This is a genomic window from Nonomuraea sp. AD125B (genome assembly GCF_041402765.1).
Taxonomy (GTDB): Bacteria; Actinomycetota; Actinomycetes; order Streptosporangiales; family Streptosporangiaceae; genus Nonomuraea; species Nonomuraea bangladeshensis.
Window position 1 is genome coordinate 1 of record NZ_JBGLOU010000003.1, and the last position, 54,878, is coordinate 54,878.

At 72.4% G+C, this 54,878-nt stretch carries 54 protein-coding genes and 1 pseudogene (1 of these 55 running past the window's edge); 29 read left to right on the forward strand and 26 right to left on the reverse strand.

Going from position 1 to position 54,878, the window contains the following annotated elements:
- The 3 genes from ACBR40_RS09325 to ACBR40_RS09335 form a co-directional block, all read left to right on the forward strand.
- The coding region (locus tag ACBR40_RS09325; protein ID WP_371248366.1) for an ATP-binding cassette domain-containing protein at positions 1 to 576 on the forward strand (576 nt) is incomplete at its 5' end.
- Positions 570 to 1,460 carry a virginiamycin B lyase gene (locus ACBR40_RS09330; protein WP_371248367.1) on the forward strand — a complete coding sequence of 297 codons (891 nt, stop codon included), beginning with the start codon at positions 570 to 572 and terminating at the stop codon, positions 1,458 to 1,460. The genes ACBR40_RS09325 and ACBR40_RS09330, both read left to right, overlap by 7 nt.
- Before the next feature lie 103 nt (positions 1,461 to 1,563).
- On the forward strand, positions 1,564 to 2,511 hold the full coding sequence (locus tag ACBR40_RS09335; RefSeq protein ID WP_371248676.1) for a quinone oxidoreductase: 948 nt from the start codon (positions 1,564 to 1,566) through the stop codon (positions 2,509 to 2,511).
- 383 nt (positions 2,512 to 2,894) lie between these two features.
- Here ACBR40_RS09335 and ACBR40_RS09340 read toward each other — a convergent pair whose 3' ends face one another.
- Positions 2,895 to 3,842 carry an SDR family NAD(P)-dependent oxidoreductase gene (locus ACBR40_RS09340; protein ID WP_371248368.1) on the reverse strand — a complete coding sequence of 316 codons (948 nt, stop codon included), beginning with the start codon at positions 3,840 to 3,842 and terminating at the stop codon, positions 2,895 to 2,897.
- Positions 3,843 to 3,896: 54 nt separating this feature from the next.
- Here ACBR40_RS09340 and ACBR40_RS09345 point away from each other — a divergent pair, with 54 nt between their 5' ends.
- Together ACBR40_RS09345 and ACBR40_RS09350 are read left to right on the forward strand one after the other, a co-directional pair.
- Positions 3,897 to 4,316 carry a MerR family transcriptional regulator gene (locus ACBR40_RS09345; protein WP_371248369.1) on the forward strand — a complete coding sequence of 140 codons (420 nt, stop codon included), beginning with the start codon at positions 3,897 to 3,899 and terminating at the stop codon, positions 4,314 to 4,316.
- A 271-nt stretch (positions 4,317 to 4,587) separates the two neighbouring features.
- A complete protein-coding gene (locus ACBR40_RS09350; protein WP_344207043.1) occupies positions 4,588 to 4,734 on the forward strand; it encodes a hypothetical protein in 147 nt (48 codons plus the stop codon).
- Between the two features lie 42 nt (positions 4,735 to 4,776).
- On the opposite strand, the gene ACBR40_RS09355 is transcribed toward ACBR40_RS09350, so the two are convergent.
- The 4 genes from ACBR40_RS09355 to ACBR40_RS09370 all read right to left on the reverse strand — a co-directional run bounded on the left by ACBR40_RS09355 (position 4,777) and on the right by ACBR40_RS09370 (position 8,378).
- A complete protein-coding gene (locus ACBR40_RS09355; protein ID WP_371248370.1) occupies positions 4,777 to 5,427 on the reverse strand; it encodes a hypothetical protein in 651 nt (216 codons plus the stop codon).
- An 85-nt stretch (positions 5,428 to 5,512) separates the two neighbouring features.
- Positions 5,513 to 6,556 (reverse strand): PucR family transcriptional regulator, encoded by a 1,044-nt coding sequence (locus ACBR40_RS09360; RefSeq protein ID WP_371248371.1) that lies wholly within the window; start codon positions 6,554 to 6,556, stop codon positions 5,513 to 5,515.
- A gap of 128 nt (positions 6,557 to 6,684) precedes the next feature.
- The gene (locus ACBR40_RS09365) at positions 6,685 to 7,488 is read right to left on the reverse strand and encodes an ABC transporter permease subunit (RefSeq protein WP_371248372.1); all 804 of its coding nucleotides are present in this window, start codon (positions 7,486 to 7,488) and stop codon (positions 6,685 to 6,687) included.
- On the reverse strand, positions 7,485 to 8,378 hold the full coding sequence (locus tag ACBR40_RS09370; protein WP_371248373.1) for an ABC transporter ATP-binding protein: 894 nt from the start codon (positions 8,376 to 8,378) through the stop codon (positions 7,485 to 7,487). The genes ACBR40_RS09365 and ACBR40_RS09370 overlap by 4 nt, the downstream gene beginning before the upstream one ends.
- A gap of 101 nt (positions 8,379 to 8,479) precedes the next feature.
- Here ACBR40_RS09370 and ACBR40_RS09375 point away from each other — a divergent pair, with 101 nt between their 5' ends.
- A complete protein-coding gene (locus tag ACBR40_RS09375; protein WP_344207038.1) occupies positions 8,480 to 9,292 on the forward strand; it encodes a patatin-like phospholipase family protein in 813 nt (270 codons plus the stop codon).
- A 37-nt stretch (positions 9,293 to 9,329) separates the two neighbouring features.
- Positions 9,330 to 10,355, forward strand: a complete 1,026-nt coding sequence (locus ACBR40_RS09380; RefSeq protein ID WP_371248374.1) for a 1-acyl-sn-glycerol-3-phosphate acyltransferase — start codon at positions 9,330 to 9,332, stop codon at positions 10,353 to 10,355.
- On the opposite strand, the gene ACBR40_RS09385 is transcribed toward ACBR40_RS09380, so the two are convergent.
- The 3 genes from ACBR40_RS09385 to ACBR40_RS09395 are packed head-to-tail and all read right to left on the reverse strand — an operon-like array spanning position 10,297 to position 13,564.
- Positions 10,297 to 11,787, reverse strand: coding sequence for a cobyric acid synthase (locus tag ACBR40_RS09385; RefSeq protein WP_364460298.1), 1,491 nt, complete (start codon positions 11,785 to 11,787; stop codon positions 10,297 to 10,299). The two genes, ACBR40_RS09380 and ACBR40_RS09385, sit on opposite strands and share 59 nt — an antisense overlap.
- 47 nt (positions 11,788 to 11,834) lie before the next feature.
- On the reverse strand, positions 11,835 to 12,164 hold the full coding sequence (locus tag ACBR40_RS09390; RefSeq protein ID WP_371248375.1) for an antitoxin: 330 nt from the start codon (positions 12,162 to 12,164) through the stop codon (positions 11,835 to 11,837).
- Positions 12,165 to 12,217: 53 nt separating this feature from the next.
- Positions 12,218 to 13,564 (reverse strand): lanthionine synthetase LanC family protein, encoded by a 1,347-nt coding sequence (locus ACBR40_RS09395; RefSeq protein ID WP_371248376.1) that lies wholly within the window; start codon positions 13,562 to 13,564, stop codon positions 12,218 to 12,220.
- A 68-nt stretch (positions 13,565 to 13,632) separates the two neighbouring features.
- Here ACBR40_RS09395 and ACBR40_RS09400 point away from each other — a divergent pair, with 68 nt between their 5' ends.
- A complete protein-coding gene (locus ACBR40_RS09400; RefSeq protein WP_371248377.1) occupies positions 13,633 to 14,583 on the forward strand; it encodes a sulfotransferase in 951 nt (316 codons plus the stop codon).
- 1 nt (position 14,584) lies between these two features.
- Here ACBR40_RS09400 and ACBR40_RS09405 read toward each other — a convergent pair whose 3' ends face one another.
- Positions 14,585 to 15,481 carry a hypothetical protein gene (locus tag ACBR40_RS09405; protein WP_344207032.1) on the reverse strand — a complete coding sequence of 299 codons (897 nt, stop codon included), beginning with the start codon at positions 15,479 to 15,481 and terminating at the stop codon, positions 14,585 to 14,587.
- Between the two features lie 150 nt (positions 15,482 to 15,631).
- Here ACBR40_RS09405 and ACBR40_RS09410 point away from each other — a divergent pair, with 150 nt between their 5' ends.
- Positions 15,632 to 16,552 (forward strand): DNA-3-methyladenine glycosylase, encoded by a 921-nt coding sequence (locus ACBR40_RS09410; protein WP_371248378.1) that lies wholly within the window; start codon positions 15,632 to 15,634, stop codon positions 16,550 to 16,552.
- Here ACBR40_RS09410 and ACBR40_RS09415 read toward each other — a convergent pair.
- The 3 genes from ACBR40_RS09415 to ACBR40_RS09425 all read right to left on the reverse strand — a co-directional run bounded on the left by ACBR40_RS09415 (position 16,518) and on the right by ACBR40_RS09425 (position 20,280).
- A complete protein-coding gene (locus ACBR40_RS09415; protein WP_371248379.1) occupies positions 16,518 to 17,660 on the reverse strand; it encodes a sensor histidine kinase in 1,143 nt (380 codons plus the stop codon). The genes ACBR40_RS09410 and ACBR40_RS09415 overlap by 35 nt on opposite strands.
- A complete protein-coding gene (locus ACBR40_RS09420; protein WP_371248380.1) occupies positions 17,657 to 18,313 on the reverse strand; it encodes a response regulator transcription factor in 657 nt (218 codons plus the stop codon). The genes ACBR40_RS09415 and ACBR40_RS09420 overlap by 4 nt, the downstream gene beginning before the upstream one ends.
- A 1,487-nt stretch (positions 18,314 to 19,800) precedes the next feature.
- Positions 19,801 to 20,280 (reverse strand): phosphatase PAP2 family protein, encoded by a 480-nt coding sequence (locus tag ACBR40_RS09425; RefSeq protein ID WP_371248677.1) that lies wholly within the window; start codon positions 20,278 to 20,280, stop codon positions 19,801 to 19,803.
- A 10-nt stretch (positions 20,281 to 20,290) separates the two neighbouring features.
- On the opposite strand from ACBR40_RS09425, the gene ACBR40_RS09430 reads away from it, so the two are divergent.
- On the forward strand, positions 20,291 to 20,464 hold the full coding sequence (locus ACBR40_RS09430) for a hypothetical protein (protein ID WP_329591804.1): 174 nt from the start codon (positions 20,291 to 20,293) through the stop codon (positions 20,462 to 20,464).
- A gap of 12 nt (positions 20,465 to 20,476) precedes the next feature.
- Here the strand turns inward: ACBR40_RS09430 and ACBR40_RS09435 are convergent, their stop codons facing one another.
- Positions 20,477 to 21,208, reverse strand: a complete 732-nt coding sequence (locus tag ACBR40_RS09435) for a phosphatase PAP2 family protein (protein WP_344207026.1) — start codon at positions 21,206 to 21,208, stop codon at positions 20,477 to 20,479.
- Positions 21,209 to 21,311: 103 nt separating this feature from the next.
- Between ACBR40_RS09435 and ACBR40_RS09440 the strand changes: the two genes are divergently transcribed.
- The 6 genes from ACBR40_RS09440 to ACBR40_RS09465 all read left to right on the forward strand — a co-directional run bounded on the left by ACBR40_RS09440 (position 21,312) and on the right by ACBR40_RS09465 (position 28,553).
- Positions 21,312 to 22,196: a diacylglycerol kinase family protein gene (locus tag ACBR40_RS09440; RefSeq protein WP_344207025.1), complete on the forward strand. Its 885-nt coding sequence runs from the start codon at positions 21,312 to 21,314 to the stop codon at positions 22,194 to 22,196.
- A gap of 115 nt (positions 22,197 to 22,311) precedes the next feature.
- Positions 22,312 to 24,573: a catalase gene (locus ACBR40_RS09445; protein ID WP_371248381.1), complete on the forward strand. Its 2,262-nt coding sequence runs from the start codon at positions 22,312 to 22,314 to the stop codon at positions 24,571 to 24,573.
- Between the two features lie 81 nt (positions 24,574 to 24,654).
- Positions 24,655 to 26,133 carry an aminotransferase class I/II-fold pyridoxal phosphate-dependent enzyme gene (locus tag ACBR40_RS09450; protein ID WP_371248382.1) on the forward strand — a complete coding sequence of 493 codons (1,479 nt, stop codon included), beginning with the start codon at positions 24,655 to 24,657 and terminating at the stop codon, positions 26,131 to 26,133.
- A 35-nt stretch (positions 26,134 to 26,168) separates the two neighbouring features.
- Positions 26,169 to 26,738, forward strand: a complete 570-nt coding sequence (locus tag ACBR40_RS09455) for a DUF5709 domain-containing protein (RefSeq protein WP_344207022.1) — start codon at positions 26,169 to 26,171, stop codon at positions 26,736 to 26,738.
- A gap of 9 nt (positions 26,739 to 26,747) precedes the next feature.
- Positions 26,748 to 27,353 carry a hypothetical protein gene (locus ACBR40_RS09460; protein ID WP_344207021.1) on the forward strand — a complete coding sequence of 202 codons (606 nt, stop codon included), beginning with the start codon at positions 26,748 to 26,750 and terminating at the stop codon, positions 27,351 to 27,353.
- A gap of 24 nt (positions 27,354 to 27,377) precedes the next feature.
- Positions 27,378 to 28,553, forward strand: coding sequence for an acyl-CoA dehydrogenase family protein (locus tag ACBR40_RS09465; protein WP_344207020.1), 1,176 nt, complete (start codon positions 27,378 to 27,380; stop codon positions 28,551 to 28,553).
- On the opposite strand, the gene ACBR40_RS09470 is transcribed toward ACBR40_RS09465, so the two are convergent.
- From ACBR40_RS09470 to ACBR40_RS09490, 5 genes are all read right to left on the reverse strand, one after another.
- On the reverse strand, positions 28,481 to 28,810 hold the full coding sequence (locus ACBR40_RS09470) for a DUF3040 domain-containing protein (RefSeq protein WP_371248383.1): 330 nt from the start codon (positions 28,808 to 28,810) through the stop codon (positions 28,481 to 28,483). The genes ACBR40_RS09465 and ACBR40_RS09470 overlap by 73 nt on opposite strands.
- Positions 28,807 to 30,519, reverse strand: coding sequence for a cytochrome c oxidase subunit I (gene ctaD / locus ACBR40_RS09475; RefSeq protein ID WP_344207018.1), 1,713 nt, complete (start codon positions 30,517 to 30,519; stop codon positions 28,807 to 28,809). Before ctaD ends, ACBR40_RS09470 begins: the two co-directional genes overlap by 4 nt.
- A gap of 72 nt (positions 30,520 to 30,591) precedes the next feature.
- Complete coding sequence (locus ACBR40_RS09480) at positions 30,592 to 32,433, reverse strand: prolyl oligopeptidase family serine peptidase (RefSeq protein ID WP_344207017.1); 1,842 nt, start codon at positions 32,431 to 32,433, stop codon at positions 30,592 to 30,594.
- An 8-nt stretch (positions 32,434 to 32,441) separates the two neighbouring features.
- Positions 32,442 to 34,229 carry an N-acetylglutaminylglutamine amidotransferase gene (locus ACBR40_RS09485; protein WP_344207016.1) on the reverse strand — a complete coding sequence of 596 codons (1,788 nt, stop codon included), beginning with the start codon at positions 34,227 to 34,229 and terminating at the stop codon, positions 32,442 to 32,444.
- Positions 34,230 to 34,249: 20 nt separating this feature from the next.
- Complete coding sequence (locus ACBR40_RS09490; protein ID WP_371248384.1) at positions 34,250 to 35,728, reverse strand: glutamate--cysteine ligase; 1,479 nt, start codon at positions 35,726 to 35,728, stop codon at positions 34,250 to 34,252.
- 226 nt (positions 35,729 to 35,954) lie between these two features.
- Here ACBR40_RS09490 and ACBR40_RS09495 point away from each other — a divergent pair.
- From ACBR40_RS09495 to ACBR40_RS09510, 4 genes and pseudogenes are all read left to right on the forward strand, one after another.
- Positions 35,955 to 37,150 (forward strand): annotated as a pseudogene (locus tag ACBR40_RS09495) (RNA-guided endonuclease InsQ/TnpB family protein); the annotation flags it as partial.
- A gap of 54 nt (positions 37,151 to 37,204) precedes the next feature.
- A complete protein-coding gene (locus ACBR40_RS09500; protein ID WP_371248678.1) occupies positions 37,205 to 38,320 on the forward strand; it encodes an acyltransferase family protein in 1,116 nt (371 codons plus the stop codon).
- 9 nt (positions 38,321 to 38,329) lie between these two features.
- Positions 38,330 to 39,463: a winged helix DNA-binding domain-containing protein gene (locus ACBR40_RS09505; protein WP_371248385.1), complete on the forward strand. Its 1,134-nt coding sequence runs from the start codon at positions 38,330 to 38,332 to the stop codon at positions 39,461 to 39,463.
- A 54-nt stretch (positions 39,464 to 39,517) separates the two neighbouring features.
- A complete protein-coding gene (locus ACBR40_RS09510; protein ID WP_371248386.1) occupies positions 39,518 to 40,450 on the forward strand; it encodes a diacylglycerol kinase family protein in 933 nt (310 codons plus the stop codon).
- A 42-nt stretch (positions 40,451 to 40,492) separates the two neighbouring features.
- On the opposite strand, the gene ACBR40_RS09515 is transcribed toward ACBR40_RS09510, so the two are convergent.
- Positions 40,493 to 41,746 (reverse strand): low temperature requirement protein A, encoded by a 1,254-nt coding sequence (locus ACBR40_RS09515; RefSeq protein ID WP_371248387.1) that lies wholly within the window; start codon positions 41,744 to 41,746, stop codon positions 40,493 to 40,495.
- Between the two features lie 588 nt (positions 41,747 to 42,334).
- On the opposite strand from ACBR40_RS09515, the gene ACBR40_RS09520 reads away from it, so the two are divergent.
- The gene (locus tag ACBR40_RS09520; RefSeq protein WP_371248388.1) at positions 42,335 to 43,183 is read left to right on the forward strand and encodes an SAM-dependent methyltransferase; all 849 of its coding nucleotides are present in this window, start codon (positions 42,335 to 42,337) and stop codon (positions 43,181 to 43,183) included.
- 70 nt (positions 43,184 to 43,253) lie between these two features.
- Here the strand turns inward: ACBR40_RS09520 and ACBR40_RS09525 are convergent, their stop codons facing one another.
- Positions 43,254 to 43,640, reverse strand: coding sequence for a hypothetical protein (locus tag ACBR40_RS09525; protein WP_344207010.1), 387 nt, complete (start codon positions 43,638 to 43,640; stop codon positions 43,254 to 43,256).
- A 273-nt stretch (positions 43,641 to 43,913) separates the two neighbouring features.
- Between ACBR40_RS09525 and ACBR40_RS09530 the strand changes: the two genes are divergently transcribed.
- Both ACBR40_RS09530 and ACBR40_RS09535 read left to right on the forward strand, forming a co-directional pair.
- On the forward strand, positions 43,914 to 45,146 hold the full coding sequence (locus ACBR40_RS09530) for an FAD-dependent monooxygenase (RefSeq protein WP_371248389.1): 1,233 nt from the start codon (positions 43,914 to 43,916) through the stop codon (positions 45,144 to 45,146).
- Positions 45,147 to 45,219: 73 nt separating this feature from the next.
- Complete coding sequence (locus ACBR40_RS09535; RefSeq protein WP_344207008.1) at positions 45,220 to 45,693, forward strand: proteasome activator; 474 nt, start codon at positions 45,220 to 45,222, stop codon at positions 45,691 to 45,693.
- A 22-nt stretch (positions 45,694 to 45,715) separates the two neighbouring features.
- Here ACBR40_RS09535 and ACBR40_RS09540 read toward each other — a convergent pair whose 3' ends face one another.
- From ACBR40_RS09540 to ACBR40_RS09555, 4 genes are all read right to left on the reverse strand, one after another.
- Complete coding sequence (locus ACBR40_RS09540) at positions 45,716 to 46,141, reverse strand: nuclear transport factor 2 family protein (protein ID WP_371248390.1); 426 nt, start codon at positions 46,139 to 46,141, stop codon at positions 45,716 to 45,718.
- A gap of 120 nt (positions 46,142 to 46,261) precedes the next feature.
- Positions 46,262 to 46,675 (reverse strand): peptidase inhibitor family I36 protein, encoded by a 414-nt coding sequence (locus ACBR40_RS09545; protein WP_344207006.1) that lies wholly within the window; start codon positions 46,673 to 46,675, stop codon positions 46,262 to 46,264.
- Between the two features lie 120 nt (positions 46,676 to 46,795).
- Positions 46,796 to 47,131: a chorismate mutase gene (locus tag ACBR40_RS09550; RefSeq protein ID WP_364460218.1), complete on the reverse strand. Its 336-nt coding sequence runs from the start codon at positions 47,129 to 47,131 to the stop codon at positions 46,796 to 46,798.
- Between the two features lie 47 nt (positions 47,132 to 47,178).
- Positions 47,179 to 47,343 carry a hypothetical protein gene (locus ACBR40_RS09555; protein ID WP_177240487.1) on the reverse strand — a complete coding sequence of 55 codons (165 nt, stop codon included), beginning with the start codon at positions 47,341 to 47,343 and terminating at the stop codon, positions 47,179 to 47,181.
- Between the two features lie 314 nt (positions 47,344 to 47,657).
- Between ACBR40_RS09555 and ACBR40_RS09560 the strand changes: the two genes are divergently transcribed.
- Together ACBR40_RS09560 and ACBR40_RS09565 are read left to right on the forward strand one after the other, a co-directional pair.
- Complete coding sequence (locus ACBR40_RS09560) at positions 47,658 to 47,936, forward strand: WGxxGxxG family protein (protein WP_344207004.1); 279 nt, start codon at positions 47,658 to 47,660, stop codon at positions 47,934 to 47,936.
- A 158-nt stretch (positions 47,937 to 48,094) separates the two neighbouring features.
- The gene (locus ACBR40_RS09565; protein ID WP_344207003.1) at positions 48,095 to 49,063 is read left to right on the forward strand and encodes a PRC and DUF2382 domain-containing protein; all 969 of its coding nucleotides are present in this window, start codon (positions 48,095 to 48,097) and stop codon (positions 49,061 to 49,063) included.
- A 67-nt stretch (positions 49,064 to 49,130) separates the two neighbouring features.
- On the opposite strand, the gene ACBR40_RS09570 is transcribed toward ACBR40_RS09565, so the two are convergent.
- Together ACBR40_RS09570 and ACBR40_RS09575 are read right to left on the reverse strand one after the other, a co-directional pair.
- A complete protein-coding gene (locus ACBR40_RS09570; RefSeq protein ID WP_364460209.1) occupies positions 49,131 to 50,402 on the reverse strand; it encodes a glycosyltransferase in 1,272 nt (423 codons plus the stop codon).
- Between the two features lie 11 nt (positions 50,403 to 50,413).
- The gene (locus tag ACBR40_RS09575; RefSeq protein WP_371248391.1) at positions 50,414 to 52,627 is read right to left on the reverse strand and encodes a GH92 family glycosyl hydrolase; all 2,214 of its coding nucleotides are present in this window, start codon (positions 52,625 to 52,627) and stop codon (positions 50,414 to 50,416) included.
- Between the two features lie 254 nt (positions 52,628 to 52,881).
- Between ACBR40_RS09575 and ACBR40_RS09580 the strand changes: the two genes are divergently transcribed.
- The 4 genes from ACBR40_RS09580 to ACBR40_RS09595 form a co-directional block, all read left to right on the forward strand.
- Positions 52,882 to 53,286, forward strand: a complete 405-nt coding sequence (locus ACBR40_RS09580; RefSeq protein ID WP_371248392.1) for a hypothetical protein — start codon at positions 52,882 to 52,884, stop codon at positions 53,284 to 53,286.
- Positions 53,287 to 53,379: 93 nt separating this feature from the next.
- Positions 53,380 to 54,114 (forward strand): hypothetical protein, encoded by a 735-nt coding sequence (locus tag ACBR40_RS09585; RefSeq protein ID WP_344207000.1) that lies wholly within the window; start codon positions 53,380 to 53,382, stop codon positions 54,112 to 54,114.
- The gene (locus tag ACBR40_RS09590) at positions 54,111 to 54,503 is read left to right on the forward strand and encodes a phage holin family protein (protein ID WP_344206999.1); all 393 of its coding nucleotides are present in this window, start codon (positions 54,111 to 54,113) and stop codon (positions 54,501 to 54,503) included. The genes ACBR40_RS09585 and ACBR40_RS09590 overlap by 4 nt, the downstream gene beginning before the upstream one ends.
- Positions 54,500 to 54,878, forward strand: partial view of a DUF3618 domain-containing protein gene (locus ACBR40_RS09595; protein WP_344206998.1) — the 5' portion only. 257 nt of this gene lie beyond the right edge of the window; the window shows 379 of its 636 coding nt (coding positions 1–379); it begins with the start codon at positions 54,500 to 54,502; its stop codon lies beyond the right edge, outside the window. The genes ACBR40_RS09590 and ACBR40_RS09595 overlap by 4 nt, the downstream gene beginning before the upstream one ends.

Sequence of the window (54,878 nt, forward strand, 5' to 3'; positions counted from 1 at the left end):
ACCGGGAGCGCCTCCTCGCCATCGGAGCAGGCGGTGCTGGTCGAGCTCCGCGACGTCCGGATCGGCGACGGCCGCCTGCACATCCCGCATCTGGCTCTCGCCTCAGGAGACCGCCTGCTCGTACGCGGCCCCAACGGCGCCGGCAAGTCCACGCTCCTGCAAGCGCTCGCCGACGAGGCCGCCCGCGCCTCGGTCAGAGTCGGCCACCTCCCCCAGGAGGTGACGTTCGACCCCGACCTCACCGTCCTCGCCGCCTACGGTCACGGCTACCCGGACGAACGCGAGGCCGCCCTCCTCGGCACCGGCCTCTTCGCCCCGCACACGCTCCGGCAGAAGGTCGGCGAGCTGTCAGTGGGGCAACGACGCCGCCTGGCCCTCGCCCGCCTGCTGGCCTCCGAGCACGACCTGCTCCTGCTCGACGAGCCCACCAACCACCTCTCGCCACTCCTGGCCGAGGAGCTGGAGCAGGCACTCGACCACTACCGCGGCACGCTCGTCGTGGTGTCGCACGACCGCGCGCTGACCCAGCGCTTCCGCGGCGAACACCTGCACCTCGTAGGGGGACGTATATGTTGACCATGATCGACGCCGGCACACCGTACGGCATCACGACCGGTCCGGACGGCGAGCTCTGGTTCACCCTCGTCCACCAAGGCCGCATCGGACGCCTGCGCCCCGGTCACGACGCCCCGGTGATCCACCAGCTCGACCCGGCCGACGGCCAGCCCACCGTGATCACGCCCGGCCCGGACGGCGCGATGTGGTTCACCGAGGGCCAGGGCGGCCGGGTGTCCAGGATCACCGCCGACGGCGAGGTGACCGCCTACCCCGCCGACTCCCCGTTCGGCATCGCGGCAGGCCCCGACGGCGCGATGTGGTTCACCCAGATGCAGCCGGGCCGCATCGGCCGCATCACCCCGGACGGCGACCGCGCCGACTTCGAGATCCCGTCGCCCGGCGGCATGCCCGCCTTCATCACCCCCGGTCCCGACGAGGCCCTGTGGTTCACCCTCAACCAGGGCAACGCGATCGGCCGCATCTCACTGACCGGCGAGGTGACCCTCCACCCGCTGCCCACGGAGGCCGCCGCCCCGGTCGGCGTGACGCTCGGCCCCGACGCGGCGCTGTGGTTCGTGGAGATCGGCGCCGGGCAGATCGGCCGCATCGACCCGACCGGCAAGATCGACGAGTACCCACTCGCCGACCCCGCCTCCCGCCCACACGCGATCATCGCAGGCCCCGACAACGCCCTGTGGTTCACCCTCTGGGGCACCGGCCGCATCGGCCGCATCACCCCGGATGGCGCCATCCAGGAATTCCCCCTCCCGGAGCCGCCACCCGGTCATGGAGGCGGCGAACCGTGGAAGGCAGAGCCACACGGCTTGGCGGTGGGCCCTGACGGAGCAATCTGGATAGCCCTCGAAGCCGGCGCCCTGGCCCGCCTCACCACGACGCCCTGACCACCCGGCCTCGCCCCACTCCCCACCACCTACGGGCCCAGCACGGCTCGTGTTGCGGGGGTCCGGGTGGCGACCGGACTCTCGCGCGGAGTTGACTATGGGCATGCATGCCATCTTCGTCTCCGCCCAGGGCGGTCCAGAAGTTCTCGAATACGTCGAGCGTCCCGACCCCACGCCCGGTGACGGCGAGGTCGTGGTCGACGTCGCCGCCAGCGGCGTCAACTTCATCGACATCTACCACCGCTCCGGCGCGTACCCGCTCGACCTGCCCGTCACCATCGGCTCGGAGGGGGCGGGCACGGTCGCGGCGGTCGGGGCCGGGGCGCGGAACGTGGCCGTCGGCGACACCGTGGCCTGGGCGAACGTGCTCGGCAGCTACGCCGAGAAGGCCGTCGTGCCGGCCGCGCGGCTGGTGCCGGTGCCGGACGGTGTGTCGGCCGAGCTGGCCGCCGCGACGATGCTGCAGGGCATGACCGCCCACTACCTGACCCACTCCACGCACGAGGTGAAGGAGGGCGACCGCGTCCTCGTACACGCGGGCGCGGGCGGCATGGGCCAGCTGCTGATCCAGCTCGCCAAGCTGCGGGGCGCCAAGGTGTACGCCACGGTGTCCACCGACGAGAAGGAGAAGCTGGCCCGCGAGGCCGGGGCCGACGAGGTGCTGCGCTACGACGACTTCGCCGAGGCCCTGCGCGGCACGATCGACGTCGTGTACGACGGCGTCGGCAAGGCCACCTTCGACGGCAGCCTGGACGCCCTGCGCCCGCGCGGCCTCATGGCCCTGTACGGCGCGGCGAGCGGCCCGGTCCCGCCCCTCGACCCGCAGACCCTCAACAAGAAGGGCTCGCTCTTCCTGACCCGGCCGACACTCGTGCACTACATCGCCGAGCGGGCGGAGCTGCTGCAGCGCGCGTCCGACCTGTTCGGCTGGATCGCGGCGGGCGAGCTGCGCATCAACATCTCGCACCGCTATCCGCTGGCGGACGCACGGAAGGCCCACGAGGACCTGGCCGGCCGGCGCACGACCGGCAAACTGCTCCTCATCCCGTAACGATCGGCCGGTGACCATACCTCGGTGAGGGTAGCCGTCCGGGCCGACGGCGGACGGCTACGGGGAGTCATGAAAGAACTGAAGCCACACGGCTTCAGCGTCGCACCGACATCCACGAGCCGTCTCGGTCACGACGACTCGATCACCCTTCCGCTCCGTGCGCCTTCCTCGGCGACAAAAGAAGCTCCTGACAGGGAGTTGATCATCACGAGCTCCCGCCGCCATCGTCAGGATGTTGTTGCCGCGCCACCGGAACGACCGCTCGCGCGGGCGGTGGCTCTCCCGCCACCGCCCGCGCCCTTACCGCCTGCCGCGCAGACCTCGCGGCGGTGGCCGCGCTGCCGCTGCGGCCCCGGGCGTCCGCTCGCGGGTGAGCCGGACGGTCAGCCGAAGGCGGTGTGACCGGTGAGGTCTGCGGAGAGGCGCCAGAGGCGGGCGGCGGCGTCGGGATCCACCGCCCACGGCTTGACGCCGCCGACCAGCATGTCGTCGCTGGTCGCGGGCTCGGCGAGGTCGCAGTCCTGGCAGTAGGCGCCGCCGTACGCCTCCAGCAGGGGCGAAGTGGCCGCCCACACCGCCGTCGCTGCGCCCTGGGCCGGGGTTTTGAAGCCGTCGGCCGGGCGGTCGCCGGTGATCCAGCCCTGGGCGACTTGCTCCTCGTGGGGGATCCGGCGTTGCAGCGGGGTGAGGATGCTGCCCGGGTGCACGGAGAAGGCGCGCAGGCCGTCGGCCGCGCCGAGTGCGTCGAGATGGACGGCGAACAGGGCGTTGGCCGTCTTGGACTGCCCGTAGGCCACCCAGTGGTCGTAGCCGTGGCGGAAGTGCGGGTCGTCCCAGCGGATGTCGGACAGGAAGTGGCCCGAGGAGGAGACCGAGATCACCCGGGCCCCGGCGAGCGCCGGGCGCAGCCGGTTGACCAGGGCGAAGTGACCGAGGTGGTTGATGGCGAAGTGCGCCTCCCAACCGGGGCCGACGGGCCGCTGAGGGTAGGCCATGACGCCCGCGTTGCCGATGACGATGTCGAGCGTACGGCGGGTCTCCAGGAACAGGTCGCAGAAGGCCCGCACGCTGCCGAGGTCGGCCAGGTCCAACTCCCGGACCTCCGTGCGGGGGAGATCGCGCAGCGCGTCCGCCGCGACGTCGGGACGGCGGGCCGGTACGACGACGTGCGCTCCGGCCCGCGACAGCGCGCGGGTCGCCTCCAGGCCGAGGCCCGAGTAGCCGCCGGTGATCAGAACGTTCCGGCCGGACAGGTCGAGACCGGCGAGGACATCGTCCGCCGTACTGTGCGCGCCGAATCCCGAACCTAGTTTCTGTTGTGCTGATGCCATGCCCCTGACCGTAGAATCTAGACTGCGATCTAGGTCAAACTATGGCGAGGTGCCATGAGCAGGGACACCGACCGCCTGTCCATCGGTGACGTCGCGCAGGCCACCGGGCTCGGTGTGCACGCGCTGCGCTTCTTCGAACGCGAGGAGCTGTTCCTGCGCCCGATCCCGCGCACGGCGGGCGGGCAGCGGGCCTACGACCGGGCCGACGTGGAGTGGCTGCTGCTGTGCAACCGGCTGCGGGAGTCCGGCATGCCCATCGCCACCCTGAGGAGGTTCGCCCACCTCGTGCGGTCGGGGCCGGGCAACGAGCCGGAGCGGCTCGCACTGCTGGAGGAGCACGAGCGAGCCGTACGCGAACGGATCGCCGATCTGACGGCGAGCCTGGAGATCATCCACGGCAAGGTCACCGCCTACCGCCGGCACGTCGAGGAGGGGACCGCGGCCGGGGTGTGGTCGCCGACGCCGTCCGCGTAGAGCGAGCGGGGGTGCATGACTTCCACACGGAAACCCTCCAGATGATCCTCGTCGAACGATTTCCAGGAAGACAGCTTCTTCCTGTTCGACAGCTGAGACATCACCGATCGACAGGACCGGCTGCAACGACTTTTCAGGAGGCGGCTCGCCAACCTGGAGCGCGCATCTCATGCAACCGGGGCGAGATACGTTCGATCATCTAGTCAACGGGCAGACGCAGCCGAGCACAACTGATGCTCTTTGTGACGGTGCATTGGACGCAGGAGAGCCGTTGGCAGATGACATCGAAGAAGTTCGCATCGCCTGGCGAGCGCAGCCCGGCAAGTATACGAGTTCGGCAGCGTTCGCCGCGATGTCCATGGCGAGCGGCGTCATGCTGTCGAGCGAGCGGCTCGACAGCGTTGAACAGAACTGGTGACAGAGAACTTTTGCTGATGCGGACGCCGATCCTGCGCGTGACTCAATACCGGAGATGTGGAGGCATGTGGATGGAATAGCGGAGGCTGCGGAGCAGTTCCTCGTCCAACCGAATTCGGGTCTCCAGCTCGAAGGCGGTGAGAATCGCGGCCATCAGGTAGGCGGGATCCGCTTCGCCGTCATCGTCATCAAGATGATCATGAACTTCGCGCAGATACGGGTCGAAGAGTGGCCGGTAGAGGGCATATGGGCCTTCGAAGGACGTCGCTGCTTCCCGTATGGATTCGGCGGCGTCATCCGATTCGAAGAGGTATGCCTCACTCCAGCCGAAGCCCGGGCCGGCTGGTGAGCTGAATGAGAAATCGAGATTGTAGAGGTCCCATTGGGCGATCGCGCGTGTGACGCCACGTCGAAGCGCATCGTCGGTGCGTAGATACAGACCCGCGACGGATTGCCAGTCCCACGTCACTACAGCGTCTTCCACTTGATCGATGAAAACGCATCCGTCATGATCGAGGAGGTCATGTTCCGCCCTGGGCTGAAGATCCCCGGCTTGTAATCCCATTCGCTGCAACGCCTCGTCCAGCCTCAATGGGGTGGTGACCGTATAGCAGAACATCTCCTGGTGTCCACCGAGGAAACTGTTGTACCTCGCCATGATGGCGCGCAGTGGTGCCGGCAGGGCATCGAACATGTGCAGATCTTCTCAGGAGGAGAGCAGGGGCATGATCTCGAGCATGTGTCCGGCACGGCGGCCGACGGCTGCCCGAAGGGCTTGGTCAGGCGTTCGGCCAGCCGAGGAGGCGGGCGCCCAGGACGGCGGTTTCCAGGGTGAAGCGCTGGGTGGGGTCGTCCGGGGAGAAGCCGGTCAGGCGGCGGATGCGCTCCAGACGGTACGTCACCGCGCGCGGGCTCAGCCGCAGCTTGCGGGCGGCGGCTGTCTGGTTGCCGTGGGAGGCGAAGATGGCCTCCAGGGTCTCCAGCAGCGGTTCGTGGCCGCCGCGCGCCTCCAGGAGCGGGCTGAGGACGCTGGTCACCAGGTCTTCGATGGCGCTGCGGTCGCGGAGCAGGACGGGGAAGACCAGCAGGTCGGCAGCGCGTACGACGTCGATCTTGAGCGATAAGGCGTCGGCCAGCGCCAGGGCCTGGGCGGCCTCGCGGTAGGAGGTGACGACGCCGCCCGGGCCGCGATGCGCCCGGCCCAGGCCGACACGCCAGCCGGTGGCGAAGCGGGCGCGTACGTGGTGTGTGAACTCGCCGACGGCGGCCGGCAGCGTGGCCGGGGCCACGCACACCAGGAGGTCGTCGCGGACGGCGACCAGAACGTTGTGCGAGCCGAAGCGGGTGACGAGGGCGCGTTCGACGGCGTTCCTGTCCTGGGCGAGGCTCGTGGAGGGGAGGTTGCCGGCCACGGCGACGACGTACGACTCGGCGAGGCGCAGGCCGAAGTGCTCGGCGCGTTCGGCCAGGCGTTCGGCCCGGCCCTGGAGCAGGTCGTCCACGAACTCCCTGCGAGCCTCCTCCTCGTCCCGGATCGCGGCGAGCTGGGCCTGTTCGTACCCCTCCATGAGGGCGGAGACGGCGCGGCGGAGGGCGGGCAGGACGGGTGGGAGGCCGTCGGCGGCGGCCAGGGCGTCGTCCACGAGCGAGCGCAGCGGCACCCCGAGTTCGGCGGCCCGTACGCCGGCGGCGCGGCACGAGTCGAGCGCGTGCCGGTCGGGCGCCCGCCCCGTCCCCGCCGCCTCGGACAGAATCCGGCGGCATGCGTCGAGTAACCCGCCCCGCACCTCGGAGGCAGAGGACCCCGCGCTGGACGTCCCCATGCCGGAGGCTCCCGGACCGGAGGTGGACGGGCCTGAGGGTCCCGCGTCCGAGGAGGCGCCTCTGGCGGTGGGGGTGCGGGGGGGTGGGGGGTCGTCGCGGGGGGCCGCAGGTAGGGGTGGTGGGGTCATCACACTCCTACGTCGCGCCGGTCGAAGGCGAGCACCGCGGTGAGCGCGAGCACGACCGTCGCTCCCGCCAGCACAAGGTAGTCCCCCACCGGCACCCCCTCAAAGAGGGGCCGCCCTTCGGCGTAGTAGTGGAACGGTGAGACCCACTTGAGCCAGGAGATCGCGTCCCAGGAGCGCCCGACGGTGACCACCATGTAGCCGGCCACGACCCACACCCCGACCACGGCCGAGGCGACGAGCCGCCGCCCCGTGGCCGCGCCGACGGCCAGGGCCACGGTGCCGTGGAACAGGCCGAGGAGCAGCACGCCGAGGTGACCGGCGAGGATGCGGCCGAACGGCACCCCGTTCTCGACCAGGGCGCTCATCCCCCAGGCGACCAGCAGCGTCACGGCGGCGACCGCGAGCAGGCCGAGCGCCAGCGCGGCGAGCCTGGCGAGCACGAGCCGCCTGCGGTCCACCGGCAGGGTCAGGACGAGCTCCAGGGTCCCGTTCTCCTCGGGCCCGGCGAGCGCCCGGTTGGCGAGCAGCGTCGCGCACGCGATGAACAGCATGGGGACGAAGAGCTGGTAGACGGCGGTCTGGAGGTAGCCGGCGCCGCTGGTCATGTCGGCGAGGCCGCCCATGAGGTCGCGCAGCGGGCCGGGGAACTTGGCGATCATCGCCGGCCCGTACACGTCCGGGCTCTCCTTGATGCTCCCGTAGACCGCGAGGTAGAGCGCCACGAAGGCGCTGATGCCGGCGGTCCACCAGAACGTCACGCCGCGGTGGTCGCGCAGGCTCTTGCTGATCAGCGGGCCGTTCATCGGGGCCGCTCCTCGTCGCTGTAGTAGGTCAGGAAGATCTCTTCGAGGTCGGGCTCGGCGCTCACCAGGTGGACCACGGTGTGGCGGGCGGCGGCCTTGACGAGCGCGTCCGGGCGGCCGTCGATGGTGCAGGACAGGGCGGCCCCCTCCAGGCGCAGGTCGCGTACGCCGGGCAGCCCCTCGAAGTCGGCGCGCGGCACGGGCGCCGCGAAGTGCAGCTCGACCCGGCGCACCGCCTTCTCGCGCAGCGCCGCGACGTTCTCGACGGCGACGAGCCGCCCGCCGCGTACGATGCCGACCCGGTCGGAGACGCTCTCCACCTCGGCGAGGACGTGCGAGGACATGAGGACGGTACGCCCGGAGGCGCGCACCTCGCGCACCAGCGCCAGGAACTCGTGCTGCACGAGCGGGTCGAGCCCCATGGTCGGCTCGTCGAGGATGACGAACTCGGGCTCGTGCATGAACGCCTGGATGAGCCCGATCTTCTGCCGGTTGCCCTTGGAGAGCTTGCGCATCGGCACCGACAGGTCGGCGTCGAAGCGCTCGGCGAGTGCCGCGATGCGCGACCCGGGGACGCCGCCGCGTACCCGGCCGAGGAAGCGCAGGTAGTCGAGCGCGCGGTCGCGGCTCTCCAGCACCAGGTCACCCGGCAGGTAGCCGATGCGGGCGCGGACGGCGGGCTCGCGCGGTGAGCCCCCGAGGACGCGTACGAGGCCGCTGGTCGGCCTGATCACGTCGAGCAGGAGCCTGATGGTCGTGGTCTTGCCGGCGCCGTTGGGTCCGAGGTAGCCGAAGACCTCGCCCGGCTGGATCTCCATCGTGAGGTCCGCGAGGCCCCGGCGGCTGCCGTAGTACTTGGTCAGCCCTTCGGCCTGCACCACTGCTGTCATGGCGGCATCGTCCCGCCGTTGTGGGTAGGGCGTCAGCGGGCGGATCCGGCAAGGTTCGCGGGCCGTTCGTTTCCGAGGCGCGGCAAGGGGAGGGTGAGGGCGTGGAGACGGCGTTCGTGCTCGGTGGCGGTGGCGTGCTCGGCGCGCACGAGGTGGGCATGCTGCGGGCGCTGGACGCCGCGGGCATCCGTCCCGACCTGGTGGTGGGCACGTCCGTGGGCGCGCTGAACGGGGCCGTCATCGCCGCCGGGCCTGGCGAGGCGGTGGAGCGGCTGACCGGGTTGTGGCGCTCCGACATCGTCCGCACCGCGTTCGCCGGCTCATGGGTGGCCCGGCTGTCGACGCTGGCGAGGACCGGCACCCACCTGCATCCGATCGGGCCGCTGCGCGACGTGCTCGCCGAGACCGTACGGGTGGAGCGGATCGAGGAGCTGGCGGTGCCGTTCCAGTGCGTGGCGGCGTCGGTGGAGCGGGCGGCGGCGCACTGGTTCACGGCGGGGCCGCTGGTGCCGGCGGTGCTGGCGTCGTGCGCGGTGCCTGGCCTGTTGCCGCCGATGGTGATCGGCGGGGAGCACTTCTACGACGGCGGGCTGGTCCACAGCATCCCGGTGGGCCGGGCGGTGCGGCTCGGGGCCAAGCGCGTGTACGTGCTGCACGTCGGCAGGATCGAGCGCCCGCTGACGGCGCCGCGGCGGTTCTGGGAGGTGGGGATGGTGGCGTTCGAGATCGCCCGCCGGCACCGCTTCGCCGAGGACATGGCGAGCCTGCCGCCGGGCGTGGAGGTGCACGTGCTGCCCGCCGGGGCGACCGAGGCGATGTCGCCGCTCCGCTACCGCGACGGGGCGCAGGTGTCGGCCTGCATCGAGCGGGCGTACCACGCGTCCGCCCGGTATTTGAGCGACCATGGCGGATGAGGGCAGAGGAGGGAGGACAACCTAGTCCAGGGAGGCCGTGTTGCTCCCCCCACGCATTCTGCGCCGGGTCGTGCTGGCGCCGCTGATCGTCCTGGTGACGGTGGCCATGCTGGTCACGCTGCCGCTGTGGCTCGTCGTCGCGGCCGTCGCCTCGATGGGGCTGCCGCCGCCGCAGCGGCGGGCGCCGCGGTTCGTGTGGTTCGCGGTCGCCTGGCTGACGCTGGAGTCGCTGGTGCTGATCGCCTGCCTGTGGCTGTGGGTGGCGGGCGGGGCCCGCCGCCGGGAGCGGCACTACGCGCTCGTCGGGTGGTTCCTGTCGCGCCTGTACGGCGCCGCCGAACGGATCTTCCGCCTGACCGTGGACGTCGAGGGCCCGCCCTGCGCCGACGACGCGCCGCCCCGGCCGCTGATCGTGCTGTCCAGGCACGCCGGCCCCGGCGACTCGTTCCTGCTGATCCACCGCCTGCTCGTCGCCCACGACCGGCGGCCGAGGATCGTGATGAAGGCCGCGCTCCAGTACGATCCCACGCTCGACGTGATGGTCAACCGGCTGCCGAACGCGTTCGTCCCCCGCCGCTCCGGCCGCCGGCGCATCGTCGAGGAGATCCGCCGCCTGGCCGGCACGATGGGCGACAGGGACGCCCTGGTGATCTTCCCGGAGGGCGCGAACTTCAGCCCGCGCCGCCGCCGGGTGGCGATCCGCCGGCTGGAGGCGAAGGGGCTGACGGAGGAGGCCGCGCGGGCCCGCCGCATGGAGCACGTGCTGCCGCCGCGGCCGAACGGCGCGCTCGCCGCGATCGCTTCCTGCCCGGGGGCCGACGTGGTGTTCGTGGCGCACACCGGCCTCGACGACCTGGTCACGCTCGGGGACGTGTGGCGCAGGCTGCCCTACACCGTGCGCATCTCGGCGACGTGGTGGCGGGTCCCGGCCGGCGAGGTGCCGCGCGGGCGCGAGGAGGCCATGCGCTGGCTGTACGACAACTGGGAGCGCGCCGACGCCTGGATCACCGCGCGGCGGGAGCTCCCGGTGGAAGGAACGGGACCTCCGGCGGGCCGTCGCTGATCAGCCGGAGCAGCGCGCCGGTGTCGAGGTGGCGCTCCACGAGGTCGCCGAGCGCGTCCAGCCTGGCCTCCCTGAGCGCGGCGAAGTCGGTGCCGGGCGCCGGGACGAACTCGCGCCCGGCCCGCGCGGCCACGTCGGCGAGGAACGCGCGGCGGAAGCCGTCGTTCTCCAGCGCGCCGTGCCAGGTGGTGCCCCACACGTCGCCGACCCGGCAGCCGTCGAGGAACGGCTCCCCGCCCTCCACGGTGACCCGCCCGTGGTGGATCTCGTAGGCGCGTACCGGCTGCCCGTAGGCCGTCCCCTCGGGCCGGCCGAGGCGTTTCTCCGGGGCGAACTCGACCCGCGCCGGCAGCAGTCCGAGCCCCTCGACCCGGCCCGCGCCCGACTCGACCTCGTCCACGATCTCGCGCCCGAGCATCTGGAACCCGCCGCAGACGCCGAGCACCGGCCCCTTCCGCTCGGCGACGGCCGCGGCGAGGCCCGTCCTGCGCAGCCAGCGCAGGTCGTCGACCGTGGCGCGCGAGCCGGGCAGCACGACGAGGTCGGCGTCGTCCAGCTCGGCGGGACCGGTGACGAAGCGGACGACGACGCCCGGTTCGGCGGCCAGCGCGTCGAGGTCGGTGAAGTTGGAGATGCGCGGCAGCCGGACGACCGCGACGCGCAGGGTCTGCCGGCCGTGCGGCGGGCGGGCGGCGACGTGGCGGGCGTCGAGCGCCAAAGAGTCCTCGACGTCCAGCCAGAGGCCGTCGAGCCAGGGCAGCACGCCGTAGACGTGCCGGCCGGTCAGCTCGCGCAGCATGTCGAGTCCGGGCTCCAGCAGCTCTCGCGCGCCGCGGAACTTGTTGATCACGAATCCGGCGACGAGCGCCTGATCGGCGGGCTCCAGCAGGGCGACGGTGCCGTGGAAGGCGGCGAACACGCCTCCTCTGTCGATGTCGCCGACCACGACGACCGGCAGGCCGGCGGCCCTGGCCAGGCCCATGTTGGCGAGGTCGGTGCGGCGCAGGTTGATCTCGGCGGGGCTGCCCGCGCCCTCGCACACCACCACGTCGTACTGGGCCCGTAACCGGGCCAGGGACTCCAGGGCGGTGGCGCGGAGGAGGTCCTTGAGCTCGCCGTACTCCATGGCGTCCACGTCGGCGACCGGCCGGCCCATGAGGACGACCTGGCTGCGGCGCTCGCCGCCCGGCTTGAGCAGGATCGGGTTCATGTCGGCGACCGGCTCCAGGCCGGCGGCCTGCGCCTGCGCGGCCTGGGCCCGGCCGATCTCGGCGCCACCGGGGGTCACGTAGGAGTTGAGCGACATGTTCTGCGCCTTGAACGGCGCCACGCGCACGCCCTGGCGAGCGAGCCAGCGGCAGATGCCCGCGGTGACGACGCTCTTGCCCGCGTCGGACGTGGTGCCCGCGACGAGCAGTCCTCCGGTGACCATGAGATCACCGTACCGGAGCCCCGGTGGCGCCGGTGATCGTGCGCCGGTCAGCCCTGGGTGCCGCGCCGGTAGGGCTCGCCGGTCGGGTCGCGCTCGGCGGACATCTGCTCGCGCTCGGCCGGCGTCGGGCCGGCGCCCTCGGTGGTCCGGCCGGTGCCCGTGGTGCCGCCCGTGGTGCCGCCCGTGGTGCCGCCCGTGGTGCCGCCGCCGTAACGGCGCTGTACGGCGTCCGCGCCCTTCTCGATGTGCTCGTCGTACTTGTGACCGGTGCGTTCCTTGGCGAACCGCTCGGCCTTGTCGAGCATCTGGTCGGCCTGCTTCGAGTGCCCGCGGGCCAGGTTCTCGGCCTTCTTCAGCCATTCCGCGATGCGGCTCATGATGCCTCCCCCTCGTGTCGGTTACCCGGCCCCTACCCGACGGAACCGGACCGTCACCTCGGGCCGGGGTCGGTCAGGTGCGCCGCCGGCACGGGGATCGAGGGGAACGGGTTGTCGGGCAGGAGGATGACGCGGCGGGCGTCACGGGGCCGCAGGGCGGCGTCGAGGTGGAGCAGCGCCGAGCCGATGCCGGCCGCGCCCACCATGTAGCCGGTGTCCGCGCTCACCTCGCCCGGTCGTAACCGCCGGTACGCCTGGTACCAGCGGAACCCGCGGCCGTCGTGGTCGGTGGCCGCGCCGATGAGGTGGCGGGCGAGCCTGCGGGCGTAGCCGAGGTAGGTCTCGTCGCCGGTCTCCGCCCAGAGGCCGGTGAACAGCTCCAGCAGCCCGGCCGAGCCGCAGCACTGGCAGGCCGTGTTCCAGAAGCCGGGGGTGCGCCGCTCCGGCACGCCGCTGCGGACGATGCCGCCGGCCAGCCGCTCCACCCATTCGAGGTGGCCCCGCTCGCCGGTGACCCGGTGCAGCTCCTGGAACATCCGCGCCACGCCCGCCGAGCCGGAGCAGAACCCGAGGTAGTGCAGGCCGCGCCCCTGCGGCACGTGGTGGGGCACCAGCGCGCACCGCTCGGAGAGCACGCTGATCTCGCGGACGAAGCCCGCCCCCCGGTTGGCCGCGTCCAGGAAGCGCGGCTCGCCGGTGAGGCCGTACAGGCGGGCGAGGAGGAACGCGGTCCCCGCGGTGCCGGCCAGGAAGCCGGGGGTGACGGCGTCCGTGGGCAGGTCGGGGCAGTCGCCGAAGCGGTGGCCGGGGACGGCGAGCCCGGCGATGCGCTCCCCCGCCTCGACCGCGATCTCCTCGTGGCCCTGCACGCCGAGCGCGGCGGCGGCGCGCAGCAGCCCGAGCACGATGCCGCCGTCGCCGCGCTGGGCGGGGTCGCCGGTCCAGCCGGGGCCGCCGGGGAGCGGCCGGGCGGACCGTACGACGTGCTCGGCCGCGGCCCGGGCCGCCGACTCCAGCCGCTCGTCGCCGAGCGCCCAGCCGGCCTCGGCGAGCGCGACGACGGTGCCGGTGAGCCCGTGGTAGAGGGTCAGGTCCTGCTGCTCGCGCCAGGTGGCCGCGAGCCGCCGGGCCCCGGCCGCGGCGTCCTCCAGGTACGCCTCGTGCCCGGTCGCCGCGGCGAGCTCCAGGAAGAACAGGACGATGCCGGCCGACCCTGTGTAGAGGGAGGCGGGCTCGGGGGCGGCCAGCGCGGAGCGCCCGCGGGCGTCCGGGTTGGCGGCCCAGGTGCGACCGGCGGCGTCGTCGCGGGCGGCGGTGCGGATCCACCGGCCCGCCAGGATGGCGGCGGTCAAGGGCGTCTCGGCACGCTCGCGCGGCGAGCGGGTCTTGTCCAAACCCATACGTTTGATTATCCCACACTTCTGGTAGGAAAATTAGGGTGTTGTCCGAGTCGTCTGGAGGGAAGACGGTGGCCCTGCCCGATTTCCTGATCGCGGGCGTGCCCAAAGCCGGCACGACCGCCCTGCACACAGCGCTGCGACAGCATCCCGAACTCTACCTGCCCACGATCAAGGAACCGAAGTTCTTCCTCACCGACGGCCCGCCGCCCGAGCACGGCGGCCCCGGCGACGTGGAGACCTACCGGGAGCACGTCTGGCGGCGCGAGGAGTACGAGGCGCTGTTCGCGGGCGCCCCTCCGGGCGCGCTGACCGGCGAGTCCACCCCGTTCTACCTCTACGACGCCGGAGCGCGCCGCCGGATCCGGGCCCTCGTCCCGAATGTCCGGATCATCGTGACGCTCCGGGACCCGGTCGAGCGCGCCCACTCCAACTGGACGCACCTCTGGTCGGCCGGGCTGGAGCCGATCGGCGACCTCGTACGCGCCTGCGAGGCCGAGCCGGAGCGCGTCGCCGCCGGCTGGTCGCACTTCTGGCACTACGTCGGCCTCGGCCGCTACGGCGAGCAGCTGGCCGATCTGTTCGAGCTGTTCCCGCGCGAGCAGGTGCTGATCTTCCGCTACCGGGACGTCGTGGACCGCCCGGCCGAAACCCTCGACCGCATCTGCGCCTTCCTCGGCGTGCGGCAGGGGCTGCTCACCGAGGTGCCCCGGCGGAACGTCACCGCGCACCCCGCCCCCGGCGCCCGGCACGCCGTGCTGTCCACGCTGGCCCGCCGCCTGCCCGCCCTGGCCCGGCCGATCGAGGGCCTGCTCCAGCACCGGGGCGAGGCCCGCCGCCCGCTGTCGTGGGAGCAGCGGCAGCGGCTCATCCCGTACTTCGCCGAGGACGTCGCGCTGCTCCAGCGGGTCACCGGCGAGGACTTCGGCGACTGGCTGCGGCCGAGGGAACGCTCCGGCGGCCTGGTCGGCGTCCGGCCGCCGGGACAGCGGCAGTCACGCAACGGCCGCGGCCGGGGGTGAGTCACCGCAACTCGGTGCGCAGCTCGTGGGCGCCGTCCTCGCGGGTGTACTCGTAGTAGAGGCGGGTCCCGCCGCCGGGCAGGTCCACGAGCTCCAGGTAGCGCAGGCCGCCCCCGCCGTACGGCGAGCGCGCGGCGGGCCGCTCGCCCACGGGGGTCAGCGCGGCCGGGTCGGTCCCGACCGCGATGCCGGTGCGCTCCTCGTAGTTCTCCTCCGCGCCGGCCCGGCCGTCGTAGAAGGCCACCACCCGGTCGCCGTCGAAGCGCACCGCGCTCACGCGCACGCCGCGCGCGTCCCACATCCCCGGCCGGCCGGTCAGCGCCGTGCCCTGCCAGGTCCACTCCATGCCGTCGGCGCTGGTGGCGTAGTCGGTGACCATCTGGTCGGCCTCGTCGGGGTCGGCGAGCGGGTGGCAGGAGGCCCACAGGTGCCACACGCCGTCGCGCCGGACGATCACCGTGTCCTTCACCCCGGTCTTCGGGTCGCCGGGCAGGACCGTCACGCGGGTGCGCGGGTCGAACGCGCCGGGCTCGTCGGCCTCCAGCACCTCCACCCGCCAGTGCTTGGTGCCGGTCGTCGCGCAGCTCAGGTAGAGCCGCCAGCGCCCGTCGGGCAGGTGGACGAGGGTGGGCCGCTCCAGCGACTCGGCGTCCATCTCCTCCCGCGTGATCGTGGCGAGCGTCTCGAAGCGCTCGCCGTCCACGGAGCGGGCGATCGCCACCGCGTAGCCGCGGCCCTGCCCGACGGGGCGGCGCAGCCGGTAGGCCAGGTGGATGAGCCCGCCGGCGGCGACGGCGCTGGGCGCGCCCGCCCAGTGCCCCTCCCCCGGCGACGGCGGCCCGATCGCCACGCGGGCGCGGTCGGGGTCGGGCAGAAGGGCGTTCTCGTCGATCGGCATGGGACCGAGGGTAGGGCTGGACTGGGTGCCGGACATCGCCGCTTGCCCCTTCTTTAGGATTCTCCTCATTGCCTATGGACTTTAGCGGGAATCTGGGGCGTTCCGGTGGAGCGAACCGGGTCTGTCGGGGGCGGCTTCTACCCTACGGGTATGACCCCGCACGGATTCACGATCACCGCCGACGGCCCGTTCGACTTCGGCGGCTGCCTGCGCTTCGCCGAGGACTGGCCGGCCACCAGCGCGCTGCCCTCCGACGGGCGGGCGCTGCGCTTCTCCTACTGCGCGGAGCACGACTGGAAGCCGATCGGGGTGCGGGTGACGGCGGCGCCGGGCGGGGTCGAGGTGGCCACCACCCGGCCCGCGGGCCCGTCGATCCGCGGCGAGGTGGCGCGGATCTTCTCGCTCGACGTCGACGGCACGGGCTTCGCCAAGGCCGGCGAGGCCGATCCCGTGCTCGGCGACGTGCAGCGGCGGCGTCCCGGCCTGCGCCCGCTGTGCTTCTGGAGCCCGTGGGAGGCGGCGTGCTGGGCGGTCATCGTGCAGCGCTCGTCGATGCTCGTCGCCTCGCGCGTCAAGCAGCGCATCGCCGCCCGCTTCGGCGCCGAGGTCGTCGTGGACGGGCAGGCGTTCCAGGCGTTCCCGCCGCCGGTGTCACTGCTGGAGGCGGGCGGGCTCGGGCTGCCCGCGCAGAAGGAGGAGTGGGTGCGCGGGCTGGCGCGGGCGGCGCTCGACGGCGTGCTCACCACCGAGCACCTGCGCTCGCTCGCCCCCGAGGAGGCGCTGGCCGAGCTGCGGGCCCTGCCCGGGGTGGGGCCGTTCTCCGCCGGGCTCATCCTGATCCGCGGCGCGGGCGCGCCCGACGCCTTCCCCGGCGACGAGCCGCGGCTGTTCGCGATCCTGCGGGAGGCGTACGGGCTGCCCGAGGACGCCCCGCCGGCCGCCTACCGCGAGCTGGCCGACGCGTGGCGGCCCTACCGCTCGTGGGCATCCTTCCTGTTCCGCGCCACGGCCTACGGCACCCTCGACGACCAGGCGGTCACGCGGCCGGGTCCACCGGCAGCTCGACGGTGATGGTCAGGCCGCCCTCCTCGCGCGGCCAGCCCGTGACCGTGCCGCCGTGGGCCTCGGCGATGACCTTGACGATCGACAGGCCGAGCCCGCTCCCCCGGTCCGAGCGCAGCCGGTCGCCGTGCAGCCGCCGGAACGGCTCGAAGATCGTCTCGATCTCGTAGGCGGGCACGGGCAGCCCGGTGTTGGCCACGACCAGCTCGACCCGCTCGGCCCTGCGCCGCGTCGAGAGCCACACCTCGCCCTTCGGATGGTTGTGCCGGATCGCGTTCTCCAGCAGGTTCTGCACCAGCCGCTCCACCAGCACCGCCTCGCCGGTGGTCGGCGCAGGGTCGAGCAGCCGGTGGATGGTCACCTCGCGCTCGGCAGCCTCGGCGGCGGCCTGGTCGAGCACGTGCTCGGCCACGTCCGTCAGGTCGAACGGCCGCCGGTCCAGCACCGCCTGCTCGCCCTCCGCCAGCGCCAGCAGGCCGTCGATGAGGCGTTCGTGCCGGGCGTTGACCAGCAGCAGCGACTCGCCGAGCCGTTTGACGTCGTCGGTCGCGTCGGGCCGGCGCACGGCCACGTCCACGAGGGTCCTGTTGATGGTCAGCGGGGTGCGCAGCTCGTGGGAGGCGTTCGCGACGAACTTGCGCTGCGCGTCGAACGCGCGGGCCAGCCGGCCGAGCATGGTGTCGAAGACGTCGGCCAGCTCCTTGACCTCCTCGCGCGGGCCCTCGTAGGAGATGCGCTCGGTGAGGTCGTGGCTCTGGGCGACCTGGCGGGCGGTCTCGGTCATCCGCCGCAGCGGCAGCAGCACCCAGCCGGCCGTCCGCCAGCCGACCCCGAACGCCCCCGCCGCCCCCGCCACCACGGCGAGCGCGCCGAGGTCGCGCACGGCCGTGAGGGTGTCGCGCTGGTAGGCGGCGCGCACCCGCATCGCCTGCCGGCGCCCCACCTCGTACAGCGGGTCGTTCCTGCAGACCCCGTCCTGCGTGCAAGCGGGCGTGAGCAGGTCGGCGCGATATTCGAGGTTGGAGCGCACGACGAGCCACACGCCGGCGAGCACGAAGGCGCCGAGGACGAGGAACCCCACGGCGCAGGACACGGCGAAGCGGAGACGGGCGCTCATCGGATGCGGTAACCCGATCCGGGGACGGTCTCGATGACCTGAGGCTCGCCGAGCTTCTTGCGCAGCTTCATGACCGTGGTGCGCACGGTGTTGGTGAACGGGTCGATGTGCTCGTCCCACACCTTCTCCAGCAGGTCCTCGGCCGAGACGACCGCGCCCCTGGCCCGCAGCAGCTCGGCCAGCACGCCGAACTCCTTGCGCGCCAGCGGCACGTACACGCCGTCGCGGAACACCTGCCGGTGCGCCCAGTCCAGCCGCACCCCGGCCCGCTCCAGCAGGGGCGGGTCGGCCCTCCTCGCGCGCCGGCCGAGCGCGTGCACGCGGGCCACCAGCTCCTCGAACGCGAACGGCTTGGGCAGGTAGTCGTCGGCCCCCAGCGACAGCCCGCGCACGCGGTCGCGCACGTCCCTGGCGGCGGTCAGCATCAGCACCCTGACCAGCCACTCCTTCTCCACCACGGTCCTGCACACCTCGTCGCCGTGCACCTGGGGCAGGTCGCGGTCGAGGACGAGCACGTCGTAGTCGTGCACGGCGAGGCGTTCCAGCGCCGCCTCGCCGTCGTAGGCGACGTCCACCGCCAGCGCCTCGCCCCGCAGCCCCTCCGCGATCGAGTCGGCGAGCATCTTCTCGTCCTCAGCCACCAGCACCCGCACGCGCGCCCCCTCGCGAGATCCATGAACGGCGAAGATCCTCGCCGAACCCACATAACGCCCGCATAACCAAATCTCGTGACGATCAGGTTATCGGTCATCCGCTGGACTGCCCTGCCTACGGCCGGAACCGACCGGCCCGACGTACGGGGAGGACGTCCGTGACAGCCCGACTGCTCCGGACGCACCGGCTGTTCTGCTGCGTGCTCGCCCTGGCCGCCGCGCTGCGCGTGCTGGTCATGCTCGGCTACGACACGGCGCAGGTCTACTGGTACGACTCCTTCACCTACCTGGACACGGCCGTGCACATGCGGCCGCAGGGAGCGTTCCACCCCGCCGGGTACTCGTGGTTCCTGTGGGCGCTGCTTCCCTTCCACAGTGTCCGGCTCGTGGTCGCGGTCCAGCACGTGATGGGCCTGGGGGTCGCGGTGATGATGTACGCCCTGCTGCGCCGGCGCTCGCTGCCCGGCTGGGGCGCGGCGCTGGCGACCCTGCCGGTCCTGTTCGCCCCGCCGTTCGTCCGCCTGGAGCACGCGGTGCTGTCCGACCTCCAGGTGATCTTCCTGGTCACGGCCGCGCTGCTGGTGCTCATGTGGCGGCCCGGGAAGATCTCCGTCCGGGCCGCGGCCGCGGCGGGCCTGCTGCTCGCGTTGGCGGGGCTGACCCGCACCGCCGCCGTGCCGCTGCTCGGCCTGGCCGCGCTCTGGCTGCTGCTGCGCCGCACGCCCTGGCGGCACTGGCGGCCACTGGTCGCGCTGGCGCTCGCGGGCGGCCTGCCGCTGCTGGCCTACGCCGGCTGGTACGCCCAGCACCACGGCAGGTTCGGCCTGAGCGGCTCCGACGGGGTGGCGCTGTGGGCGCGCACGATGACGTTCGCCGACTGCTCTGTGATCAAGCCGCCGCCCGACCTGGCCCCGCTCTGCCCGAACGGCACCGTCGTGGACGCCGCCTCCGAGTACGTCTGGGCGCCGGGCTCCGCGCTCAACCGCCTGCCCGGCGACCGTTTCACGCACAACGACGCGGCCAGGTCGTTCGCCCTCGCCGCGATCGCCGCCCAGCCGCTCGACTACCTGCGTGAGGTGGTCAAGGACACCTCGCTGGCCTTCGCCTGGGAGCCGGTCGCGCATCCGAAGCGGGTCACGCCCATGTCGACGTTCCCCGTCGGGTCGTGGTCGCTGCCCGAGGAGCACGCCCTCATCGGGAAGGTCCGCGCCGAGTACGACCAGGACATCAGCGGGATGTCGTCCGTCGAGCCGTACGCGTCGATCCTGGCCGCCTACCGGTACCCGTGGGCGCTGCACGGCCCGCTGCTGGGGGTGATGCTCGTCGTGGGCGGGCTCGGCGTGGCCGCGGGGCGGGAGCGGCGGGCCGTGCTGCTGCCGTGGGCGTTCGCGATGTTCCTGCTGGTGGCGCCGGTGGCCGCGCTCGACTTCGACCACCGGTACGTGCTGCCCGCCATCCCGCCCGCGTGCCTGGCCGCCGCCCTGGCGTCAGGACGCCTGCGCCTGCGCCTTCAGGGCGACCGCCGGCCGGCCCTCCGCCCCGACCCGCCGGAACAGGATGGCCCGCGCCGCCACGACCACGCAGACCAGGCCGAGCAGCAGGCCCCAGGTCACGTCGGTGAGGAAGTGCATGCCCCGGTACAGGCGGGAGAACGCCACGCTCAGCGGCGCGGCGACGCCGAGCACCCAGATCACCACCTGCAGCGCCCGGTTGCGGGTGTGCGTGGCGAGCACGAGGGCGAGGCCGCAGTAGAACGCGACCGCCGCGCTGACGTGCCCGGACGGGAAGCTGGAGGTGGGCGGGGCCGGGTCCAGGTGCTCCACCGGCGGCCGGTGGCGGCCGACGACCTCGGTGGTCCCGAGGAACACCAGTGACTGGCTCCACACCGCGACGATCAGGAAGACCGACTCCAGCCAGCGTTTCCACACCAGCCGGAAGGCGATCGCGGCGATCGCCGTGAGCGTCACGATGTAGGGCGTGTCGGACAGGCTGCTGCCGAAGTCGGTGAGGGTGTTCCACTCGGAGGTGCGGTCGGCGGCCAGCGCCCGGCTCAGTCCGGCCTCCCCGGTCGGCCAGGCGAGGATCGCCCGGCCGACCCCGTACGTCACGGCGGCCAGCAGCACCAGCGGTAAGAAGATCGTCGAGGCGTAGTACTTCACGTGCTCACTCATGGGTCACCTTCACCGATTCCGGTTCCACTCCTTCGCTCACCGGCGAGGCCGGTCTGCGCCCCTGCTCGCGCCGCCACATCTCGAACGCCGCCGCCGTGGCGGCGATCACCGCCACGCCGAGCACGATGCCGCCCACGACGTCGCTCACCCAGTGCACGCCGAGCGCCACCCGCGTGTACGCCACCGACAGCACCACGAACCACCCGGCCGCCCACGCCAGCCGCCGCCCCCACCGGGGCAGCGAGGGCAGCAGGAGCAGGACGATCACGCCCACGCCGAGCGTCACGTTGACCGCGTGGCCCGACGGGAACGAGTCGCCCGGCGCGAGCGCGACCGGGTCGGGGAGGTGCGGCCTGGCCCGGGCCACGACGATCTTCAGCGCGAGCCCGAGCAGCCCGCCCACGACCATCGTGGTGACCGCCCACGCGGCCAGGCGCGGCGCGCCCCGGTAGAACAGCCAGGCGGCGTACAGGCCGACCGCGATCCGCCACGGCCACGGCCCGAACAGGTCCGTCCAGACGATCAGCACCGTGGTCACGCCGGGGTGGGCGAGCGCGTACGCGTGCAGGTCCACCGCCACCTGGTGGTCCAGGTCGTTCAGCGGCATCTTGGCCACGACGAGGAGAAGGGTGAACGGAATCATGATCAGCGCCACGGCGAGACTCGCCAGCGCCAGCCGCAGCCCGAGACCGCGATCAGGATCTTTGAGCTGTGGAAGTCTCACGTCTCCCGCCCTTTCCCTCGGTTGCGCGTCCGCCACGGCTACCCAGCGGGCGCGCGATTAATGCTCCTGTCTGAGAAGCCGCGGCCGGGGTAGTCGCACCCACATGTCCCCCACTGTGGCGGTGATCGCCCACCGCAAGAAGACGTTAGGAGCCGGCCTGGACCGGCTCCGGGTGCTCATCACCGAGGAAGGCGTCGGCGACCTGCTCTGGTACGAGGTGCCGAAGAGCAAGAAGGCGCCCAAGAAGGTGCGCAAGGCGCTGAAGAAGGGCGCCGATCTGGTGTTCGTCTGGGGCGGCGACGGCATGGTGCAGCGCTGCGCCGACGCGCTCGCCGACTCCAAGGTGCCGATGGCCATCCTGCCCGCCGGCACCGCGAACCTGTTCGCCGGCAACCTCGGCATCCCCATCGACCTGGAGGAGGCCGTGCGGATCGGCTTCCACGGGCGGCGCGAGCGGCTGGACCTGGGCGTGGTCAACGGCGAGCACTTCGCCGTGATGGCCGGGGCCGGGTTCGACGCGGAGATGATCGCCGCGACCGACGGGGCGGCCAAGCGGAAGCTCGGCAAACTGAGCTACGTCAAGGCGGCCGTCCAGGGCGTCGGCGGCCCGCTGGTGCCGATGACGATCGAGATCGACGGCTCCACCTGGTTCGACGGCATGGCGAGCTGCCTGCTGCTGGGCAACGTGAGCACGATCGCGGGCGGCATCGAGGCGTTCGACGACGCCCGGCCGGACGACGGCTGGCTGGACGTGGGCGTCTCGACGGCCAAGGGCCCGGTGCAGTGGGCGCGGGTGCTCGGCAGGATGGCGGCCGGGCGTTCCGACGAGTCGCCGTTCGTGCGGATCACGCGGGCGCGCAAGGTGTCGGCGAAGTTCGGCTCGCCGCTGACGTACGAGCTGGACGGCGGCGACCGGGACAGCGTCACGGAGATCGAGGCCGAGGCCGCGCCCGGCGCGCTCACGATCTGCCTGCCACCTGCGCGGTGACCGGTGTCACGGGCTTGACCTGGACTTCTCGGAATGGCCGCGACCGGCCTGGGTAGCGAACGACGCCTGACAGCAAAGACATCCATGTCACGGCGCGTGCCGAGGAGTGCTATCCATGAGCGAGTCAAACCCGATCAAGTCGGCGGTCGAGAAGGTCGTGGACACCGTCGCCCACCACGGTCACCCGGAGAAGGCCGAGATCCCCGGCGTGCCGAACAGCGAGCCGCCCTCGGTGGAGGAGCCGGTCGAGCCGCGCGAGCCGCTGGCGCCGAAGCCCGACCAGACGGGCCCGGACACCTTCTCCCCCACGGGGCAGCCGACGGGCGCGTCGCAGGACGCGATGGCGCAGGGCGGCGCGTTCCTCACCAGCGCCCAGGGGGTGCGGCTGCCCGACACCGACCACTCGCTCAAGGCCGGCCCGCGCGGCCCGGTGCTGCTGCAGGACTTCCACCTGCGCGAGAAGATCATGCACTTCGACCACGAGCGGATCCCTGAGCGGGTGGTGCACGCGCGCGGCTCGGCCGCCCACGGCGTCTTCCGTTCGTACGGCACCGCCGCGAACATCACCAAGGCCGCCTTCCTCGCCGAAGGGGTCGAGACGCCGGTCTTCGTGCGGTTCTCCACGGTGCTCGGCTCGCGCGGCTCGGCCGACACCGTACGCGACACCCGCGGCTTCGCGACCAAGTTCTACACCACCGAAGGCGTGTACGACCTGGTCGGCAACAACATCCCGGTCTTCTTCATCCAGGACGGCATCAAGTTCCCCGACGTCATCCACGCGGGCAAGCCGCACCCCGACCGGGAGATCCCGCAGGCGCAGAGCGCCCACGACACGTTCTGGGACTTCGTCTCCCTGCACACCGAGGCCACCCACCACACGATGTGGAACATGTCGGACCGCGGCATCCCCCGCTCCTTCCGGATGATGGAGGGCTTCGGCGTCCACACCTTCCGGCTGGTCAACGCCGAGGGCGCGACGACGCTGGTGAAGTTCCACTGGAAGCCGAAGCTCGGCGTGCACTCCCTGACGTGGGAGGAGGCCCAGCTCATCAACGGCGTGGACCCCGACTACCACCGGCGCGACCTCGCCGACGCGATCGAGGCGGGCGCGTACCCGCGGTGGGAGCTGGGCATCCAGACCTTCCCCGACACCCCTGACCAGATGTTCGAGGGCATCGACCTGCTCGACCCGACGAAGATCGTGCCGGAGGAGCTGGCGCCGGTCCAGCCGATCGGCCTGATGGAGCTCAACCGCAACCCCTCCAACTTCTTCGCCGAGACCGAGCAGGTCGCCTTCCACGCCGGCCACCTGGTGCCCGGCATCGACGTCACCGACGACCCGCTGCTGGCCGCCCGGCTGTTCTCCTACCTGGACACGCAGCTCACCCGGCTCGGCGGGCCCAACTTCCCGCAGATCCCGATCAACCGGCCGCACGCCCCGGTCAACGACATGCTGCGGGACGGCTTCCACCAGGACGCGGTGCACCGGGGGGTGGCGCCGTACCGGCCGAACTCGCTGGACGGCGGCTGTCCCTTCCAGGCGGGCGCGGCCGAGGGCGGCTACGTCGAGGTGCCGGTGGAGGTGGCGGGGCGGAAGGTGCGCGAGGCGCCCGCCTCGTACGCCGACCACTTCAGCCAGCCGCGGCTGTTCTGGCGCAGCATGTCTCCTGTCGAGAAGGAGCACATCATCGACGCCTACACCTTCGAGCTGGGCAAGTGCTACGAGCAGGCGGTGAAGGAGCGCCAGCTCAGGGTGCTGGCCAACATCGACCCGGTGCTGTGCCGCGAGGTCGCCCAAGGGCTGGGGCTGCCCGCGCCCGAGCCGACCGAGCCGCCGGCCGAGATCGCGCCGAGCCCCGCGCTGTCGCAGGTCGGCCGCGAGTGGCCGACCGACGGGCGGATCATCGGCATCGTCGCCGACGAGTCCTGCGACCTCGGCGTGGTCGGCGCGGTGCGGACGGCCGTGCTGGCCGCCGGCATGGTGCCGCTGATCGTCGCGCCGAAGGGCGGCATGCTGGGGACGATGCCGGTGCAGCGGACGTTCCTGACCGCGCGCTCGGTCGAGTTCGACGCCCTGCTGCTGGCGGGCGCGCCGGCGCCGGGCAAGGACGCCTTCGGGGCGCGCGACGCCAAGGCGGGCAACCTCCTGCCGGACGGGGGCGTGGACCCGCGCGTCGTGCTCATGGTCATGGAGGTCTACCGGCACGCCAAGGCGATCGGCGGCTGGGGCACGGCGGCGCGGGCGCTCACCCAGGCGGGCGTGCCCGAGCAGGCGCCCGGCGTGATCGTCGGCGAGGACGGCGAGCAGGTCCTGCGCGAGACGATCGGGCTGCTCGCGGCGCACCGGGTGTGGGAGCGGTTCCCGCCGGCCGCCTGACCGTACGGTACGGAGGGGGCCGGGTGCGCACCCGGCCCCCTCCGGCGTTTCCGCTCCGCACGTCAGGGCAAGAGCGGGCCCATGGATCAGTCACAGGCGCCTGTCCTCCAGGCATTGCAGGCCTATCACGACAGCGGGCAGCTCCCCTTCACCCCGCCGGGTCACAAGCAGGCGCGGGGGATCGATCCGAGGGTCGCCGAGGTGATGGGCGAGGCGGTCTTCCGCGACGACGTGCTGGTCACCGGCGGCCTGGACGACCGCTCGTCGTCGGGCGGCGTGCTGCAGCGGGCCGAGGAGCTCATGGCCGACGCCGTGGGCGCGTCGGCGACGTTCTTCTCCACCTGCGGCAGCTCCCTGTCGGTCAAGGCCGCGATGCTCGCGGTGGCGGGGCCCGGGGAGAAGCTGCTGCTCGGCAGGGACGCGCACAAGTCGGTGGTGGCCGAGCTGGTGCTGTCGGGCAGCGTCCCCGTGTGGGTGGAGCCCCGATGGGACACGGAGCTGCACCTGGCCCACGCGCCCGGCCCCGAGGCGTTCGCGGCGGCCTTCGACCGGCATCCCGACGCCAAGGGCGCGCTGGTCGTGACGCCCACCCCGTACGGGACCTGCACCGACCTCGCCGCGCTGGCCCGCCTGTGCCACGAGCGCGGCAAACCGCTCCTCGTGGACGAGGCGTGGGGCGCGCACCTGCCCTTCCACCCCGACCTGCCGACCTGGGCCATGGACGCGGGCGCGGACGTGTGCGTCACCAGCATCCACAAGATGGGCTCGGCCCTGGAGCAGAGCTCGGTGTTCCATCTGCAGGGCGACCTCGTCGCGCCGGAGCTGCTGAAGGAGCGCGCGGACCTGTTCAGCACCACCAGCCCCTCCGCGCTGATCTACGCCACGCTCGACGGCTGGCGGCGGCAGATGGTCGAGCACGGGCGCGAGCTGTACGACCGCGCGCTGAAGCTGGCCGAGGCGCTGCGCATCGAGATCGAGGCCATCGACGGCCTGCACGTGCACTCCCGTGAGGAGCTCTGCGGCGAGGGCAAGGCCTTCGACGCCGACCCGATGCAGCTCCTGGTGGACGTCAGCGGCCTCGGCACGGGCGGCTACCAGGCGACCGACTGGATGCGCGAGAACCACCGGATCAACCTGGGCCACTCCGACCACCGCCGGGTCGGCGTCCAGCTCACGCACGCCGACGACGAGGAGACCGTGGAACGGCTGCTGGCCGCGCTGCGGGACCTGAGCGCGCGGGCCGGCGAGCTGCCGCCCGCGCCGCGGGTGGAGATCCCGCCGCCGGGCGGGCTGCGGCTGGAGCAGGCCATGCGGCCCCGCGACGCCTTCTTCGCGCCGGTCGAGCACGTGCCCTGGCGGCAGGCCGCCGGGCGGGTCTCGGCCGAGCTCATCACGCCGTACCCGCCGGGCGTCCCCGCCGTGGTGCCGGGCGAGCGCCTGAACGGCGAGATCCTGCGCTACCTGCGGAGCGGGCTGGCGGGCGGCATGGTCGTCCCGGACGCGGCCGACTCCTCCCTCGACACGTTCCGGGTCGTGGCCGAAGAGGATCACGCCCGTTAAGTGGCCTTTTGCGACGTATGGGTAGGGGCGAAAACATGAGTCACAACACACCCGAGCATGACCCTCGTTCCCGTTTCGAGGACGAGGGCATCCCCGACCTGCAGGACGGCACGCCCCAGCAGCAGTGGGCGGTGGACCCGCAGGAGGCCCCGCTGCCGGCCGACCACCCGGTGGCCGTGGAGGACTTCGGCACCACCATCGACGAGCAGATCCAGGGCGAGTCGCTGAGCGGCCGGCTGGACCGCGAGGTTCCCGAGGACCAGCCGGTGTTCGGCGTGGCCGAGTCCGCCACGGCCGACCGGCTGCCCACCGACCAGGACGACGCGCCCGAGGTCGAGCGGGTGACCGAGGAGGGCGGCCTCGGCGTGGGCGCGGACCTGGACACGGGCTACGAGCGCGACGACGACGTGGACCCCGGCTGGGAGGCGCAGCCCGAGGAGCCCTCCGGCCAGGTCTGGGACGAGCCGCGCCGGGCCGGCCGGCTCGTCGCGCCCGACGAGGGAACACGCGCCGACGCCGAGGCCGACGAGATCGCCACGGAGGTGGGCCCGGACTCGGGCGGCTACAGCGCCGAAGAGGCCGCCATGCGGGTCGAGCCCGAGTGAGGAGGGGGCATGTCTGACGAGAAGCACACCACGGAGACACCTGCGGAACGCGAGCAACGCGACAAACGACGCGAGCAGGACCGGGGCACGACGTTCGACGCCGAGCTGCACAACATGGGCGGCGACGTCGGCCCCGCCTCGATCCGCGGCTCGAACCCGAGCCCCGGGTCCAAGCCCCGCGACGACGCCGAGCCGACGAGCGGCTACGCGACGCCGATGGGGTACACCACCGGCCGCGACGACGAATGGCCCGTGACCGCGGGCTCCGACGAGAAGGCCGTCGCGGCGCGTACCGACGAGATCGAGGACCACGTCGCCACCTACGGCCCGAGCCCGCACCCCATGCCGCCCGACCGGCTGGAGCCGCAGGGCGAGGGCGGCGACCCCGGCTTCCGCGTCACCGGCCCGGTGAACGAGGCCGAGCACGGCATGGTGATCGACGACGAGGGCGAGCCGCCCTCGGAGCCGGAGCCCGGCCTGCCCGGCGGCGAGCACATCGGCGCGGGCGTGGACTGGGTGGCCTCCGACGAGGACGACCCGGACGGCGGCTCCGGCCGCACGGCCGACGACGACGGCGGCTACCTGCCCGGCGAGGGCACCGGCCGCCCCTACTGACGGACGACAGGAGGAAGGGCGGAGATGGCGGAGCTGCTGACGGGGGACTTCTACGCGTTCGAGGAGCTGCTGGCCGGCGAGGAGCGCGAGACGCTGCTGCGGGTGCGGGAGTTCCTGCGCGAGAAGGTCGTCCCCATCGCCAACGACTACTGGGCCCGCGCGGAGTTCCCCACCCACCTGGTGAAGGAGTACGCCTCGCTCGGGATCGCCGGCCTCGCCTTCGAGGAGCTGCCGGGGCCGAAGCCGAGCAGCCTGCTCAGCGGCTTCCTCGCGATGGAGATGGCGCACGCCGACCCGTCGATGGCCACCTTCTACGGCGTGCACACGGGGCTCGCCATGGGCAGCATCGCCGCCTGCGGCTCGGCCGAGCAGCGGGCGCGCTGGCTGCCCGCGATGAGCGCGATGGAGCAGATCGGCGCGTTCGCGCTGACCGAGCCGGACGGGGGCTCGGACGTGTCCGGCGGCATGCGCACCACGGCCCGGCGGGAGGGCGACACGTGGGTGCTGGACGGGGCCAAGCGGTGGATCGGCAACGCCACCTTCGCCGACCTCGTCGTGGTCTGGGCCCGCGACGCGGACGACGGGCACGTCAAGGGCTTCGTGGTGGAGAAGGGCACGCCCGGCTTCACCGCCACCAAGATCGAGAACAAGATGGCGCTGCGGTCGGTCCAGAACGCCGACATCACGCTCGACGGCTGCCGGGTGCCCGAGGCGAACCGGCTGGAGGGCGCCAACTCCTTCCGCGACACGGCCGGCATCCTGCGCCGTACCCGCAGCGGGGTGGCCTGGCAGGCGGTCGGCGTGATGCTGGCCGCGTACGAGATCGCCCTCGCCTACGCGAAGGAGCGCGAGCAGTTCGGCCGGCCGATCGGCAAGTTCCAGCTCGTGCAGGACCTGCTGGTGCGGATGCTCGGCAACGCCACGGCCTCGCTCGGCATGGTGGTGCGGCTGGCCCAGCTCCAGGACGCCGGCACCTACCGCGACGAGCACTCGGCGCTGGCCAAGGCGTACTGCACGACGCGGATGCGGGAGGTCGTCGGCTGGGCGCGTGAGCTGCTCGCGGGCAACGGCATCGTGCTCGACTACGACATCGGCCGCTTCGTGGCCGACGCCGAGGCGCTCTACTCCTACGAGGGCACCCGCGAGATCAACACCCTCATCGTGGGCCGCGCGGTGACGGGGCTGAGCGCCTTCGTGTGATGGGCCCGGCCGCTCCCCGAGCCACCGCGCGGGGTGCTCGTGGGAGCGGTCAGCACGAGGATCACCGCCGACAGCAGGCTCAGGACGACCACGACGAGCAGCACGCCCACCATCTGGCGGTTGCTCACGTAGCAGGCGTAGCGCTGCGGCCCCTGGCGGTTCAGCGCGTCGATCCGGCGCGTGAAGCCGGGGTCGCCGCAGCGCAGGTCCCGCTCGATCTCCGCCAGCAGCCGCCGCTCGCGGTCGGACAGGCTCACCGCTCGATGCCGGCGCCGCTCTCCGGGCCCGGCAGCTCGTCCTCCTCGTGGCGGCGGTAGGAGGTGTGCGGGTGGTGCATGTCGAACGCCGGCCGCTCCGAGCGGATCATCGGCATGCTCACGAAGTTGTGCCGGGGCGGCGGGCAGGAGGTGGCCCACTCCAGCGAGTTGCCGTACCCCCACGGGTCGTCCACCGTGACGCGCGGTGAGCGCCGGGCCGTCCACCAGACGTTGTAGAGGAACGGCAGCGTCGACAGGCCCAGGATGAACGCGCCGACGGAGGAGATCTCGTTGAGCGTGGTGAACCCGTCGGCGGCGCTGTAGTCGGCGTAGCGGCGCGGCATGCCCAGGACACCGATCCAGTGCTGCACCAGGAACGTGGTGTGGAAGCCGATGAACAGCAGCCAGAAGTGCCACTTGCCGATGCGGTCGTTGAGCATCCTGCCGGTCATCTTCGGCCACCAGAAGTAGAACCCGGCGAACATGGCGAACACCACGGTCCCGAACACCACGTAGTGGAAGTGCGCGACGACGAAGTAGGAGTCAGTCAGGTGGAAGTCCAGCGGCGGCGAGCCGAGGATGACCCCGGTCAGCCCGCCGAGCAGGAAGGTGATGAGGAACCCGATCGCGAACATCATCGGCGTCTCGAACGACAGATGCCCGCGCCACATCGTGCCGACCCAGTTGAAGAACTTCACGCCTGTCGGCACCGCGATGAGGAACGTCATGAACGAGAAGAACGGCAGCAGCACCTGCCCGGTGGCGAACATGTGGTGCGCCCACACCGTCATCGACAGCCCCGCGATGGCCACGGTCGCGCCCACCAGCCCCACGTAGCCGAAGATCGGCTTGCGGCTGAAGACCGGGATGACCTCGGTGATGATGCCGAAGAACGGCAGCGCGATGATGTAGACCTCGGGATGGCCGAAGAACCAGAACAGGTGCTGCCAGAGCATCGGCCCACCGTAGGCCGGCTCGTAGACGTGCGTGCCGAGCTTGCGGTCGGCCTCCAGCGCGAGCAGCGCCGCCGTCAGCACCGGGAACGCCATGAGCACGAGCATGCTGGTCAGCAGCACGTTCCAGGTGAAGATCGGCATCCGGAACATGCTCAGGCCCGGCGCGCGCATGCAGATGATGGTGGTGAAGAAGTTCACCGAGCCGAGGATCGTGCCGAGACCGGACAACGCCAGGCCCATCACCCACAGGTCGCCGCCCTGGCCGTGGCTGTAGGTGGCGCGCGACAGCGGCGTGTACCCGGTCCACCCGAAGTCGGGCGAGCCGAAGTTGGTGAAGATGGCGCTGAACACGATCAGTCCGCCGAACAGGAACAGCCAATAGCTGACCGCGTTCAGCCGGGGGAAGGCCACGTCCGGCGAGCCGACCTGGAGCGGCATGATCACGTTCGCGAAGCCCGCGAACAGCGGCGTGGCGAACAGCAGCAGCATCGCCGTGCCGTGCAGGGTGAAGAGCTGGTTGTACGCCTGCTGGCTCACCACCTGCAGGCCCGGCCGGGCCAGCTCGGCGCGGATGATCAGCGCCATGATCCCGGCCAGGGTGAAGAAGGCGAACGACGTGATGAGGTAGAGGTAGCCGATCACCTTGTGGTCGGTGCTCGTCAGCCACGACACGATCACCGCGCCCTTGCGGTGGTGGCGCACGGGCGCCAGCGGTGAGGTCAGCGGCTCCTCGCCAGGCCGGTACGTCGTCATCGCCACTCTCCGTCATGCGGGCGCCACGGGTCGAACATCCGGTACCCGTGGCTTCTGACGGAAATCGCCTGATTACCGAGCGCGACCGAAGTCCTTGCGACCGGTTGGGCGGTACTCGACCGTTCTGAGCTGATGTGAGAGCCAGTCCACCACTTTGGCCACGAAACTGATCCGATTGGCGACCTGCCGGATCTCGTGACCCTCGTCGTCGAAGAACAGCGCCTCGCAGGGCAGGCCCAGCGCGCGGGCCGCGGCGAGGACCTGCTCGGCCTCGTACAGCGGCACGTTCGTGTCCGCGGCGCCGTGCACGAGCAGGAGCGGCGCGGCCAGCCGGTCGAGCGCGCGCAGCGGCGACAGGGCGCGCAGCAGGTCGCGGTCGGCTTCCGGGTGGCCGTACTCGCTGTAGGCGGCCTCGGCGATCCACGGCTCGGTGCGGGCGTAGAAGGTCTCGAAGTCGGCGATGCCGGCCACGTCCACGCCCGCACGGAAGAGGCCGGGATGGGCGACCAGCGCGGCCAGCGTCAGATAGCCGCCGTACGACCAGCCCATGCAGGCCAGCCGGCCGGGATCGGCCAGCCCCAGGCGGACCAGCTCGGCCGCGCAGTCGGCCACGTCCTCGATGGCCCGGAAGCGCAGCGCCCCGTCGTCCGCCCGGCGGAAGGCGCGGCCGTGCCCGCCGGAGCCGCGCACGTTCGGGGCGAACACCCCGATCCCGGCGGCCAGCAGGTTCTGGAACAGCGGGTTGAACGTCGGCCGCTCCTCGTCCTCCGGGCCGCCGTGCAGGTAGAGCGCGTACGGAGCGGGCCCGGTCACGTGCGGCGGCCGGTACAGCCAGGCGGTCAGCTCCAGCCCGTCGCGGGCGCGCAGGCGTACCGGCTCGGCCCCGGCCGCCGCCGGCAACGGACCGGCCCCCGCCACCCGCCGGTAGCGGCCCGTGCCGAGGTCGCACACCAGCACATGGGACGGCTCCTCCGGGCTCTCGGCGGCGAGCGCGGCCAGGGTGCCGTGCCAGGAGAGGCGGGCCGAGGTGACCACGGCGGCGGGCGGCGGCGGCAACGGCCGCAGCTCCCCCCGGCCCAGGTCCAGGAGGTCCAGCTCGGAGCGGCCGTACCGGTTCCAGACCAGCAGCGCCCGGCGGCCGTCCGCGCTCAGCGCGAACCGGTCCAGCTCCGCGTCCTCGCGCTCGGCCAGCACCTCCGCCGGAGCCAGCGCGCCGCGCCGGGCGGCCAGCAGCGCGGCACGGTCACGGCCGGCGTCGGTGACCAGATAGGCGGTGCGGCCGTCCGGCGACAGCACGCCGAGGTCGGTGGTGCCGGTCAGGCCGGGCAGCAGCGGCTGCTCCACGCCGTTCGCGAGGTCGGCCACGTACATCCGGCGCGCGCCGCGCGGGCCGCGCCGCAGCAGCATCCTGGAATGGTCGCGGCTCACCGCGGCCGGCCACAGCAGGTGGCCGGCGGCGATCGGCCTGCGCCCGCCGGTGACGGCGTCCACCAGGACGGCGCTGGTCACGCCGTCGGCGGCGGTCTCGGCGACGAGCAGCGTCTCACCGCGCCCGGTCCAGCGCACCATCGACGCCGACCCGCCGGGCGGCGCCGCCAGCGTGCGCAGGTCGCCGCCGTGCGTCTGCACGGCCTCCACCTGCGTGTGCTCCCCGCCGCCCGGCGCGACCAGCACGGCCAGGTGCCCGCCCGTGGGCGCCCAGCTCACGTCCACGACCGGCTGCGGCCCGGTGTCCACCGGCCACGCCTCGGCCCCGTCCCGCAACGGCTGCACCCAGACCTTGGGATGGCCGTCGCGGTCGCTGACATAGGCCACGGCGCTGTCGTCGGGGGCCAGCGCCGGCGCGAGGCAGCTCTCCGCGGTCAGACTGGCAGGCGAGGGAACGTGGGCGAGCCCGCCCAGATCCGGCGTCATGCGCCCCCTCATACCCCGTGGGCCTGCAGCCACATTTCGAGCAGGCCGAGCTGCCAGAGCGGGTTCACGCCGGTCGGTGTGCCGTCGGCGTCGGGGTCGGCGAGCAGGCGGGCGACGTAGTCGGGGCGGAACAGGCCGCGCTCGCGGGCCGCCCGGCTGGTCAGCGCGTCGCGTACCAGGTCCAGGACACGTCCGTCCACGTGCCGGATGGCCGGCACCGGGAAGTAGCCCTTGGGCCGGTCGATGACGTCGGCGGGCAGCAGGCGGCGGGCGGCGTCCTTGAGCACGCCCTTGCCGCCGTGCGCCAGCTTCAGCTCGGCGGGGCAGGCCGCGGCCAGCTCGACCAGCTCGTGGTCCAGGAACGGGGTGCGGGCCTCCAGCCCGTGCGCCATCGTCATGTTGTCCACCCGTTTGACCGGGTCGTCCACCAGCATGGCGGTGGTCTCCAGGCGCAGCACGGCGTCGAGCGCGGTGTCGGCGCCCGGCCTGGCCAGGTGCTCGCGGACGAACGCGCCGCTCGCGTCGTGGTCCAGCAGATAGCCGGGCGCGAGGACGCGGGCCAGCTCGCCGTGCGGGCGGTCGAAGAACTCGCGGGCGTAGACCTCGGCGGCCCGCTCGCGCGGCACGTCCGCCAGCGGCGGGAACCAGCGGTAGCCGGCGAACACCTCGTCGGCGCCCTGGCCCGACTGCACCACCTTGACGTGCTGGGCGACCTCCTCCGACAGCAGGTAGAAGGCGACGCAGTCGTGGCTGACCATCGGCTCGCTCATGGCCAGCACCGCCCGCTCCAGGCCGTCGACGAGGCGGCCGTCCGGGATGCGGATGCGGTGGTGTGCGGTGCCGAAGCGCTCGGCCACCAGGTCAGAGTAGGCGAACTCGTCGCCCTTCTCGCCGCCCGCCGCCTCGAAGCCGATGCTGAACGTGGCCAGCCCCTCCTGCCCCTGCTCGGCCAGCAGCGCCACGATGAGGCTGGAGTCCAGGCCGCCGGACAGCAGCACGCCCACCGGCACGTCGGCCACCATGCGGCGGCGCACCGCCGCGCGCAGCGCGTCCAGGACGGCCTCTCGCCACTCGTCGGCGTCGAGGCCGGCGTGCTCGGGCAGCGCGCCTCGGGTGTAGGGCGGGTCCCAGTAGCGGTGCTCGCGGCTCGTGCCGTCCGGCTCGACCACGCGGACGGTCGCGGCGGGCAGCTTGCGCACCCCGGCGAGGATCGTACGCTCGCCCGGCACCAGCGCGTGGAAGGTCATGTAGTGGTGCAGGGCCACCGGGTCGACGCGGGTGTCCACGTCGCCGGCGGCCAGCAGGGCGGGCAGCGAGGAGGCGAAGCGCAGCCGGCGGCCGTCCTCGGCCAGGTACATCGGCTTGATGCCGAGCCGGTCGCGGCCCAGCACCACGCGGCCGGTGTCGCGCTCGGCGACGGCGAAGGCGAACATGCCCTTGAAGCGCTCGACGCAGGCGGTGCCCCATCGGTGGTAGGCCTTCAGCAGCACCTCGGTGTCGGAGGTGGAGTAGAAGTCGTAGCCGTCGCGGCGCAGCTCGTCGCGGAGCTCGGCGTAGTTGTAGAGGCAGCCGTTGAACACCACCGTCAGCCCCAGCTCGCCGTCCACCATCGGCTGGGCCGCCTTGTCCGACAGGTCGATGATCTTCAGGCGGCGGTGGCCCAGCGCGACCGGGCCCTGCGACCACAACCCCGAGCCGTCGGGCCCTCGGTCGTGCATCGCCTCCGTCATCCGGTCCACCGCGGCGATGTCCGCCTCCTCGTCGTCGAAGCGGATCTCACCGCACAGGCCGCACATTACGAAAGTCCTCCTTGTCGTCAGACCGCCGGCCGGTGATCGGGCCTGGGGTCGATATGGGGGTCGGTATGGGGGTCGGTCCGGGGATCGGAATGGGAGCCGGGCCGGGGGCCGGCGTGGGAGTCGGTCCGCAGCTCGGTCTGGTGGCCGGGCTGGTGGTCCGGCCGAGGGTCGGCCTGGTGGTCCGGCCGAGGGTCGGTTCGGTGGTCCGGCCGAGGGTCGGTTCGGTGGTCGGTCTGGTGGCCGGGCTGGGGGTCGGTCCGGTGGACGGTCTGGTGGTCAGGCCCAGGGGTGGGCTCGGGTCCGGGGTCGAGCCGGTGATCAGGCTCAGGCTCGGGATCGGGGCCGGGCCGGGCGTCGGGCCGATGGTCGGGGCGGGGGTCGGATGGGGTTGGGGACCAGTCGCAGGAGCGGGTTTCGGCGAGCAGGAGGTCCACGACGTCCTCAAGGCGGCCGCGCCGGGCGTGGGCCGCCCGCTGCCGCGCCGCCGAGCTGCCGCGCGCCGACGCCTGCCGGGCCAGGGCCGAGACCAGCTCCCAGTCGCCCGCTTCCACGAGGTGCGGGCGTGCCCGGTCTAGCAGGCGCGCGATCACCTCGGCCGCAGGGCGCGGCACCCCTTCCACCGGATCGACCAGCTCGCCCTCCAGCCCCGAGCGCGCCGCCTGCCAGGTCGCCGCGCGTACCGCCTCCAGGCGCACCTCGCGCCCGTCCCCTCGGCGGGCCGCCTCCAGCTCGGTGGCGACCAGCGCGCGGAACAGCCCGGCGATCAGCACGACGTCCGACAGCCGCGGGCAGGAGTCGCAGATGCGCAGCTCGACCGTGGGCAGGTGACAGGAGGGCCGGATGTCGAAGTAGATCATCCCGGGGTCGGCGATGACCCCGGAGCGGATCAGCGTGTCGATCATCTGCTGGTACTCGGCCGCCGAGCCGTAGGACGCCATCGGGCCGGTCGTGGGCCAGCGCTGCCACACGAGGGTGCGGTAGCTGGCGTAGCCGGTGTCGGCGGCGTCCCAGAACGGGGAGCTGGCGCTGAGCGCCAGCAGCGGCGGCAGCCACGGCGCGAGCCGGTGCGCGACGGCCACGGCCAGCTCCCGGTCACGTACCTCGGCATGCACGTGCATGCCGCAGATGAGCTGCTCGCGGGTGAGCACCTGGAAGTCGATGAGCATCCGCTCGTAGCGCGGGTCGGGGAAGATCTTGAGCTGGTCCTCGTCCACGAGCTGCGGGCTGCCCGCGGCCACGACGCCGAGGCCGAGCGCCTCCGCCTCGCGGACCAGCGCGGCGCGCATGCCGCACAGGTCGCCGGCCAGGTCGGTCAGACCACGGAAGGGCAGGCTGTTGGACTCCACCATCGAGCGCTGCAGCTCGTGCGTGAATCGGGCAGGGGGCAGCGCCTCCAGCAGCAGTCCCGACCGGGCCGCCAGGTGGCGGGTCCGCAGGTCCACGACGTGAAACTCCTCCTCCACCCCCACTTTGACGGGCTCTCCTGGCTTCGGCACGGCCATCACCCCCGACATCGCGCCTTAAAGGGTGACACTCCCCCATAAATCGCAGGTTTAGCATCGTCCTTAATCAGATGCCTCCGAGGAGACCCCCGCCTTCAGGCGAGGGAGGAATCGGACTCCTGCGCAGCAGGGCAGGAGCAGGCGGTGCGCCGTCAGGCGAACCGCCGTCGTCTTTTGGAATCGGCCGGTGCGCGAGTGATCTCGCACATAAAATCGAAAGGTGGCGCAGCTGGTGAAGCGGGCCTACAAGTACCGCTTCTATCCGACCCCCGAACAGGCCGAAGAGCTTGTCCGGACGTTCGGCTGCGTGCGCCTGGTCTACAACAAAGCACTCGAAGAGCGGACCCGCGCCTACAAGCTGGAAGGCCGCGGCGTCTCCTACACCGAGTCGTCGGCGACGCTGACCGCGTGGAAGAAGACGCCCGAGCTGGCGTTCTTGTGTGAGGTGTCGTCGGTGCCGTTGCAGCAGGCGCTGCGGCATCTGCAGGCGGCGTTCGCGAACTTCTTCGCCCGCCGCGCGAAGTACCCGACGTTCAAGAGCAAGAAGAGGTCGCGGGCGTCGGCCGAATACACCCGCTCGGCGTTCCGCTGGCGCGACGGCCGGCTCACCCTGGCCAAGATGAGCGCGCCGCTGGACATCGTATGGTCGCGCCCGCTGCCCGAGGGAGCCGAGCCGTCCACGGTCACCGTGAGCCGGGACCCGGCCGGGCGCTGGTTCGTCTCCCTCCTGGTCGAGGAGAAGATCACACCCTTGCCGCCCGTCGAGCGGTCGACGGGCCTGGACGCCGGCCTTGTCGCGCTGCTCACGATGTCGTGCGGCGAGAAGATCGCCAACCCGCGTCACGAGCGTCGCGAGCGGCGCAGGCTGGCCAAGGCACAGCGGGCGCTGGCCCGCAAACAGAAGGGGTCGAACAACCGGGCCAAGGCCCGGCTGCGCGTGGCGAAGATCTACGCCCGGGTCGCCGACCGGCGCCGGGACTACCTGCACAAGGTCACCACACGGCTGGTACGCGAAAATCAAGTGATCGCCGTGGAGGACCTGGCCGTCCGCAACCTGCTCAAGAACCATGCCCTGGCCCGTGCCATCTCCGATGCCGGCTGGCGGGAACTGCGGTCCATGCTGGAGTACAAGACGGACTGGTACCGCCGCACGCTGGCGGTCGTGGACCGCTTCTTTCCCTCCTCCAAGTTGTGCTCGGTCTGCGGGACCCTGCGGGAAGAGATGCCGTTGAGCGTCCGGGTGTGGGTCTGTGCGTGTGGCGCGGTCCATGACCGGGAGGTGAACGCAGCCGGGAACATGCTGCTCGCCGCCGGGCTGGCGGAGAGCTGAAACGCCTGTGGAGCTGGTGTAAGACCTCAACGAGACTCCTCTCGGGCGGGCGATCGGCGGTGAAGCAGGAAGACCGAGCGGCGACGATCGGAACCCCCTCGTTAACGAGGGGGAGGATGTCAAGGCCTAGACTCCGACGAATGTCCTTGCCCCCTGCCCGGCTGGCCTGGCTGGACGCCCTCCGGGGGCCGGCGGCGCTGGCCGTCACCGCGCACCACGGCGGCTGGACCTTCGTCCCCGCCCTCTACGCCGTCGTCGACGCGCGCGTCGATCTGGGCACGTGGGGGGTGTTCGTGTTCTTCCTGGTGAGCGGCTACATCATCCCCGCCTCGCTGGAGCGGCGCGGCGACGTACGCGGCTTCTGGACCGGCCGTGCCTTCCGCCTCCTCCCGCTCCTGCTCACCGCCTGCTGCGCGGCGCTCCTGCTGGCCGCCGCCGGGCTGGTCCCGCTCTCCTCCGGGCTCGGCTCCCGCCCGCTCCCCCTCGTCGCGCTCGGCAACGTGGCGATGCTCCAGGAGCTGCTCAACCTGCCCGCCGTCGTGTCCGTGACCTGGACGCTGTCGTACGAGATGGCGTTCTACCTCATCAGCGTGGCCCTCTACGTGACCGGCCGGGCCCGCAGGTCAGCGGGGATCTCCGTGGCCCTGGCGGTCGCCGCCGTGCCGTTAGGGCTCTTAATGCCGCGCGCCGTGATCGGCCGTGGCGACCTGCTCGCCGCGCTGCTCTGCCTCGCCGTGGTGGCCGCCGTCGTGGTGACCGCGCTGGCGGGCGGCCGGGCCCGTACGGCGGCCGCCGTCACGGGCGGCCTGCTCGGCCTCGCGCTGGTGGTCGCCGGCAGCCGGGGCGGCACCTGGCAGGGCGTGATCATCCTGGCCGCCATGTTCGCGGGCACCGCCGTGTACCGGGCCGAACGCGGCGAGATCCCGTGGCGCGCGGCGGCCGTCGCCGTGGCGGCCGTGCTCGGCTGCGGGATCGCGGCCAAGGACGACCCCGGCTGGGCGCCGGCGCTCGTGCTGGCCTTCGCCGTGTTCGGGCTGGCGTTCGCGCTGCGCGGGCGGGCCTTCCCGCGCTGGCTGACCTGGCTCGGCGTGGTCAGCTTCTCGCTCTACCTGCTGCATCCGCTCCTGCTGCACCTCGCGCCCGACATCTGGGTGTACTACCTCGTGCTCGTCCCGTTGAGCGGGGTGACGTACCGCCTGATCGAGGCGCCGGCGCAGCGGCTGGGACGGCGGCTGCGCCGGCCGCAGAACGCCTAGATTGTCCCCATGCCCCTGACCCTCCGCGATCTCAACCGCGCCACCCTGGCCCGGCAGTTCCTGCTGCGCCGGGAGGCGCTGGACGTCGCCCCCGCCGTCCGCCGCCTGGTGGGGCTGCAGGCGCAGCAGCCCGCCTCGCCCTACCTCGCGCTCTGGAACCGGCTCGCCGGGTTCGACCCGGCCGCGCTGGACGCGGCGTTCGCCGACGGCTCGCTGGTGAAGGCCACGCTCATGCGGATCACCCTGCACGTGGTGCACGCCGACGACCATCCGGCCATGCACCTCGCCATGCGGCGGACATTGCGGGGCTCGCGGCTCGGCGACCGGCGCTTCGCCGAGACCGGCCTCACGCCCGCCGAGGCCGACGCTCTCGTGCCTGACCTGCTGGCCTTCGCCGCCGACCGGCCGCGTACGGGCGCCGAGATCGAGGCGTGGATCGCCGAGCGCGCGCCCCTGTCGCCGAAGGGCGTGCTGCGGGTGATGCGCTCGATCGCGCCGCTGCGGCACGCGCCGACCGGAGGGGCGTGGTCGTTCGGGCCGCGGCCCGCGTACCTGGCCGCCCGGCCAGGCTCCGTCCCCGGGGACGAGGACGACTGCCTGCGGGAGCTCACCCTGCGCTATCTGGAGGCGTTCGGGCCCGCTTCGGTGCTGGACGTGGCCCAGTTCGCGCTGGTCCACCGGCCACGGGCGCGCGCGGCCCTCCAGGCGCTGTCCGACCGGCTGGAGCGCCTGGAGGGGCCGGACGGCACCGAGCTGTTCGACGTGCCGGGAGCGCCGCGGCCCGGCGGGGACACGCCCGCCCCGCCCCGGCTCATGGCCATGTGGGACAACCTGCTGCTCGCCCACGCCGACCGGGCCCGCGTCATCCCGCCCGCGTACCGCAAGCTGGTCATCCGCGCCAACGGCGACGTCCTGCCCACGCTGCTGGTGGACGGCCAGGTGGCCGGGGTGTGGCGGCCGGCGGAGGGCGGCATCGAGGCGTCCGCCTTCCACCCGCTGCCCGAGACGACGTGGGACGGGCTCGCCGCCGAGGCCAGGGAGCTGCTGGCGCTGCTGGCCGGCCGCGACCCGCGCGTGTACCTGAGTTACGCCCGCTGGTGGGGCGCCCTTCCGGCGGCCGAGGTACGCATCCTGCCGGCCTGACCGCGTTTGGCCCGCCCGTGGCGGGGCACCGGGGCGGTCCCTGGGAGGAGTGGGATGGCGCGCAGGCTGCTGGCGATGGGCAACTCGGCCGCGGGCGGGGACGACGAGGCGACCCGCCGGGCGGTGCTCGGCGTGCTCGGGGGCGGGGCGGACGTGGTCTTCCGCGCCCTGGAACGGCCGGACGACCTGGATCGGGCGCTCGCCGAACACCCCGACCGCGAGCCCGTGGTGCTCGGCGGCGACGGCACCCTGCACCGGGTGGTGGCGGCGCTGCTGGCCCGCGGCGAGCTGGAGCGCCGCCCGGTGGGCCTGATCCCGGTGGGCACCGGCAACGACCTGGCCCGCACGCTCGGCATCCCCCTGGACCCGGAGGAAGCCGCCCGCGTCGTCCTGGACGGCACGCCCCGCCCACTGGACCTGCTCGTCGAGGACCCGCCCGGCGAGAACGGACGCGCCGGGGACGCGGCCGGCGGGAGCGGGGGGATCGTGATCAATGCCGTGCACGTCGGCGTCGGTGCGGAGGCCAGCCGGCGGGCGACGCCGCTCAAGCCGGTCCTGCGCCGGGCCGCGTACGCCGCCGGCGCGCTGCTCGCGGGCGTGCGCAGCAAGGGCTGGCGGCTCCGGGTGCGCGTGGACGGCGAGCTGGTCGCCGACGGGCGGCGGCGGGTCCTCATGGTGGGCGTCGGCAACGGCGCCTCGATCGGCGGCGGCACTCCCCTGGCCCCCGAGGCGCGCCCCGACGACGGCCTCGCCGACGTGATCGTCTCCTACGCGGTCTCGCCGTGGGGGCGGCTGGCGTACGGGGTGCTGCTGCGGCTCGGCCGGCACCCCGAGCGGGACGACGTGGCGACGTTCCGGGGACGCGCGGTCGTGGTCGAGGGCGAGCCGGTGCCCGCCAACGCCGACGGCGAGCTGTTCCCGCCCGCTCCGCGCCGCTCCTGGACCCTCCGCCCGGCCGCCTGGCGGATCGTCGCGCCGCGTTCCTGACCGCGTTCCTGCCCGTGTTCCTGACCGCGCGGCCCGGTCCGCTCAGGCTTCCCGGAGGTCGCGGCGCTGCTCGGCGAAGCGGGTGGTCTCCACGGCGACCAGCACGACCAGGACGAGCGTCAGCCCCGCCAGCGCGGCCAGCGGCGGCAGCGCGATCGCCACCGGCAGCCCGGCCAGCAGCGCGCCGATGGCGAGCAGCCGCGGCAGGCTGAGCACGCCGTGCATCAGGCCGCCGAACAGCACGTGCCCGCCGAGGTAGAGTGCGGCGCCGCCGTACAGGACGGAGGCGTTGAAGCCGCCGAGCGCCACGCCCTCGTCCGCGTGGGCCAGCACGCCCTGGACGCCGAGCCCGGTCACGATGACGCCGGCCACGATGGGGAAGTGCCCGTAGGTGTAGCCCTCCACGACCATCTTGACGCGGATCACGCCGAGCGCGCGCACCAGCCGGTGCTCGGCCGCCGGCGCGACCACGTCGAAGTACAGCCACCACAGGCACACGGCCACCGCGATCCCGAGCACGCCCCCGGCCAGCAGCGGGACGCTCACCGCCCGTTCCGCGACCCCCACGCCGGCGATCGCGGCCGACTCGCCGATGGCGAGCAGCACGAACAGCCCGTGCCGTTCGCTCCACCGCGCCGCGTCGCCGATCCACAGGCCGCCGCGGCGCGCGGCCAGGTGCGTCCCTGCCCGGTCGACGGCGAGCGCCCCGGCGAACAGCGCCGTCTGCGCCCACCCGCCGAGCAGCGCCCCCGCCACCAGCAGCGGCACGACCGCCAGCAACGTCGCCCAGGAAAGCCCGAGCCGGCGGCGCGCCCCTTCGCCGCCCCCGGCCACCGCCCCGGCTCCCGCCGCCGCCCCCACGACGGCCCCGTCCACGGCGAACTGCACGGTGAGGTGCGTGGCCCGCACCAGCACGTACGCGCCCACGAGCACGAGCGGCCCGTCCAGCCCGCCGGGCGCGTCGCGCCACGCCTCCGGGACCGTCAGCGCCATGACGATCACCGCGGCGCTCGCCACCGCCATGCCGCCGCGTACCACGCCGTCGTCGGCGCGTGCCTGGTTGCCGAGCCAGGTGTAGCCCTCCCACGTCCACCACAGCAGCGCGAGCAGCAGCAGCCCTTGGAACAGCCCGTGCACGCTGTGCTCGCCCGCCATGAGGACGGTGACCCGGGTCGCCGCGAACACGAAGACCAGGTCGAAGAAGAGCTCGAAGGCCGTCGTCCGGTGGCTTTCCCCCGCCTGGCCGGTCACGCTCGATAACCTCGGCCCGCGCCGCGGGTCCCCCTGCTCGGCCATGGCCGGCCACCCCCATTTCCTTCCCGGATCGATTGCCGACGGGAAGGTTATAGGCGGTTATAGGGGGACGTCTCCACGATCACCCTGTTTTCCGCGATCTGTAAGGGTTCGCCATCCCCTCGTCCCGCGCCGCGCGACGTCCGTGCCAGCTCCCGCCCGCCCCTGCCGTCGCGGCGGCGGCCGGCGGCCCGCGGCCGTCCGTTCCGGACACGGCGGGTTGACCGCCGAGGCCGCCGACGTGAAACCACACGCGGGCCCCTCAACCCCACAAACCTCACTCAGCCCATAAGCCCGAAATATCACAACCCCGGAACAGCCCCCGAATTCGATCATTCAGCGGCCCGCCGACCCCCTTCTTCCCGTTCCGGCAAACCGCCACCTACGTGCAGAAATGCGACACCATTTCTTGATCAAACAACCCCCGCCAACCCCTGTCGCCGCGATTCTGGTCACAAACATTTCCCGAAATAACCGGTCTACCGCATTGCGATTGACTGGAATTGTTGGAACATATGGTCAGAGTCATCGAGTGAGGTCCGGAGATCGCCTACCCCGGACGGGTGGCGGCGAGGGAAAGGGGCAACGCTCATGCACCAAAGGGCTGTCCGAAACCTGGCCAAGCTCGAAACGACGCAGGCGCGCATGACGCGTCTTTTCGACGCCGCGGCCGGCGGGAAGAACAACTTCCAGTCGGACAAGGACATGGTGCGCCATTTCGAGCAAGCCGCTCCCGTCGTCACCACCGCCGCCCGTGCCGTCCTGGAATTCCTCTCCCGCGTCATCCGCCATCTGGCCGCCCACGAGGGCGTCGACCAATTCATGATCATCGGAAGCGGCGTGCCCAGCGGCCTCCCGCCCGGCCGCCGCCTGCACGACCTCGCCCGCCAGGCCTCCCCCAGCTCCGCCGTCCGGACCGTGTACGTCGAGAACAACCCGATGGTCGTCACCATGGCCCAGGCCACCATCGAGCCCTTCTCCGACCTCGTACGGGTCGTGGACGGCGACGCCCACGAGATCGACGAGATGCTCGGCGACCGGGTCGTCCAGACCTTCCTCGACTGGGACCGGCCCATAGCGGTCCTGCTGCTGTCCGCGCAGAGCCTCGACGACGAGGAGTACGCCCACTACGTCATCAAGCGCCTGCGCCACACGGCTCCGGCGGGCAGCTTCCTCGCCCTGGCGCACACCACGTTCGACGCCGTCCCCCAGGAGCTGCTTCCCGCCGTCCGCGACATGCTCGCCATGACGCTCCCGCGTCTCGCCATCCGTACGAAGGAGGAGGTCGAGGCCCTGCTGGACGGCCTGGACCTGGTGGACCCGGGCCTGGTCTGGGTGCCCGAGTGGCACGCGGGCGACCCGGTCCCGGGGGACGACGCCGCCTGCGCCGACCAGCCCGCCGCCTCGGGCAACTACGGAGCCGTGGCCCACATCCCCTGACGAGCCCCGGCGGAAACGGCGCGGCCGCGCGCCCCGGGTGGGGCGCGCGGCCGTCACGGCCTGACCGACGTCAGGGGATGAGCAGGTCGAAGCCGCCGTTCGCGGACTTGCCCGCGGTGGAGAGGACACGCACCGCGACGGTGTTGGGGTGGTTGTCGCACTGCTGCGACGGGAAGCGGTAGGCGATGGACGGCACCCGCCCCTCGGTCCGCGACGTGAGCAGGATCAGCGCGTCCCTCGTGTCGATGGGGGGCGCGATCTGCACGCAGTAGCTGCCTTCGCTCGGGCGCCACGAGCGGATGACGTTCTTGCCGTCGATCACGGCGCCGTACGAGTCCACGATCGCCCCGGCGCGGGCGTTCGGCGCCTTGATGTCGGCGTGTGCTGCGGAGCCGGCGGCGGTGACGAGACCGGCGGCCGCAAGGGCGAGGCAGCCCGCCAGAGCACGACGAAGCATTCGGTTTCCCCCTTTGGGTAACTCACGGATAGGAGCCACGACAGAACGTAATTTCACCGGCCTGCCTGCGGCGCGAGCCACCCCGGAGTGCCGCGCCAAAGATTTTTTGGCACGGGCCTCGTGAACTTCTGGCGGGCTTCGAACGTCTGCGCGGGCCCTCTACGACCCCGTGGCGAGGTCATGACCTGGGGCTCTATGAGAGCAGACCTCTCCCTGTAACCGACCTGCTACTTTCTGCTACATACCGGCCACAATGTGTGTAATGGGAGCTCGATGATGAAGGTCGCCTGCGTCGGCGGTGGGCCCGCCAGCCTGTACTTCTCGATCCTCATGAAGCGGATGAACGCGTCCCACGAGATCACGGTCTACGAGCGGAACCCGGCCGGCTCGACCTACGGCTGGGGCGTGACGTACTGGGTGCAGCTCCTGCAGAACCTGTACGCCCTCGACCCGCAGTCCGCCCAGGCCATCAGGGAGAACTCCGTCCACTGGGACAGCTGGGTGGTCGAGCTCCAGGAGCGTGCGACGCTCACGATGGAGCACAGCGACGACGGCTTCGGCATCGGCCGCCGCACCCTGCTGGACATCCTCGGCCGGCGCGCGGGCGAGCTCGGCGTGCGGATCGCGTACGAGCACGAGATCAGCGGCCCCGACGCGCCCGAGCTGGCCGGCATGGACGTGGTCGTGGCGGGCGACGGGATCAACAGCAGAATGCGCGAGCCGCACGCCGAGCACTTCGGCTCGGAGTTCGCCGTCGGCCGCAACGTCTACATGTGGCTCGGCACGACGAGGATCTTCGACTCGTTCGTCTTCTCGTTCGTGGAGACCGCGCACGGCTGGATCTGGTGCTACGGCTACCCGTACGGCGACGAGCACAGCACCTGCGTGATCGAGTGCGCGCCCGCGACCTGGACGGGCCTCGGCCTCGACGGGGCGAGCGAGGCCGACAGCCTGGCGGTGCTGGAGAAGCTGTTCGCCGGCGTCCTGGACGGGCATCCGCTGATCGGCCGCGAGCAGCCCGACGGCAGCGCCCACTGGCTCAGGTTCCGCACTCTCACCAACCGCCGCTGGCACCGCGGCAACCTGGCCCTGCTGGGCGACGCGGCGCACACCACCCACTACTCCATCGGCGCGGGCACCGCGCTCGCGCTGGGTGACGCCGCCTTCCTGGCCGACGCGCTGCACCAGGAGCCCGACCCGCAGGCCGCGCTCGCCCTCTACTCGCGCAAGCGCATCCCTTCCATCCGGCCCACCCAGCGCTCGGCCCGCAACAGCGCCCGCTGGTACGAGAACCTGCCCCGCTACGCCGCCCTTCCGCCGCACCAGTTCGTCGCGCTGCTCGGCCAGCGGCACGGCACGCTGCTCGGGCGGGTGCCGCCGAGGCTCTACTACCACGTCGGCCGCGCGGTGGAGGGCGTGCAGATGGGGACGGACTGGGTGGCCGCGAAGCTCGGCCGGGTCCCGACCTGCGAGTGCTGCCGCCCGCAGCCCACGGAGGGCGGGTAATCAGGCCGCCGTTCGTGGGCAGGGGGTGAGGAACCGAGATCGCACGCGCGAACAGCACCCCGGAGGACGGCTCATGACATCGACACCCGGCCCGCCCCGCCCTGGAGAGCACGGCCCCCCGGCGGTGTCGCCGCAGGCCACCGCGGCGGAACGGGAGATCGCCCGCGTCACCGAGCCGGCCCGGCTGCTGCGCATGAGCGACATGGTGCGCATGCTGCTGGACGAGGCCCAGGACACGACCCTGGACGAGCGCGCCCGCGACCAGCTCAGGCACATCCACCTGCGGGCCATCGAGGAGATCGGCGACTCGGTGGCGCCCGAGCTGCGTGAGGAGCTCGAACGCCTGATGCCCGAGGAGCCGCCCGGCCTGCCGAGCCAGGCGGAGCTGCGCATCATGCAGGGCCAGCTCGTGGGCTGGCTGGACGGCGTCTTCCAGGGCATCAAGGCCGGGCTGGCGCTCCAGCAGGCCGGCGCCCGGCCGGCGCGGCCCGAGGGTCAGGGCCACGCACTGCCGGACCGGCCGCGCGGCACGGGCCCGTACCTGTGAGGCCCGGGCTCACAGGACGGGCTCAGCCGCGCCTCGCGGCGGGCCAGCCGTAGCCCCAGCCGCCCTGGATCATCGTCTGGAAGGCCCAGCCGTCCTCGGTGCGCACCAGCAGGTCGGCGTAGTGCATCTCCTGCTCCTGACCCTCGACGGTCATGGTGGCCCGCGTCTCGACGACCACGAGGTTCGGGCTCAGGAAGTGCGGGGTCCGCCGCGAGCGGAGGTCCAGCCCGGCCGTGCCGCCGCCCATCGCCTCCTTCATCGTCTCCAGGTACTCCTCGCGCGTCCACTGCCGGACCGCGGCGTGGCCGCCGGGCACGTCGGTGGCCACGTTCATGGGGAAGACGCCCAGGTCGGCCAGCTTGTCGAGCTCGCCCTGCTCGGCCAGGGCGTCGTACTCGGCGAACCATTCCTCGATGCTCTTCAGCTCTTCGGCGCTCGGCTGATACATGCGCGACTCCCTTGTGCTCGTGCTTGCCGTACGCCGTACCGTACACCATACGGATCGGTGACGCAAAAAGGGCGGCGCCCGGCAGTGCCGGACGCCGCCTGAGAGCGCGGAGCGGTGAGGTCAGAGGTGCGACTTGACGCGGAACTCGTCCGAGATCCCGCAGGAGGGGCCGTTCGGGCCGCCGATGCGGACCCCGTTGAAGAAGTCGCGGTAGGTGCTGTAGAAGTTGCCCTTCCCGCGTGGCCCGGTCGCCGCGGTGCAGCCGCCCCAGTTGGCCTCGGAGTAGAGGTGGATGACGGAGTCGGTGCGGTTCCAGTCGGACTTGGCGCGGTCGGCCATGCCGTAGACCGCCAGGTCGGGGACGTTGGTGTTCAGCTCGACGATGTCGCCCGTGCCGTCGAGGCCGCTGAACAGGCAGTAATAGCCCTCATGGCAACGGTCGTAGCCGGTGGCGGCCTGCGCCGGGGCGGACATGAGGGGCAGCGCGAGCGCCACGATCGGCAGAGTCAGCAGCGGGTGTAACTTCTTGCCCATTTCACCTCTTCGGATGAAAGTTTCTTTCGCCGGTGGGCCGAACATACCTCGCCGATCTTCGTCAAGAAAGTCTTGACTCGAGCGGGGTTCCGTGCCCACCGGCCACTGCCTGGGCGTTCGTCAGTTCCGCGCGCGGCTCTCCGACATGCTGCTGGCGATCAGCTCGTGGTGGCGCACGACCTCGGCGATGATGAAGTTCAGAAACCGCTCGGCGAAGACCGGATCGAGCTTCGACTCCTCGGCCAGGCCGCGCAGCCGGCGGATCTGCCGCGCCTCGCGTTCGGGATCCGCCGGCGGCAGCCGGTGCTCCGCCTTGAGCCGGCCGACCTCCTGCGTGCACTTGAACCGCTCCGCCAGCAGGTGCACAAGGGCGGCGTCGAGGTTGTCGATGCTGGAGCGGAGCCGCTGGAGCTCCTCGAGGACGGCCTCCTCCGGGAGGGGCTGGGAGTTTTCCATGCGGGACAGCCTGCCATCAATCCGGCAGGCTACTCACATCGGGCACCTCACCCCAGGTCGGTCACCCCGCACACTTCGCACCGGTAGAGCGTGCCCCTGCCGTCCTCACCGAACTCGTTCCACCAGTGGGCGTTGCCGGCCAGGTTGGACGGGTCACCAGAGCAGAACATGCGGGATCCGGCAGGATCGGCGGGAGTTGCGGTCGAAGGCATGATCGTCTCCAGGCAGAAGGGGTCGGAGCCGGGGGGCTCAGTCGGATGTGTTGACTTCGTGCTACTGCCCGAAGGAAGAGATCTGAAACCTTACGTGCTAGGGAGAGACGCAGGTCACTCCGGCGAGTAAGCCGGTCGGAGCCCTCTTGCCGGGGCCCTCCGCCCGAGAGTAGAAGGCGTTTGAGACAGATTCGTGACGGTATGGGACCTGATGAGCAGGGGGAGACAGAGATCGCCCCGCTTGGGGCCTTCCTTCAAGGGAGGCAGAACAGGCGGTCTCGGCAATCGCGGGGCCGCCGGATCGGGGGAACCCAATGCGCAAGACACTCACCGGACTGGGACTGGCGTTCTTCCTGACGCTCGCCCCGGCCGCCGCGGCCACGGCCGAGACGCCGGTCGCGCCCGTGGCGCACAGTCAGGTCACTCCTGCGCCGCAGGACAACAACAGGCAGAGCAACGACGGCGGCGGCAATGCCGGTCTGTGGGGCCTGCTGGGCCTGCTCGGACTTCTGGGCTTCGCCGGCATGCGACGCCGTGAACACCACGACGTCGGCACCGCCGAGCACGTCGGCAATCGCAACATGCGCCGGTAGCACGCCGACGTTCTCGCCCCGGGGCCCGCCGTACGCGACGGGCCCCTCTCCATGCGACCGGTCCAACCTTGACTGTGCCATATGTCCGAATTGCGGTGTTTTGTGAGGATTGCGGGTACGTCCCTCCTGAATCACACGAGCAAACGGGGGAAATCGTCGTGGCACTGCAAACAGAGATCCGGCACCTGTTCGACTGCCACCTCGTGGGGTCGGACGGGCAGTCCATCGGCCAGGTAGGCCAGGTGTACCTCAACGACCGCACCGGCGACCCGGAGTGGGTCACCGTACGGACGGGGATGTTCGGCATGAAGGAGACCTTCGTGCCCCTCGCCGGCTGCCACCGCAGCGGGGACGAGATCCGCGTCCCCTTCGACAAGGAGAAGATCAAGGACGCACCCAACATCGACGTGGACGGCCATCTGACCATCGAGGAGGAGGCGCGGCTCTACCGGCACTACGGCCTCCAGCCGCCGGCCGTCCCGCAGCAGCGCAGCACCTCGCCCACCGGCGAGGCCCGCCCCGGACCCGTCCCCGGCCCGGCCACACCCACCGCCGGGCCCACCGCCACGCCCACCATGCCGACCAAGCCCACCGCCGGCACGACGGGCGCCCGCGAGGACATGGGCGACATGGAGCGCGTACGCCGCGAACACGAGACGACCGGGACCGGGACCAGCGGCATGGAAGCGAAGACGGAGATGGGCCGCACGGGGGACACGGCCGACTCCGACATCGACATGACCATGTCCGAGGAGCGTCTCCGCATCGGCAAGGAGACCGTGGAGAGCGGCCGGGTGCGGCTGCGCAAGTACGTCGAGACCGAGAACGTGCAGGAGACCGTACCGCTCAGCCACGAGGAGGTGGTGATCGAGCGCGAGCCGATCCGCGAGGGCGAGGCGGTCACGGGCTCGTACGACATCGGCGAGGACGAGCAGACCATGACCCTGCACGAGGAGCGCGCGGTCATCGGCAAGGAGACCCGGCCCGTGGAGCACATCCACGCGCACAAGCAGTCCGTCGAGCAGGAGAAGACGGTGGGCGGACAGGTCCGCAAGGAGCACGTGGAGATCGACGAGGACGACACGACCCACGGCACCAAGCCGGGCGACCGCCGGCCGCCGCTGTAGGCGCTCACCCGCCCGCCGACGGCAAGCGGGCCTCGCACGGACGCGAGGCCCGCCCGTCGCAGGAGCGTCAGGCGACCTCGATCGCCGGCGTCGGCGGGAAGAGGTCGTCGAACACCGCCGCCCGGTCGAAGCGCAGCGCGCGGGCGCGGGCCCGCATCTCCATGTCGTGCCGCTCGGCGGCCGACAGGTCCAGCACCACCCGGTCCAGGGCCGCCACCAGGCTCGGGACGTCGCCGGGCCGGACGATGACGGCGGTGTCGCCGACCGCCTCCGGCGCGCCGCCCGTCGTGGTGGTGATGATCGGCCCGCCGCCGGCCAGCATCTTCTCGGCCAGGGCGATGCCGAAGGTCTCCACGAAGTCGGGCTCGGGCTTGGTGGGCAGCGCGTAGGCCGCGCACCCGTTCATGAGCAGCGCCTTCTCCCGGTCGTCCACGTCGTCGAGGAAGACCACCCGCTCGTCCGCCGCGGCCAGCGCCCTGACCTCGGCCAGCGCCGGGCCCGTGCCCGCGACGACCAGCTTCACCCGCGAGCGGCAGCGGGTCCGCGCGAAGGCCGTCACCAGCTCGTAGATGCCCTTGGCGCGGGTCACCCGCGAGAGGAACAGCACGTAACCGTCGCGGTCCAGCCCGCGGCGGGCGAGCGCGGCGTCCACCTCCGCCCGGTCGAGGCCGAGGAAGGCCGTGGAGTCGATCGGCGGGTAGCTGACGGTCACCCGCCGCCGGCACTGCTCGGCGAAGTCGGTGCCGCAGTGCGCGTCCACCTGCTCGGCCGAGGCGATGATCTCGTCCCTGGTGTAGTCGGAGACCGCGACGACCTCGTCGTTGGCGAGGAACGTGGTGAACAGCACGGTCGCCGCGCCGAACCGGCCCTCGCGCAGGCACGAGCGGATCACGTTGGTGACGTCGGAGCCGACCGCCTTGGCGACCGTGTGGACGTCGGGCGCGTAACCGGCGGCGCGGGCCGCCGCGACCGCGTCCACGACGACCGAGGTGTGCGGCGCGAGGTACATCGACAGGCAGACGGTCGGCACCGGCTCGGCCAGCAGCTCGACCAGCCGCCCGGTGAGTCCGGCCTGATGGCGCCCGTCCGGCACCCGGTAGTCGCCGACCGGTCCCGGCCGCTCCACGGTGATGCCGGGGCTGTACGGCAGCAGCCGGTCCAGCGGCTTGAGCGGCAGCCCTGCCGCCTGCAGCGCGGGGATCGGCCACGTCAGCAACCGTACGTCGGTGAACCCGCGGGTCAGCGCCACCTCGGCGAGATTGCGCGCTTCGCCCGAGTGACCGCAGATGACCGGGTCGGCCCTGACCACGATGACGAGACGGCGATGTGGGGGGAGCATCGCGCTACCTCCTATGTCGCGGGTGGATCGGAAAGAGACGGGGGCCGGAGCTCCCGGCCCCACGCCGACGGCTCCGGTCCGAGCCGGAGGTGGAGGACGCCGCCGCGGTGCACGGTGACGGCGTCCAGGTGCGTCGCGTGCAGAGGCTTGCCGTCGAGCGTCGCCGACTGCACGTACTGCGGGGGCGGGTGGCCCTCCGGGCCGTCCACGCCGATCGGGGTCTCGCGGTGGCCGCTGGTCTCGACGACGAACTCGCCGTCGCCGGTGCGGAGCACGGCACGTTCGAAGGCGGGCGCGTTGACCAGGAACAGGCTCTGCCCGGCGACCGGGAACAGGCCCAGCGACGCCCACACGTACCAGGAACTCAGGCCGCCCGAGTCGTCGTTGCCCGGCAGGCCGCCGGGCCCGGTGCCGAACTGCCAGGTGAGCGCCGCGTGCACCACCTCGGCGGTGCGGTCGGGGCGGCCCGCGTAGTGGTAGGCCCAGGGCGCCTCCATGTCGGGCTCGTTGTTCAGTCCCTCGAACCGGTTGAGCGCGTATCCCGCCGCCATCTCCGCGGGGTCCGGGCGCCGGCCCGGCTGCCGCACCGGCCGCGCCCCGTAGCCGAAGAAGCGGTCGAGCTTGTCGATGAACTCCTTGTCGCCGCCGGCCAGGTCGATCCTGGCGGCCATGTCGTGCAGCAGGCGGAAGGAGTAGTTCCACTTGCCGCCCTCGTAGAACTCCGAGTCGCGCAGCAGGCCCGTGCCGGGGTCGAAGGCGTTGGTCCACTGGCTGCCGCGCCGCTCCAGGTCGTCGGCCAGCCGGCGGTCGTTGAGGGCGCGGGCGACCTTGGCGGTGCAGTGGTGGGCGTAGGCCAGGTCGAGGGTGTGGGTGATGGGGTGCACCACGCCGTGCTCGAAGAAGTCCTCGCCGTACATGCGGCGCAGGTCGCCGACCATGTGCACGAGCGCCCAGTTCCAGTCGAGCGCGGTGCGGCCGAGCGCGTGGGCGTCGGCCAGCGCCGTGTGGACGAGCGCGCTCGCCTGGCGGAAGAACCGGTCGGCGCCGCGGGCCATGCGGTAGCCGATCGGGAAGTTGCCCTCCTCCTCGCAGACCCGGATCAGCGACTCCAGCAGGTCGTTGGCCCGCTCGGGGACGATGGCGGACAGCAGCGGGAGCTGGGTCTTGTAGATGTCCCACATGGTGCACACGTCGAACGCGAACGGCCCGGGGGTCGGCCAGAACGGGCTCTCGTCGTCGCCGAAGCACGGCTTGATCAGCGCGTGGTAGAGCGCGGTGCCGAAGACCGTACGGCGGGCGGGCGTGCCGCCCTCGACCTGGACGCGGCCGAGATGGTCGCCCCAGCGGGCGCGGGTGCGCAGGCGCACGGTGTCGAAGGCGGAGCTCGACTGGCCGCACTCGCGTTCGAGGTTGGCGCGGGCCTGCTCGCAGCCGCGCAGCGAGAACCCGAGCCGCACCTCGACCGTCTGCCCCGCCCGCGCCGGGCCCATGAAGAGCATGCCGAACGGGCGCAGCGTGGTCTGCCGGATGCTGTCGAAGTCGAGGCGGGTGCCGCCGTGGATGAGGCGGCGGTCGTACCAGAGCATCTGCCGCCAGCCGGGGCTGTCCACCTCCAGGTAGACCGACAGCGGGACGCCCTCCATCACCACCGTGCCCTGCGCCCGGCCGAGCCCCATGCTCTCGGCCTGCGCCCGGACCGGCACCGTACGGCCGAGGTCGATGCCGAGGCCGCCGCAGGACAGGTCGATCACCACGCGGGCGCTGGAGTGCTCGGGGAAGGTGTAGCGGTGCACGGCGACCTTGGTGCCCACGGTCAGCTCGCAGCGGATGCCCGTGTCGAGGGTGGCGGCGTAGTAGCCCGCCTCGGCCACCTCGTCGTGCAGCGGCCAGGACTCGTTGAGGTCGTCGAGCGGCTGCACCATCGGGGTGACCCGGACGTAGTTGTAGTACTTGCGGATCGCGCCGGTGCCGGACTGCTGGAAGTGGGTGAATCCGGACGCCTGCAGCCGCTCGAACATCTCCTCGGGCACGCCCTCGGTGTTCTTGGCGTAGCGGCCGTAGCCCGTGGGGTAGGCGCCCGAGTAGGCGCAGGCGGAAACCATGCCGAGCGGCGAGGTCGCACCCGGGTGCGTGTTGCCGACCTGCGGCTTCGGCCACCACCAAGTGGCGGCGAGACCGCGTGCGGGAGGCAGGTCGGTGGCCGCTGTGCCGATGAAGGGGTCCATGTTCGTGAGGATGGCGGCAATGTACCCGTTCGCTGTTCGCTTAAGGTTTCGCCAAGGTGAAATCCTTATAGTTTGATCTTCAGCGCACGGCACAGGGGGATCAAACTGATGGGGCAGGACAGGCCGGAGTCATCCCTGGGCAGCCGCTACACGCTGCTCGACGAGATCGGCGCCGGACCGCCTCCGCCCAGCGCCCCACGACCGACCCGCCCACCGAGGCCGTACGCACCCCCCGCTCCGTCCACTCGCCGCCCGTGACCGAGGACCCCGTGGAAGACGCCGAGCCGCCCAGCCGGCCCGACACGTCCCCCCAGTGGAAATGCCGCTCCTGGGGGCGGACGGCGGACGGCGTCGAGATGTCGCCGTGCGTGGCCCTGGTCGACGGCGTCTTCCACCTGCGGGGCCGGGTCCGCGGCGCGAACGCCGCCGGCTCCGACATCCATGTCCAGCTCTACGACACGGACGCGGAGACCAACGCCTCGGAGCCGTTCATCTGCACCGGCGTCTCCCCCGCGACCGCCGGCGGGGTGGCGACGTGCGGGCCGTTCCAGGTCAAGGCCCAGTCCGGCGGCGCGAAGCTGGACGTACGCCAGCGCTGGCGGCGGACCGGCACCAGCACGTTCGGCGGCGGTCTGGAGAGCCCCTGGGTGCTCTGGTAGGGAGCCCGCTTTGCCCTGCGTTGGGGCTGTTTTGGTTTGTTGTTGACACTCCGGGTAGCCGCAAGCGACATCAGTCGCACGAGGAGGCATCCCATGAGCGAGTATCCGACGGGGACCGGGCGACCGGCCTCTCCGCAGGAAGGAACGCTCCAACAGGGCAAGGACGCCGCCCGCGAGGTGGCAGGCACCGCCGTGGAACGCACGGCGCAGGTCGCGGACGAGGCCAGGCACCAGGCCCGCCGCGCCGTGAACGAGCTGCGCAACCGGGTGCGCGAGCAGTCCGATCACCAGAGCCAGCGCGCCGCCCAGAGCCTGCGGCAGTGGTCCGAGGACCTGTCGTCCCTGCAGGAGCACGCCAAGCCCGACTCCCCGGTCACCGGCGTCGTACGCCAGATCGCCGGCCAGGGCCACCGCGCCGCCGACTACCTGGACCGCAACGGCCTGACCGGGATGGTCAACGACGTGCAGAGCTTCGCCCGCCGCCGCCCCGGCGCGTTCCTCGCGGGGGCGCTGGCCGCGGGCTTCCTGGTGGGCCGGATCATGAAGGCCGCGAACGAGAGCCCGGAGACGACGTCCGGTCCCGGGCAGCGGTCCCCGCTGTCCTCCGCCGACACCGTGCCGAGCGGCCCCGCCCCGGTCGCCCCGCCCGCGCCCGTCGCCCCGCCCGCGCCGGTCGGCGACGCGTTCTCCGCCCGCGAGGAGACCATGCCCGTGGTCCCGCCCGCGTACGAGGAGCCGGGACCGGCGGTGCCCGGCCCGGAAGAGCCGCGGCAGGTGCCGCCGCGCTCCACTCCCCCCACCTACGGCACCGGGAGTGACCTGCCATGACCGTGCAACCGGAGGAACCGACGATCGGCCAGTTGGTCGGCGAGATCGGCGAGGACATCTCCAAACTGTTCCGCCAGGAGGTGGCGCTGGCCAAGGCGGAGATCCGCGAGGAGGCCACCAAGGCGGGCAAGGCCGCCGGGCTGCTCGGCGGCGCCGGGTTCGCCGCCTCCATGACGGCGCTGCTGCTGACCCTGGCCGTCATGTTCGGCCTGGGGAACGTCATGGACCTGGGCTGGGCGGCGTTCATCGTCGCGGTGATCTGGGCGATCGCCGGCGGCGTGATGTACACGACCGGACGCAACAGGATGCGTGAGGTCGAACCCAAGCCCGAGCAGACCATCGAGACGCTCAAGGAGGACGTGCAGTGGGCACGCGACCTGAGGAAATGAGAAGCGAGATCGCGGCCACGCGCGCCGAGCTGGCCGCCGACGTCGACCGGCTGGCCGACCGGACGAGCCCGTCCCGCATCGCGCGGCGGCGGACCGAGGGCGTACGGCGGGCCGCGCGCACGTTCCGCGAGCGGGTCATGGGCACGCCGGCCCACGCCGCCGACCGGGTACGCGAGAGCGCGCACCAGGGTGCGGGCAGCGTGGCCCACGGCGCGCACCAGGCCGCGCAGACGGTCAGGGAGGGCTCGCAGCAGGCGGCCGACACCGTACGGCACGGCGCCCATCAGGCCGCCGAGGCGGTACGGGCCGCGCCGGAGCAGGCGATGCGCGGCACGCAGGGCAACCCGCTGGCCGCCGGGCTGATCGCGTTCGGCG

Coding starts and splice junctions, on each gene's coding strand:
- ACBR40_RS09330 (WP_371248367.1), top strand. CDS start 570: ATGTTGACCATGATCGACGCCGGCACACCGTACGGCATCACGACCGGT.
- ACBR40_RS09335 (WP_371248676.1), top strand. CDS start 1,564: ATGCATGCCATCTTCGTCTCCGCCCAGGGCGGTCCAGAAGTTCTCGAA.
- ACBR40_RS09340 (WP_371248368.1), bottom strand. CDS start 3,842: ATGGCATCAGCACAACAGAAACTAGGTTCGGGATTCGGCGCGCACAGT.
- ACBR40_RS09345 (WP_371248369.1), top strand. CDS start 3,897: ATGAGCAGGGACACCGACCGCCTGTCCATCGGTGACGTCGCGCAGGCC.
- ACBR40_RS09355 (WP_371248370.1), bottom strand. CDS start 5,427: ATGTTCGATGCCCTGCCGGCACCACTGCGCGCCATCATGGCGAGGTAC.
- ACBR40_RS09360 (WP_371248371.1), bottom strand. CDS start 6,556: ATGGGGACGTCCAGCGCGGGGTCCTCTGCCTCCGAGGTGCGGGGCGGG.
- ACBR40_RS09365 (WP_371248372.1), bottom strand. CDS start 7,488: ATGAACGGCCCGCTGATCAGCAAGAGCCTGCGCGACCACCGCGGCGTG.
- ACBR40_RS09370 (WP_371248373.1), bottom strand. CDS start 8,378: ATGACAGCAGTGGTGCAGGCCGAAGGGCTGACCAAGTACTACGGCAGC.
- ACBR40_RS09385 (WP_364460298.1), bottom strand. CDS start 11,787: ATGGTCACCGGAGGACTGCTCGTCGCGGGCACCACGTCCGACGCGGGC.
- ACBR40_RS09390 (WP_371248375.1), bottom strand. CDS start 12,164: ATGAGCCGCATCGCGGAATGGCTGAAGAAGGCCGAGAACCTGGCCCGC.
- ACBR40_RS09395 (WP_371248376.1), bottom strand. CDS start 13,564: ATGGGTTTGGACAAGACCCGCTCGCCGCGCGAGCGTGCCGAGACGCCC.
- ACBR40_RS09405 (WP_344207032.1), bottom strand. CDS start 15,481: ATGCCGATCGACGAGAACGCCCTTCTGCCCGACCCCGACCGCGCCCGC.
- ACBR40_RS09410 (WP_371248378.1), top strand. CDS start 15,632: ATGACCCCGCACGGATTCACGATCACCGCCGACGGCCCGTTCGACTTC.
- ACBR40_RS09415 (WP_371248379.1), bottom strand. CDS start 17,660: ATGAGCGCCCGTCTCCGCTTCGCCGTGTCCTGCGCCGTGGGGTTCCTC.
- ACBR40_RS09440 (WP_344207025.1), top strand. CDS start 21,312: ATGTCCCCCACTGTGGCGGTGATCGCCCACCGCAAGAAGACGTTAGGA.
- ACBR40_RS09445 (WP_371248381.1), top strand. CDS start 22,312: ATGAGCGAGTCAAACCCGATCAAGTCGGCGGTCGAGAAGGTCGTGGAC.
- ACBR40_RS09450 (WP_371248382.1), top strand. CDS start 24,655: ATGGATCAGTCACAGGCGCCTGTCCTCCAGGCATTGCAGGCCTATCAC.
- ACBR40_RS09455 (WP_344207022.1), top strand. CDS start 26,169: ATGAGTCACAACACACCCGAGCATGACCCTCGTTCCCGTTTCGAGGAC.
- ACBR40_RS09460 (WP_344207021.1), top strand. CDS start 26,748: ATGTCTGACGAGAAGCACACCACGGAGACACCTGCGGAACGCGAGCAA.
- ACBR40_RS09465 (WP_344207020.1), top strand. CDS start 27,378: ATGGCGGAGCTGCTGACGGGGGACTTCTACGCGTTCGAGGAGCTGCTG.
- ctaD (WP_344207018.1), bottom strand. CDS start 30,519: ATGACGACGTACCGGCCTGGCGAGGAGCCGCTGACCTCACCGCTGGCG.
- ACBR40_RS09480 (WP_344207017.1), bottom strand. CDS start 32,433: ATGACGCCGGATCTGGGCGGGCTCGCCCACGTTCCCTCGCCTGCCAGT.
- ACBR40_RS09485 (WP_344207016.1), bottom strand. CDS start 34,229: ATGTGCGGCCTGTGCGGTGAGATCCGCTTCGACGACGAGGAGGCGGAC.
- ACBR40_RS09500 (WP_371248678.1), top strand. CDS start 37,205: ATGTCCTTGCCCCCTGCCCGGCTGGCCTGGCTGGACGCCCTCCGGGGG.
- ACBR40_RS09505 (WP_371248385.1), top strand. CDS start 38,330: ATGCCCCTGACCCTCCGCGATCTCAACCGCGCCACCCTGGCCCGGCAG.
- ACBR40_RS09510 (WP_371248386.1), top strand. CDS start 39,518: ATGGCGCGCAGGCTGCTGGCGATGGGCAACTCGGCCGCGGGCGGGGAC.
- ACBR40_RS09515 (WP_371248387.1), bottom strand. CDS start 41,746: ATGGCCGAGCAGGGGGACCCGCGGCGCGGGCCGAGGTTATCGAGCGTG.
- ACBR40_RS09520 (WP_371248388.1), top strand. CDS start 42,335: ATGCACCAAAGGGCTGTCCGAAACCTGGCCAAGCTCGAAACGACGCAG.
- ACBR40_RS09525 (WP_344207010.1), bottom strand. CDS start 43,640: ATGCTTCGTCGTGCTCTGGCGGGCTGCCTCGCCCTTGCGGCCGCCGGT.
- ACBR40_RS09530 (WP_371248389.1), top strand. CDS start 43,914: ATGATGAAGGTCGCCTGCGTCGGCGGTGGGCCCGCCAGCCTGTACTTC.
- ACBR40_RS09535 (WP_344207008.1), top strand. CDS start 45,220: ATGACATCGACACCCGGCCCGCCCCGCCCTGGAGAGCACGGCCCCCCG.
- ACBR40_RS09540 (WP_371248390.1), bottom strand. CDS start 46,141: ATGTATCAGCCGAGCGCCGAAGAGCTGAAGAGCATCGAGGAATGGTTC.
- ACBR40_RS09545 (WP_344207006.1), bottom strand. CDS start 46,675: ATGGGCAAGAAGTTACACCCGCTGCTGACTCTGCCGATCGTGGCGCTC.
- ACBR40_RS09550 (WP_364460218.1), bottom strand. CDS start 47,131: ATGGAAAACTCCCAGCCCCTCCCGGAGGAGGCCGTCCTCGAGGAGCTC.
- ACBR40_RS09555 (WP_177240487.1), bottom strand. CDS start 47,343: ATGCCTTCGACCGCAACTCCCGCCGATCCTGCCGGATCCCGCATGTTC.
- ACBR40_RS09560 (WP_344207004.1), top strand. CDS start 47,658: ATGCGCAAGACACTCACCGGACTGGGACTGGCGTTCTTCCTGACGCTC.
- ACBR40_RS09570 (WP_364460209.1), bottom strand. CDS start 50,402: ATGCTCCCCCCACATCGCCGTCTCGTCATCGTGGTCAGGGCCGACCCG.
- ACBR40_RS09575 (WP_371248391.1), bottom strand. CDS start 52,627: ATGGACCCCTTCATCGGCACAGCGGCCACCGACCTGCCTCCCGCACGC.
- ACBR40_RS09585 (WP_344207000.1), top strand. CDS start 53,380: ATGAGCGAGTATCCGACGGGGACCGGGCGACCGGCCTCTCCGCAGGAA.
- ACBR40_RS09590 (WP_344206999.1), top strand. CDS start 54,111: ATGACCGTGCAACCGGAGGAACCGACGATCGGCCAGTTGGTCGGCGAG.